Raw genomic sequence first — 49,220 nt, 5'->3', positions numbered from 1 at the left:
CATGGGTGGCGAGTTCGGCGGCTTGCCGGGAGTTGCTTTCGGTTTCCCGGGCGCTGGAGGAGATGTGGCTGATGCTGACGGTCATCTGTTCCACTGCAGCAGCCGTGGAGGCGGTGGCTTCGGAGGTCTGCTGGCTGCCGCGGCTGATCTGTTCGGTTTCTTCGGTCAGTTGCTGCGAGGCAGTGGCGAGCGTAGTGGAGGCCTGGTTGAAGCGGGCGACGATGTCGTGCAGCCCTTGCTGCATGACGCGCATGGAGCCCAGCAGGCTGTCGGCCTTGCCGTGGGCGTCAATGCTGCGCGAGAGGTCGCCGTTGGCAATGCCTTGGGCGATCTCGGCGGCGTATTGCGGTTCGCCCCCGAGCTGACCGAGGATGCTGCGCATGGTGCGGATGGCGAGTAGGCCAACCAGCCCGAGCAACAATCCACCTACGACCACCATTTTGAGTGCCTGATTCCAGAATAATCGATCAATGTCGTCCGTATAGAACCCAATACCGGGAATCCAGCCCCATGGTTCGAACTTGATGACGCCGTTCAATTTGGGGTACAAGGTTTTGTCCGCGCTGCCGGGGCGGGCGGTATACGACAGAACAAAAGCCTTGCCATCCTTGCTGCTTGCCAAACCTTCCCTGATGACTTGAACCGCCGTGCGTCCATCCGGCAACTTGGCCCCCGGATCTGGCTTGCCCACGCGCTTGGGGTCAGCATGGAGAACAAAGGAATCATCCGTCATGCTGCGAACGAAGTAATAGGAATCACCCACCCTCTGGGATGCCAATGTCTCTTTGGCTCGCGCCTGCGCCTCTTCCCGCGTCAATTTCCCGCTGGTCTCCTGGGCATGAAAATGCTTGAGCGAGGCATTGGCAAACTCCAGCAATTGACCGATCTGCGCCCGACGCTCTGCATGCATGCTTTCGCGCATTTGGTATAAACCGCCAACCGCCATCACCGCCATCCCCAGCAGCGCCGCGGCAACGATAATCAAAATACGGGTTCTCAATTTCATGGCGCCCACTCCTCAAAGCAATATAATTATTTGATTTTTATATAAAAATAGATTAAATCCGCTCTTTGCCATCGCGGGCACTTGCTATATAAGCAAATACTAATATATCAGTGCCGCGACGAAACGAAAAACGCTGGCTCATGCCTAATGCCGCTCACTTAAGGATTTTTACGCGCCTACGGGGTTCCCTGCGATGCTCGGCGCCTTCCAGGGCGGGGTGTGCTGCATGCCGCGCTGTTCAAGAAAAATGCCGCTCACTTGGCTTCAGTGAACGGCATTACTGGCTCATGCCAGCGTTTTTCGTTTCGTCAAATCCATCCCGTTAAAGCCTGAACCTCGCCGCCGCCTGATTAAGCTCGCGCGCCAGCTCATCCAGTTGCCGCACCTGATCGTGCGCAGCCTGCACGGCGGCGTCGGATTCTTCGACCATCTGGGCGATGCGTTCGACATTGCCGGCAATGCTGTTGCTGACCTGGCTTTGTTCCTGCGCAGCGTTAGTGACTTCGCGAGTCTTTTCCAGCGTGGCGCGGGCGCCGTCGTTGATGTCGCGCAGGGCCTGGGCGGCCTTTTCGGCGAGTTCGACACCGAGCGCCACCTGTTGACGTACAGCCTCCATCCGAGCCGCCGCGGTATCTGTGTCGCCCTGGACAGCGTGGATGGTACGGGTGATGTCCTGGGTTGCGCCACCGGTACGCTCGGCGAGTTTGCGCACTTCGTCGGCGACGACGGCGAAGCCTCTTCCCTGTTCGCCGGCGCGGGCAGCTTCGATGGCGGCGTTGAGTGCGAGCAGATTGGTTTGATCGGCGATTTCCTTGATGACGGCGCTCATGCTGTCAATTTCGCGTGAGCGTTCGACCAACCCCCGGATAAGATCGGCCGTCACCGTAATATCGCTGGCAGTTCGATTGATTTCAGTTGAAGCCTCCTTGGCCCGCTGTTCGCCTTGGGAAGCCAACTCGTTGGCTTGTCGGGAGTTGCTTTCGGTTTCGCGGGCACTGGAGGAAATATGACTGATGCTGACGGTCATTTCTTCAATGGCCGCCGCTGTGGATGCCGTGGATTCAGAAGTCATCCGGCTGCCCTGGCTGATCTGCTCCATCTGTTCGCTGAGTGCCCGGGAAGAACTCGCCAGCATCGCGGAAGCCCTGTTAAAGCGCTCGACCATATCGTGCAACCCTTGTTGCATGACGCGCATGGCACCCAGCAGGCTATCGCTGCGCCCTTGGGTATCGATACTGCGCGAGAGGTCGCCATTGGCAATAGACTGGGCGATTTCGGTGGCGTATTGCGGCTCGCCCCCGAGCTGGCCGAGGATGCTGCGCATGGTACGGATGGCGAGAACCGCCACGACCGCAATCAGGATGCCCCCGATAACCAGCATCTTGATAGCATCCGCCCAGAAAGCTTTTTCAATATCGTCGGTGAAAAAGCCTATCCCCGGCATCCACCCCCACGGCTCGAACTTGAGAACACCATTCAATTTCGGATACAAGGTCTTGTCGGCGCTGTTAGGCCTTGCGGTCTGGATAACGATAAATGCCTTGTTGTTCTTGCTCTTGGCCAGCGCGTCCCGATAGGCTTGGGCCGAGGTTCGCCCATCCGGCAACTTGGTGCCGGCATCGACCTTGCCCACCCGGCTGGCTACGGGATGGTGAATCAGAATGTCTTCGGTCATGCTGCGAATGAAGAAATAATCGTCACCTTTGCGCTGCGCGCCGATGGCCTCCCGGGCTCGGGCCTGCGCTTCCTGTCTTGTGAGCTTTCCGCTGGTTTCCAGGCCATGGAAATACTTGAGTTGCGCTTCGGCAAAATCCAGCAATTGGGCAATCTGTGTTTCGCGCTCTTCCAGCAGGCTCTGACGCAATTGAAGCAAGCCACTCGCCCCCATCACGATCATTCCAATCAGGGCTGCTCCCACGATAATCCAGATGCGTGTTTTGAATCGCATGGCCTTTCCCTCCGAGATTACCTGCCTGAATCAGGCATTTTTGTCGTGAATTACTCCAGCTTAGACCAGTAATCGGGCAAAATACGGGCTCTAATGAACCACCGTGGAAACAACATGACCGGTCTGACCTCCACCCAACTCAAAAGCCTGAAGAAACTCTATGCCGGCAAGGTGCGCGAACTGTACGAGATCGACGAACGGCGCATGCTGATGATCGCCACGGATCGGCTCTCCGCGTTCGACGTGATCCTGGCCGAGCCGATTCCGGAGAAAGGCAAGATCCTGACTGCGATTTCCAACTTCTGGTTCGACTTTTTCAAGAACATGATTCCCAGCCACTTCACCGGCGAAAAGCCTGAAGACGTGGTCAGCGCCGAAGACCTGCCGCAAGTGGAAGGCCGCGCCGTGGTCGCCAAGCGGCTGAAACCGGTTCTGGTGGAAGCCATCGTACGCGGTTACGTGGCAGGTTCCGGCTGGAAGGAATACCAGCAAACCGGGACGATTTGTGGCATTGCACTCCCGGCCGGCCTGCGGGAAGCCGACAAGCTGCCCGAGCCGATCTTCACCCCTTCGACCAAAGCCGCGATCGGCGACCACGACGAGAACATCTCCTTCGAGCAATGCGAACGCATCCTCGGCGCCGATCTCGCCGCGCGCGTTCGCGATGCCGCACTGATGCTGTACAAGGCCGCAGCGGAATACGCGGCCACGCGCGGCATCATCATCGCCGATACCAAGTTCGAATTCGGTCTGGATGCGGATGGCACGCTGTGCCTGATGGACGAAGCGCTCACCCCCGATTCCAGCCGTTTCTGGCCGGCGGACAGCTATGAAGCGGGCAGGAATCCGCCTTCCTTCGACAAGCAGTTCGTGCGCGACTGGCTGGAATCCACCGGCTGGAACAAGCAGCCGCCGGCTCCGGCACTGCCGCTGGAAGTCGCCGAAAAAACGGCAGCTAAGTACCGGGAAGCGCTGGAGCGGCTTACCCGTTAACATCAAGTGCAAAAATCGACAAAAGGCCGGAACATTCCGGCCTTTGTCTTTTTCTTGGGGCCGGTTCAACCAGGAAGCTGTTCTAATATTAGAGAGCAAGTTGCCCTCCCCCGGAGCTTTCCATGTTCAAGCGTTTGCGCGCGCTCATTTTCGGTTCAAAGGCACCGGAGCCGTCCACAGGAACGGCCACGGCCGCCCGTGCTGCGGACGAGCCTGCCAGCTTCACCCCCGAAGCGCTCTCGCATCTGCTTGCGGTAGAAACCGTCGTCGACCGGAATGGCCGTTCGGCCGGAAAATTCATCCGCTTGCGGCAACACGGCGCACATCCGCACGTTTCCGTACATTCGCTGCACGAAGACGCCATCCTGCTGGAATCCATCCATCGCTTGCTGGCCCCGTTTTGCACCTCCGATAACCGGATATTGCTGGTCGAGCTGGGTGCAGCCAGCCTGCCGCACCCGATCATGGACGAACTCGCCGCCTGCAAGGCCGTGCTGCTACTGGCGCCTGGCGGCCTCAAGCCCGATACGCTGCAGCGATTGCAACAACTGAAAACCGAAGGCTTGCGACTTGCGCTCTGTTTGCCTTGCAGCTGGCCGCAAGAACTACTGGCACTGGCCGACGGCTTCGCATTTTCTTTCGATGGCCATACCCCTGTCGAGGCCGCAGAGTTCGTTGAAACCTCCCGACGCATCTCTCCCAAAGCCTCGCAGATCGTCATCGACATCGGCTGGCGCGAAGAATATGCCTGGTGCCGCAGTATCGGCTGCCATTACGCAGCCGGCCGATTATTCCGCAACCCGGATTGGCCGGACGAACCGCTCGATCCCGGATTCGTCCATGTCCTCGACATTCTCAACAAGGTACGTCAGGAAGCGGAACCCGCTGAGATCGCACGGGCCATGAAATCCGACCCCCTGCTGAGTTTTCGTCTGCTGGCACAGGCCAACTCGGCATCCCAGGGATTGGCGCACAAAGTGGAAAGCATTGAACAAGCGGTCGTGGTGGTGGGACGCTGTCGGCTTTATCGCTGGCTGGTTCTGCTGCTCTATGCCAAGGGCAAGCACCCGGAAGAAGGGCTGATTCTGCAAGAAATGGCGCAAGTGCGCGCCGAACTGATGGTGAGGCTGGGGGCTCGTTATTTGCCGGGCGAAGACGAAGGGCTTTATCTCACCGGCCTGTTTTCAATGCTGGAACCGCTGATGCAACGGCCGCTGGCACGCATTCTCGCCGATGTCGACGTCCAGACTCAGGTACGCCAGGCATTGCTGGAGAATTCCGGTCCCTACGCACCTTTCCTGGCGCTGGCCGAAGCGGCGGAACAGGCCGAACCGCCCTCGCGCGATCTCCTGGCGGCTTGCGGCATCGCGCCCCACGATTTCAACCGTTGCCTGCTGGATACCCTGATCGACACCGAATCGGCCGAGCAGGAAACCATCGAGCGGGTTTCAACTTCCCCCCGGTGCGTCTGATCCGGGTTCAACAGACTTTCGCGGCACACGTCTTGAGGTTGCGAACAGCATCTGCCATCCCGCCACCATCCATGACCCGGCGGTAGCCCATTTTTTCCAGCGCCTCCCGCGCTATCGCCGAACGGCGCCCGCTACGGCAATACAGCAGGATCGGCCGATCCACGCTCGCCCCCGGCACGGCGCGGATTTTCCCGGCGATCTGTTCATATGGAATATTGATGGCTCCATCCACATGCCCGGCGGCAAATTCGGCAGGCGTTCGCACATCGATCACCAGCGAGGTTTTGACGCCGTTGAACATCCAGTCCCCCGCCTGTGCCGACAGGCAAAACAGGGACGCCAGTATCGTCAGGCATATGCGCTTTCTCATTTCATCCCCTCGAATCACCGGAACAAATCAAATAGCAACTTGGTCAGCAGCGTCAATGCCAACCCAAGAAACAGCCTTCTGACCCACAGGTTGCCGCCCTTGAGCGCCAGTCGCGTCCCGACCTGCGCTCCGGCGATATTGGCCAGCCCCATCGGGATAGCGATGCTGTAGAGCACCAGCCCCGCCGGAACGAAAAATGCCAGCGCAGCGAGGTTGGTCGCCAGATTGACGACCTTGGCACACGCCGAAGCGCGCAGGAAATCGAAATGAAAGAAGCGCACGAACAGGAAAATCAGGAAGCTGCCGGTACCCGGCCCGAAAAACCCGTCGTAGAAACCGATACCGGCGCCGATCAGCAGGCCGATACCCAAGTCGCGCCGGGTCAGGGGGCGGCCGGCATCTTCCTGGCCGAACTGCGGCTTGAACCAGGTATAGGCCAGCATCACGACCAGCAGCACGATGACCAGCGGGCGCACAGCCTGCGCAGACAGCAAATGCACCGCCCGCGCGCCAAGATAGGAACCGCAGAACGCTGCCGCAGCCGCAAACAGCACCATCTTCCAGGGCAACTCGATTCGGCGCGCATAGCGCCAGGTCGCCGATGCGGTGCCCATGATCGAGGCAAATTTGTTGGAACCCAACAAGACCGCAGGAATTTCACGCGGCAGGATCGCAAACAAGCCGGGCAACTGTATCAGACCGCCTCCGCCTACCGCCGCATCGATCAACCCCGCCATGAACGCAATGGGCAAGAGCAGCAACAATTCATGAGACATGCGAATCAACCAGCCAATCGGAAAAGCGGGGAGTCTACTCCGGGAAAAGCCAGTGGAAAACGAAAAAAAGCCCGGCCAAAGCCGGGCTCAGAGGCATGCACTTGCTGCTATTGCGACAAGTGCATGGGAGGAGCGAATTATTCGACGCGCTCGCCGTGCTGGGTAAGATCCAGCCCTTCGCGTTCTTCCTCTTCCGGAACACGCAGGCCAAAGACCACATCGACCGCCTTGAGGATGACGAAAGTCAGCACGCCGGAGTAAACCACGGTGAACAGCACGCCCTTGAGTTGCAGCAGCACGTTGCCGTCGACACCGCCGATATCCTTGACGGCGAAGAAGCCGGTCAGGATGGCGCCCAGGATACCGCCGATGCCGTGTACGCCGAAGGCGTCGAGGGAATCGTCATAACCCAGGATGTGCTTGAGGTGAACAGCGGTCCAGAAGCAAACCGCGCCGGAGAGCAGACCGATGATCAGAGCACCCTTCACACCGACGAAACCGGCAGCCGGAGTGATTGCCACGAGACCCGCCACGGCACCGGAGATGATGCCCAGAACGGACGGCTTGCCCTTGTTGATCCACTCGGCGAACATCCAGGACAGCGCTGCTGCTGCACAAGCCACATGGGTCACGAGCATGGCCATGCCGGCACGACCATCGGCCGCCACGGCGGAACCGGCGTTGAAGCCGAACCAGCCCACCCACAGCATCGCGGCACCAACCAGCGACAGCACCAGGTTGTGCGGCATCATGGATTCCTTGCCATAGCCCACGCGCTTGCCCATGACGAGTGCACAGACCAGACCCGCGACACCGGCATTGATGTGCACCACGGTACCACCGGCGAAATCGAGCACGCCCGCAGCCGCCATCCAGCCACCCGGTTCCCAGACCATGTGGGCCACCGGCACGTAAACAGCCAGGAACCAGACGGTCATGAAAGCCAGCATCGCGGAGAATTTCATGCGCTCGGCGAAGGCGCCGCAAATCAGCGCCGGGGTGATGATCGCGAAGGTCATCTGGAACATCACGAACACCGATTCCGGGATCGAAGTTGCAAGGTGGCTCACGGACAGCTTGCCGGCTTCCTTGAAGAAGGTCACGCCTTCAAGCATCACGCGCGAGAAGCCGCCCAGGAACGAGCCGCCCGGCGTAAACGCCAGCGAGTAGCCGATCACGACCCACAACACGGTCATCAGTGCGGTGATCGCGAAAGACTGCATCAGTGTGGCCAGCACGTTTTTCTTGCGGACCATGCCGCCATAGAACAGCGCCAGACCCGGAATGGTCATGAACAGCACCAGGGCCGTGGAAATCAGCATCCAGGCTGTATCGCCGGAGTTGATGTTCTTGGCTTCGGTTTCAAACGGTGCGGTCGGGGCCGGAGCAGCGGCAGGCGCGCTGGCTGCCGCGGTATCGGAAGCGGTCACGGCAGAAGCGGTTACAGCCGCGCTGGCAGGCGCGGATGCATCGGCAAAGCACGGCGCCGCCAGTGTCATCGCACCAAACAGGGCGATCAGGGCTAGCAATTTTTTCATCTTGAGGTTCTCCTTTGATTATCTTTTCGCTCAGATGGCCGCATCGCCGGTTTCGCCAGTGCGAATCCGGACAACGTGCTCCAGGCTGAAGACAAAGATCTTGCCGTCGCCGATCTTGCCGGTATTGGCAGCCTTCTCGATGGCTTCGATGGTGGCTTCGAGCTGGTCATCGGTGATGGCCACTTCGATTTTTACCTTCGGCAGGAAATCGACGACATACTCGGCGCCCCGGTACAGTTCGGTATGCCCTTTTTGACGACCGAAGCCTTTTACTTCGGTCACGGTCAGGCCGTGAACACCGACTGCAGACAGCGCTTCGCGGACTTCATCCAGCTTGAACGGCTTGATGATCGCGGTAACGAATTTCATGGAAAGACTCCTTCGCAAAGATGGATAACAAACGCGCACCGTTCATTGAGCATAAAGCATGCCAGACCTCAAAAAGGCTGTTTTCCAGCCATTCCGGCCCGACCGGGCGGGGGTTTGCACCATCCCTGCGCTCCGCAAACCTTACGCACCGACACGACGCACAACTATGGTGCTCTCCTATCAGGGAAATCCCGTAAATCGGTTGGTTGGGTAAACGCGCGTTTCTGATAAACTGAAAATAGAACCACCCAAGGAGTCTTGTCATGCTGAAAGAAAAGTTTTTCGATGAAATCGCCGGCAAGATTGCCGCAGCCATTGCCAACAGCCCGGCCAAGGACGTGGAAAAGAACGTCCGCGCCATGATGGCCAGCGCCTTCACCAAGCTGGATCTGGTCACCCGCGAAGAATTCGAGATCCAGCAAGCCTTGCTGGTCAAATCCCGGGAAAAACTCAGCGAGCTGGAAAGCCGCATCGCGGAACTGGAAAGGAAAGCGGGCGGAGACAACCCTCAGGATGCCCTGTAAAGAAAAAATTTGTGCCGGGGTGAACTTTCACAGTTTTCTCCGGTCATCAATCTTGTAATAATTGAATCACCCTCCGAAGGGGAGTAGCTCACCGGCGCAAGCCGGATTCATGGTCGTCACTTCGAGGCATCGCCTCCGGCCATGTAGACAATCCAGATTGTCGAGCAAGACCTTTGCCGCACCGGATATCCGGAAGCACCGGCACAGGTTGCCCCTCTTCCAATATCCGGTGTCTGAGGTTTTTTTACTCAAGCCAAGGAGCCGGACATGGAACTCGTTACATCCTTCTTCACCGCCGATTTTTTCTCGGCACTTCTCGCCATCATCGTCATCGACCTGGTTCTGGCAGGCGACAACGCCATCGTCATTGCCCTGGCGGCGCGCAATTTGCCGGCGCACCAGCAAAAGAAAGCCATTGTCTGGGGCACGATCGGGGCCATCGGCGTACGGGCGCTGATGACGCTGGCCGTAGTCTGGCTGTTGAAAATCCCGGGGCTGTTGCTGGCCGGCGGCGCGGCGCTGGTCTGGATTGCCTTCAACCTGCTGGCGGACGCCAAGGACGAACATCATGACGGTCAACAGCACGCCAGTCTCTGGAGCGCCATGAAAACCGTGATCATCGCCGATGCCGTAATGGGGCTGGACAACGTACTGGCCGTTGCAGGCGCTGCTCATGGCAGCTTCGCGCTGGTGGTCATGGGCTTGCTGATCAGCGTGCCGCTGGTGGTCTGGGGAAGCAGCATGGTCCTCAAACTGGTCGAACGCTTCCCGTTGATTACCTATCTGGGCGCGGGGATTCTGGCCTGGACCGCCGCCAACATGATCGTCAGCGAACCGCTGTCCAAAGCCTTCTTTGCCGAACATCCCTTCATCAGTATCGGCCTTTATGCCCTGATCCTGGTGGCCGTGCTGGGCGGTGGCCATCTGGCCAAGCTGCGTACCGCAGCAACTCGCTCCAGCAAGGCCGTCTCGGAAATCCGTCTGGTCAAATAAAGGATCGACCGCCGGTACACACAAAAAAATTGGCGCTGCTGTTCATCCGAACAACAGCGCCAAAGTTTATTTGAAATGCGAAGCCGGCCGGTAAGCCGGGTTCTGTGCGGCGGTTACCCGCCGTGACAGCCATTCCTCTAGGCCCAGTGTTGCCACTGGGCTCCAGCAACACACCCGCAAGCTCGGTGGGCCACGTCAACGCTTGCTGCTTGGTCTTGCTCCGAATGGGGTTTACCCTGCCGTCCGTGTTGCCACGTCCGCGGTGCGCTCTTACCGACAGGCTTGCGCCTGCTCCTCTTGCGAGGTACACCTTTTCACCCTTGCCTGATCCCACTACCGAAGTAATGAGCCATCGGCGGTTCAGCTCTCTGTTGCACTTTCCGTCGCCTCGCGGCGCCCGGCCGTTAGCCGGCATTCTGCCCGATGGAGCCCGGACTTTCCTCCCCCCGCCAGAGGCGGGCAGCGGCTGTCTGGCCTGCTTCGCGGAACGGATTATCCGCCCGATTCGCTCTCCAGGGCAAACGGCAATCCCGTGAGGCGTGCCAGCTCCTCCGCCTTGGCCTGCGCAGCGGCAATCTGCGCCACCGTCGCCCGGTAACGTGCGAATACCAGCGGCGGCACGCCATCCTTGCCCTTGAACAGCAGCCATACGCTGTCCCGGCCGAACAAGCCCGGTTCCTGGTCCAGCGCGATTCCGGAAAAATCGCCGACGACATGACACTGGCTCCAGATTGGGGCCACTCCAAACAGGCAATACCGGCGCTCGATATGGCTGGCGGTCACGCACTGTTCGGAGGGGAATGCCCAGAGAACAGCACCCAAGGCCAGCATGGAATACCAGAACAGGCCGAAAAAGTGGTTTTCCAGTTGCGGATTTTCCAGCAGCGGCAGGCCCCACCAGGCGGCAAATGCCAGCCCGGCCCCAAACAGCCACCAGGCCGGCTGGCCTGCGGTGCGATGAACGATGACGGTCATGTCAGACGCCATGCCATCGTTTCGCCCGCGCGCAGCGGAACCACGCTATGCGAGCCGAACGGGTATTCGGCCGGCACAGTCCAGCTTTCCTTCGCCAGAGTCACCGTGCCTTGGTTGACCGGCAAGCCGTAGAACGCCGGGCCGTTGCGGCTGGCGAAGGCTTCCAGCTTGTCGAGCGCGCCGGCAGCATCGAACACCTCGGCATACAGCGGCAGCGCGGCGTGCGCGGTGTACATGCCGGCGCAACCGCACGGCGCTTCCTTGGTGTGCTTGGCATGCGGCGCGCTGTCGGTGCCGAGAAAGAACTTGCTGCTGCCGCTCGTTACCACTTCTACCAGCTTGCTGCGGTGCGTTTCGCGCTTGAGCACCGGCAAGCAGTAATGGTGCGGGCGCACGCCGCCCTGGAACAGCGCGTTGCGGTTCATCAACAGGTGATGCGCCGTCACGGTCGCAGCGACATTGGCCGGCGCGTTCAGCACAAATTCGGCCGCTTGCGCGGTGGTGATGTGCTCCATGACGACCTTGAGCTGCGGCAGGCGCGCGATCAGCGGTTGCAGCACGGTTTCGATGAACACGGCTTCGCGGTCGAAGACGTCGACCGCCGGATCGGTGACTTCACCGTGCACCAGCATCGGCAAGCCCATTTCGGCCATCTTTTCCAGCGTCGGCATCACCTTGTCGAAGCTGGTCACACCGCTGTCCGAATTGGTGGTTGCCCCGGCCGGATACAGCTTGAGCGCATAGATGAAACCGCTGGCCTTGGCTTTTTCGATCTCGGCAGGCGGGGTGTTGTCGGTGAGGTAGAGCGTCATCAGCGGCTGGAAATCGCTGCCGGCAGGCAGGGCGGCGAGGATGCGCGCGCGGTAGGCTGCGGCATCGGCTACGGTCAGCACCGGCGGGCGCAAATTGGGCATGATGATGGCGCGGGCGAATTCGCGCGCCGAATGCGCTACCACGCTGGCCATCAGCTCGCCGTCGCGCAGGTGCAGGTGCCAGTCGTCGGGACGGGCAATCGTAAGGGTCTGGGTCATGGTCAGCGCTTCCTGATGAGAAAAATGAATCGGTCGGCTTCCTGCCACTGTTCGACCAGGTCGTTGCCGGTTTGCTTGCAGAAAGCCGCAAAATCGGTCGGCGTGGCGGGATCGGTGCAGGTTACCTGCAACAACTCGCCGCTTTGCATGGGCGCGAGCGCTTTCTTGGTGCGCAGGATGGGCAAGGGGCAATTCAGTCCGGAAAGATCGGTTGCCTGGTTTGGCTGCGGGCGGGCGGGCATGGGAAGCTCTCACAAACGGTCCGCAGCTATTTTACCCTGTTTGACGGGCTTGAATCACGGCGCGACAAGCCCTAAGCTCCGCACATTGTCCAGATGGAAATGAACCATGTTGCCTCGCCGTCTTGTCTGTCTGACCCTTTTTCTTGCAACAGGCTTGGCCTGTGCCGCCAACAAGGAAGAAAGCGATGTCTCTTCCTGGATCAAGCGCGACAAGGAAAACGCGCCGCCGCCCCCGGAACAGGAATTCACGCTGCCGGATCTTGCCAAACTCAAGGAATGGCGTGCCTACAAGATCGGCAAGAACATGGGGGAAAACCGCGTGGAAATCGCCGCCGACTCGGTCACCGTCGGCAAGGACGATATCCTGCGCTATGCCGTCGCCATCGTCACGAAAAGCGGCGTACGGAACGTATTCTTCGAAGGGCTGGATTGCTATTCCGGCCGCTACCGTAACTATGCGTGGGGAACAGCGGAGCAAACCTGGAAGAACACCGAAGGGGTCAGATGGAAAGTCGCCGATCTCGGCGTGCGCAATGCCTGGCAAGGCGAGCTGATCAAGGATTTCTGCAGCTTCAATGGCGGGTCTTATCCAGCCAAAACCATCGTCGACGTACTACGGGGCGGCGAGTTACCCCAGAAATTCAAGTAACCCATCTGTGAAAAACAAGACCCCTTGTCATCGCCGATGCAAGGGGTTTTTACTATCCGGAAGAGCCGGTCAGAGGATGATCAGATTGTCGCGATGGATCAATTCCGGCTCGTCAATATAGCCGAGAGCCGCCTCGATGCGGTCGGTTGGAAGCCGCAAGATGCGGCGGGTTTCATCGGCACCGTAGTTGATGAGGCCGCGCGCGATTTCCTGCCCGGATTCGTCGATGCAACTCACCACATCGCCGCGCAGGAACTCGCCATCGACCGCCGCCACACCGATCGGCAACAAACTGGAGCCCTGCTGCTGCAGTGCCCTGACCGCACCGGCATCCAGCGTCACGCGCCCCTTGAGCTGCAGATGGTCGGCGATCCATTGCTTTTTGGCTGCCAAAGGCGAAGTCTTGGCTACCAGTTGCGTGCCGATCGATTCACCGGCCGCCAGACGGCACAGCACGTCCGCCTCGCGTCCGCAGGCAATCACCGTCGCCGCACCGCTGCGTGCCGCGCGCTTGGCCGCCAGAACCTTGGTCAGCATGCCGCCTGTACCGACACTGGAGCCGGCGCCGCCGGCCATCTCTTCCAGCTCCGGCGCCCCGGCTTCGGCTTCGGACACCAGCTTCGCCGCCGGATCCTTGCGCGGGTCGGCGGTAAACAGACCTTTCTGGTCAGTGAGGATGATCAGCGCATCGCCTTCGATCAGGTTGGTCACCAGCGCGCCCAGCGTATCGTTGTCGCCAAACTTGATTTCGGCCGTGACCACCGTATCGTTTTCGTTGATGATCGGGACCACGCCCAGATTGAGCAGCGTCAGCAGCGTGGAGCGGGCGTTGAGATAGCGGGTGCGGTCGCTGAGGTCTTCATGGGTGAGCAGCACCTGCGCCGTGTTGAGGCCATGGGCACGGAAGGCGCTCTCGTAGGCTTGGCACAGGCCCATTTGCCCGACGGCAGCCGCAGCCTGTTTTTCGTGAACCGCCGAGGGCTTCTCCTTCCAGCCCAGCCGCGCCACGCCTTCGGCAATCGCGCCGGAAGACACCAGCACCACATCCTTGCCCTGCTGGCGCAGGCGCGCAATCTCGGCCGCCCAGCGCGACAGGGCATGCAGGTCCAGCCCCTTGCCGTCATTGGTCACCAGACTGGAACCCACCTTGATCACAATGCGGCGGGCGGATTGGATGATGCTTTGCGCCATGTTTTGTCCCCGAATAAGGCCCCCATTATAGCGGGAATAGGTCTACGGCAAGCTCGCGGGATTTTGTCGCAAAACCTACACTACACTGCTGGACGATTGGCCGAAATCCGCTCTAGCCATGCACCCGGACGCAGTGTAATCTTCGCCGGAATAACGAGTTACCGGATTTATTTCCATGACCGCAGCACAGCCCGGCTCGCCCTACACCTTGCAGCAGATCCTTGATCTGGCGCTGACCGCCGGAATCCTTTCCCACCAGTCCGGCGGCGATACCGCCCGCACCAGCGCGATCATTCGCCGGGTAGCCACCATATTGGGTGCGCAGAAAGCCGATACGGTGATTTCCTCGATCAACATCGGCGTGACCGTGGAAAAAGACAACCTGCGCGAAACGGCCTTTCGCAAGGCCCCGCACATGGGTGCCAATTTCAGCATGCTCACCGCGGTCGAACATGCGGTTTCCGACATGGAAGAAGGCCGCATCGATATTGCCAATGCCGAAGCCGTTTTTGCCGAGATCGCCAAAACGCCGCTGCTGTACCCGCGCTGGCTGGTTTCCGCACTGGTCGGGCTGGCTTGCGGCGGCTTTGCCGCGCTCTTCGGCGGCGACGTTGCGGCTATTCTCTGCACCACGATCGGCAGCGGGCTGGGCATGGCCCTGCGGCTTTTCCTGCACAAACGCCATTACGTGCCGTTCATGTTCGCCACCGCATCCAGTTTCGTCGCCATGCTGGTCACCGGACTGCTGGCGAAGCTCGTGCAGACTCCCGCGTCCGAAGCGGCGATGGCCGCCTCGGTTCTGTTCCTGATTCCGGGCGTACCGTTCATCAACGGCGCAGCGGATCTCTTCCACACCAATTACCTGAACGGCATGGTGCGAATCATGATGGGCGTGGTTTTTGTCATCGGCATCGGCGTCGGCGTCAGCCTGGCGCTGCGCCTTTTGTGAGGATCGCGCCATGAATGCCTGGTTGCTTGAACTCTGGGCCGCGCCGGCGGCATTGGGCTTTGCGCTGCTGTTCAACGTTCCCAAACGTTCGCTCGTGGCCTGCTGCACGCTCGCGGTGCTCGGCCATGCCGTGCGCAAGGGGGTCGTCGACTTCGGGGGCGACATCGTGCTGGGCAGCCTGTTCGGCGGCATGGTCATCGGCTTCGCCGCCCTGTGGTGGGCCTCACGCCACCGCATGATTCCCACCGTGTATTCGATTTGCGCCGCGATTCCGATGGTGCCCGGCACGCCGATGTACAAGGCTGTCCAGGCCCTGTTGAGCATTGCCAACCTCACCAGACTGCCAACCGACGCCGCCCACAGCGTGGCACAACAACTTCTCGTCGAGGCGGGTGTTAACGGCGTGAAGGCCTGCCTGATCCTCGTGGCACTGGTATTCGGGATTGCGTCGCCGATCCTGTTCATGCCGCATCGAAGAGATTAAGGTAGGCGAGCGAGCCAAAGCAGGAGCGGGAAGGCCGGCGAATGTACTGATGGGTGCATGAGGATTCCGAGCGCCGCCCGCCCCCCAGATGCAAAGGCGCAGCCGCCTACCTCATTTCAATTCAAAAACGACCGTCTCTTCCAACTCGGCCTCCGCCGGCTCGCCTTGGCGCAAGGCGGGCTGGCAACGCCAGCGGAGCAGGGTTTTGCGCGCGGCATCATCCAGGCGCCCATAGCCGCTCGATTGCATCACTTTCACCGAACGAACCACGCCATCCGTTCCGATCAGCAAACGCAGCCTGACTTGGCCTTCTTCGCCCAGCGAACGGGAAATTGCCGGCAATTCCGGCTTGGGGTCGCGCCGGCAAACCGGGGGGCGGGTCACGCCTGGAGCAATTTTCCCGTAGCTTGCAGCGCTGGTTGAAGACGGAGACGGTATCGTGGTGCCCGTGCCTTCAGTCACAAGCACTTGAGAAGACTCCGGCCCGCTCGGCAAAGGCAGTAATGGGGGAGAAGAGGGTATGGATTTGCTTGTTATCGGCTCGGGAGCCGCCTTGGCGCGCCCTCCAGCGGGGGCGGCGGGAACCGAAAGAGGCTGCATGGTAGATCGTTGCAGCCAGACTTCCGGCAGGGACGGAGATTTTTCCGGCTTGGACTGGAAAGGGAAGGGCAGCGACAGCAGCAGCAGATGCAGCAAAATTGCTGCAAGTGCGGCCAAAATCAGTCGCCCCGCTCCGCGCATCAGCGATAGTGCGTAGGATCCGGAACACCCGCGGCTTCAAAGCCGCTCTTGCGCAGTCGACAGGAATCGCAGACCCCGCAGGCCCGGCCCTGATCGTCGGCCTGGTAGCAACTGACGGTCATTCCGTAATCCACGCCAAGCGCCACTCCGCGCTCGATGATCTGTGCCTTGGTCAGGAAAATCAGCGGCGTATGGATGTGCATGGGCGCGCCTTCCACTCCGGCCCTGGTTGCCAGCCGCGCCATGACCTGGAAGGACGAAATGAACTCGGGCCGGCAATCCGGATAGCCGGAATAATCGACCGAATTCACGCCGATGAAGATATCCGACGCTCCCAGCACCTCAGCCCAGGCCAGCGCATAGGAAAGCAGGATGGTGTTGCGCGCCGGAACGTAGGTCACCGGGATCGCATCGTCCTTCACGCCTCCCGTCGGCACGGCGATGCGCTTGTCGGTCAGAGCCGATCCACCGAATGCCGCCAGGTCGATATTGACGATGCGGTGCTCCACGGCCCCCATCGACTTGGCCAAACGCGCCGCGGCTTCAAGTTCGGCGTTATGCCGCTGCCCGTAGTCGAAGGACATGCAATAGAGTTCGAACCCCTTGCTTTTTGCAATCGCCAGACAGGTTGCAGAATCCAGCCCGCCCGAAAGCAGGATCACGGCTTTTTTCATGAAAAAATCCTTTCGAACCAAATGGTTTGGTTTTCGGCAACACTATACCCCAGGCCGGTCGCCCCAGAGTACTTTATGCAACTGCACCTGCATGCGCACCGGCAGATGATCTTCCAGCACCCACTGCGCAAGATCAACCGGAGGGAGGGTTTCCCAGACGGGGGACAAGCTGACCGGCGCAAGCTTGAAAAGCTCGCGCTCAAGAATCAGGTCACGTGCCCATTCGTAATCACCGCGACCGCACAGGACCAGCTTGATTTCGTCATGCGGTGTCAACAAAGCCAGATTTTCCCAGTGCATCTTCGCGGCCTCGCCCGAGCCCGGCGTCTTGATGTCGACAATACGCGAGACCCGCGGATCAACCTTATCCACCGGCAAAGCGCCGCTGGTTTCCAGGCTGACGGAGTAGCCGGCATCGCACAGCGCCGTGAGAAATTCCGGCGTTGCGGCTTGCACGAGCGGCTCGCCCCCCGTCACGCAGACGTAGTGCGCGCGGTAACCGGCCACCGCAGCCAGTATTTCGGACAAGGACAGGGACGTCCCGCCGTTGTAGGCATGCTTGCTGTCGCAATAACCGCAACGCAGGGGGCATCCGGTCAGGCGCACGAAAACCGTGGGCAGGCCGATGCGGCTGGTTTCGCCCTGCAACGAATAAAAGATTTCGCTGACGCGAAGGGAAGGGGGCTTTTTCACGGGATTCTCCCTACCGGAATACAGTCCAGCGGAAACAAAGCGGCGCCGGAATTTCCCGACGCCGCGGACAGGCACATGAACGTCAACAGAGCCTAGTTGGCCATCAAGGCTTTTTTCGCGGTAACCGCGGCTTCCGATTGCGGATATTTTTCAACGATCAGCAACAGGTACTTGCGGGCACCCTTCTTGTCCTTCTGCGCCATGGCAACCGAAGCCAGGCCCAGCAGCGCATCCGGCGCACGCGGATCGTCCGCAGCCTTGTTGGCGACCTGGCCAAATGCCTGGTTGGCTGCCTTGTAGTTCTTCATCGCTGCATGGCCGGCACCCATCCAGTACAACGCTTCGGCATGCTTGGGGCTATCCGGATTGTCCTTGGCAAATTTGGCCAGGATGGCGATGCCTTCCTTGTTCTTGCCGCTTTTCACGAGCTTGACGCCGGCATCGAGCTGCTTCAGTTCGTCGGCCTGGCGCTCGGTCTTCGCTTTTTCCTCTGCCTGCACGGCCTGCTGCTTGGCCAGTTCGATATTGCGCACGCGTGTATCCAGATCGACATACAGATCCTTCTGGCGCTTGACGGCCTCATCCTGGTTGAACTGCAGCACCTCGATCTTGCCTTGCAATCCGGCAAGATCTTCGCGCAGTTTTTCCAGCTGGTTCAATAGTTCGATGCTCTGCTTGCTGACGGCTTCAAGCTGCGTGAGGCGCTCTTCAGTCTTCTGCGCCTGGACGCGCAGTTCGTTGATCTGCTGGCGCGCTTCGTCATCCGAGAAGAAAGCAGCATGGGCAGAAAATGCCATGCCGGCCAAAACAATCGCTGCGATTCGTTTCATATACTAGTTCTTCCAGAAGAACGGGCTCCGCGCGTTTGCTGCAGGAAGCGGATCCTGCAGCCACGCGGTGGAGCCCGTCAGTCACCCCCGCCACTCAGGACGGGGACGTTTCCCGCTCGGCAGAATTACTGCTTCGGGAACTTGGCTTCGCCGGAGTAAACGATTTCGGTACGGCGGTTCTGAGCCCAGGCAGCTTCGTCATGGCCTTGGGCGACCGGGCGCTCCTTGCCATAGCTGATGGTTTCAACCTTCTTGGCATCCACGCCATAGGCGGTCTGCATGGCCTTCTTCACCGCATCGGCACGGCGCTGACCCAGCGCCAGGTTGTATTCGGCAGTGCCGCGCTCGTCACAATTGCCTTGCAGGGAAACGCGGGCAGCCGGAGTGGCGTTGAGGTAACCGGCATGAGCCTTGATCAGGGCAGTGAATTCTTCCTTGACGTTGTACTTGTCAAAGTCGAAGAACACGTTGCGCTGCGACAGGATGTTCTTCGGATCAGTCAGCGGATTGTACTTGCCGGCAGTATCGGCACCGGACTTGTCTACGACAGCTTGGGTCTGCGTCGTCGGTTGTTGCTGGGTGGCTTGTTCTGTCGTCTGCTGGCTGGCGCAGGCGGCAAGCAGGCTGGCAACCAGAAGGCTGAGGCCAATCTTTTTCATCATTCACTCCTTGCTAATTTGAGTTATAAAAGTTCGATCAACACAACCGGGCCACATTCGCAGCCCTTTTTCCAAAGGCCGCGCTTACTTCAGCAGCGGCCCCCACGCCGGCTGTCGAACCTCGCCGGCCAACGCCCGCAGGCGCTGTTTCACACGACCATCGCTCGATACTACCGCGAGAGAGCGCTTACGGTCTACCACAGCTTCGTACAGGATCATGCGCCCGTTCGGGGAAAATGACGGCGAATCGTCATCCGGCGTATCCGTCAGTACCATAACCTGTTTTGTAGCTACATCCATGACCGCCACGCGGTAAGCCCCGTTGTCGCGGGCCACGAAGGTCATCAGTTTTCCGTCCGGCGACATCTTGGCGGAGGCATTGTAACCACCGGTAAAAGTCATGCGTTCCGCACCGTTGCCGAGAATCGACTGGCGGTAGATTTGCGGGCTGCCGCCGCGATCCGAAGTGAACAGGATTGCCTTGCCATCCGGCGTCCAGGAAGGCTCGGTGTTGATTTCGCCGCCAAAGGTCAGGCGCCGCGCCGCGCCACCGTGGGCATTGATGAGATACACATTGGTTCCGCCGTCCTTGGTCAATGCCACGGCAAGCTGGCTACCGTCCGGAGACCAGGCCGGGGCGGAATTGTTGCCCCTGAACGCCGCCACGGCCACGCGCCGGCCGCTTTGCAGGTGATGGGTAAACACCACCGGTTTTTGCTTCTCGAACGAAACATAAGCCAGCGTCGAACCGTCCGGAGACCACTTCGGTGTCAGGATCGGCTCCTTGGAAGTCAGGATCGTCTGGGCGCCGTAACCGTCGGAATCGGCCACCTGCAATTCGTTGCGACCGCCATGCTTGATCACGTAGGCAATGCGTGAATTGAACGCACCCGGCTCACCGGTGATTTTTTCGTAAATCATGTCCGCGATCTGGTGTGCCGTGCGCCGCAATTGCTTGGCTTGCGCCGTAACTTCCATGGCGATCAACTCGCGGCGGGTCGCTGCTTCAAGCAACCAGAAACGGATCTTGTACCCGTCTGCGGCCTGGCCGACTTGGCCCACCAGCACCGTTTGCGCGCCGCGCGCCGCCAGGGCTTGCGAATTGACCTCGGAGGGCTGATAGGGAACGGGCGCCATGTCGCCAGCGTTGATGACGCGGAACAAACCCGACAGGTTCAGGTCATTGCCGATCACCGAAGTCAGCGACTGGGGCAAGCTGACTTCGCCCCGGAAGGGGGCGATGGCAATCGGGTATTGCTGGCTGCCCACGCCCACGATCTCGATCGCGATGTCGGCACGGGCAGCGCCCGTCAGCAACGCCATCGAAACCAGCAAAAAACGGAACCATTTCATGATTTGCCCTACCCTCATTCTCATTTTGATTACAACTTGCATTCCCGGATGTCTTCGCGCGCACAGAAGGTCAGTGTCCATTCGCGCATGCTGCTGAAGGATTTCCCTCCCGGCAGGGGCGGGAATTTCTGCGTCGTGATCACCGCCCGCCGCGCCGCTTCCGCATAGGCCGGATCGCCGCTCTTCTTGACGACCTGTGCTTCCCGCACCGTGCCGTCCGGCAACAGGAACACCTTGACCTGGGCTCTGGAGTCCGTCTGCTTGTTGCCTGCATAAACCGTGTTCGATTTGATCAGCCGCACGACCTGACCCAGATAATTGTCGCCCGGTCGGCCACCACCGCCAGCCCCGGCTCCCGCATTGTTGGTCACTGCCTTCGGATTGGTTCCGGTGCCGCCCGGCCGGCCGTTGGGGCGCGCGTCCCTGGCCTTGCTGAGATTGGCCAGATCCAGCAGCCCTTCCATTCCCTGTTCGGCCGGCTTTTTCTTTTCCGGCTTCTTCTCGGCCTTGACCGGCGAAGCAGGTTGGGGCTGCGGCTTTTCCTTCGGCTTGGGTTTGGCCTTTTCCTGGACGATATCCGGCTTCCTGACCGGCTCCGGTTCGGGTTCCGGCTCCTTCACCTTGGGCTGCGGCTTGGTTTGCTGAACCACCACACGCTCCTGCGCGGGCGGCGGGCCGCCCCAGAGTTCGACATCGACGGATTCGACACGCTGGGTGCGCCATTGCACCGAAACGAACAGGAACACGACCAGCAACAAATGCACCGCAAGCGCGAGCACGAAGGAGACCCCCCTTCGTTCGTCGCGCTCAAAAAAACGGTGTTCGTCGATTGCCTGCATGGTTATTTCGGCTGTACCAGCAGCCCCACCCGTGCAACGTTGGCTTTTTTCAGCGCATCCATCGCATTGATGACCAGTTCATAGCGTACCGACTTGTCGGCTGCAATCACTACCGGACGCTCCGGCTGCGCCGTAAGTTTTTCCTGCACGGCAGCAACCAGCGCCTTGGCATCGGCCAGCGGGCGGGTATCGCTTTTGTCGACCAGCTTGAACAGACCGTCCGCACCGATTTCCACGCGCAGCGGCGTAACATTGGCTTCGCGATCGGCCTTGCCCACGGTGGGCAGGTTGACCACGCCCTGCTGCATCATCGGCGCAGCCACCATGAAGATCACCAGCAGCACCAGCATCACGTCGATATAGGGAACGACGTTCATCTGGCTCATCGAACGGCGGGGACGACGGGACATGACCTGTCCTTAACGCGCCGCCTGGCGCTGCAGGATGTTGGAAAATTCTTCCATGAAGGTATCGAAGCGATTGGCCAGCTTGTCGACATCGTGGGAGAAATGGTTGTAGGCCACCACCGCCGGAATCGCGGCAAACAGGCCGATCGCGGTCGCAACCAGCGCCTCGGCAATGCCGGGAGCGACATTGGCAAGCGTGGCCTGGCCGACGTTCGCCAATCCGCGGAAAGCGTGCATGATGCCCCAGACCGTGCCGAACAGACCGACATACGGCGAAACCGAACCCACGGTCGCAAGGAAGGAAGTGTGGGCATCAAGATGATCGAGCTCGCGCTGACAGGCGGCGCGCATCGCGCGGCGCGTACCTTCCATCACGTTGGACAGCTCCATGCTGCCGCGCTGGCGCAGCTTGAGAAATTCGGAAAAACCGGCGTGGAAGATTTTTTCCATGCCCTGTCCGCCGTTCTTGTGCCGGACACCTTCGTACAGGCCATTCAGATCCGCGCCGCTCCAGAAGCGGTCCTCGAAATCGTCGGTATCCCGAAGTGCGTGGCGGATGGTGAAGAACTTGCTGAAAATGTGCCACCAGGAAAGGAAAGAAAGCAGCAGCAACAGCGCCATGATGAGCTGCACGACGAGACTCGCGTGCAGCACCAGATTCAGAATGGAAAGATCCTGCGATCCTGCGGAAACATCCACGGTATTTTTCTCCCTCTTGGCCAGAGCAAGGCCGATATTGTAGTCCTGTCAGCGACTACACTTCTGTAACCGCCTGAAACAAGCTCAGTTTTCGAACAATCCACCCGCGCCGCGTGGTTCCAGCCCGAAATGCCGGTACGCCGCCAGCGTCGCCACCCGACCGCGCGGGGTACGCTGCAGCAAGCCTTGCTGGATCAGGTACGGCTCAAGCACATCCTCGATCGTATCGGCCGCTTCGCCGATCGCTGCCGCGACGTTGTCGAGCCCAACCGGGCCGCCATCAAACTTGTCGATCACCGCTCCCAAGAGCTTGCGATCCATCACGTCGAGCCCCGCGTGGTCGACATCGAGCATCGACAGTGCCGCATCGGCAGTTTCACGCGTCACCACACCATCGGCGCGCACTTCGGCATAGTCACGTACACGGCGCAGCAAACGGTTGGCGATGCGCGGCGTGCCGCGCGAGCGGCGCGCGATCTCGAAAGCCCCTTCGGGAACGATCTTCACTTCCAGCAACGCGGCCGAACGCTCGACGATGCGGGTCAGCTCCTGCGGCGTGTAGAACTCCAGCCGTGCCACGATGCCGAAACGGTCGCGCAACGGATTGGTCAGCATGCCTGCGCGCGTGGTGGCGCCGACCAGCGTGAACGGCGGCAGGTCGAGTTTGACCGAGCGCGCGGCCGGCCCCTCGCCGATCATGATGTCGAGCTGGAAATCTTCGAGCGCCGGGTAGAGGATTTCCTCGACCACGGGCGAGAGGCGGTGGATTTCGTCGATGAACAGCACGTCGTGCGGTTCGAGGTTGGTCAGGAGCGCAGCCAGATCGCCGGCGCGCTCCAGCACCGGTCCGGAAGTCTGGCGCAGGTTCACGCCCAGTTCGCGCGCGACGATGTGCGCGAGCGTGGTCTTGCCCAAGCCCGGCGGGCCGAACAACAGCACGTGGTCGAGCGCTTCGCCGCGCTTTTTCGCCGCTTCGATGAAAATCTGCAATTGCCCGCGCGCCTTTTCCTGGCCGACATATTCGTCGAGCACCTTGGGGCGCAAGGCGCGCTCCTGCGCTTCTTCGTGCGACGAGAGTTTCTGCGCCGTAATCAGGCGCTCGGGCGGGGAGGAGGAGAGGGAATCGGTTTCGATCATCGCTTGTTATACCTTGGCCAGCGCCTTGAGCGCCAGCCTGATGCCATCGTTCACGCCCGCATCTTCCGGAACCAGCTTCAAGGCCGCAGCGGCTTCGCGCTCGTTGTAACCGAGCGCCAGCAGGGCGTGCAGGATATCCTGGCGCGGGGAGGGCGCAGCCACAGGCAAGGCTTTGCCGACGGCAGGAACACTGGCCGACAGGCTGCCCAGTTTGCCGCGCAGTTCCAGCACCAGCCGTTCGGCGGTCTTCTTGCCGATTCCCGGTACCTTCGCCAGTCGCGCCGTATCTTCGCCGGCAATCGCCAGCGCCAATTCGTCCGCATTCATGCCGGAGAGGATCGCCAGCGCAATCTTGGGGCCGATACCGGAAATCTTGATGAGTTCGCGGAAGGTATCGCGCTCGCTACGCGTGGCAAATCCGAACAGCAGGTGGGCATCCTCGCGGATGGCCTGGTGGATATACAGCGTCGCCTGCGCACCCAGCGCCGGCAGTTCGTAGAACGTACCCATCGGCACATCGACTTCATAACCGACGCCCTGTACATCGAGCACGATCTGTGGGGGCTGCTTTTCGATCAGGGTGCCGCTCAGACGACCAATCATGTTTAGAACCTTGGGAGTGGGAATAGGGAGTGGGGAGTGGTGTGGTTTTTTCCACTCCCAACTCTCCACCCCCTGCTCCCGGATTTAATCAGGCCAAGCGGCCGCGCTTGATGCTCAAGCCATGCAACGCCAATTGCTTCATCGCACCGCTGCCATGCTGGGCATGCGTCAGCGCCACGGCAAGCGCATCGGCCGCATCAGCCTGCGGCGCGCCGTTCAGGCGCAACAGGCGCTGCACCATGTGGCCAACCTGCTCCTTGTCGGCATGGCCGTTGCCCACCACCGCCTGCTTGACCTGCAGCGCGGTGTATTCCGCCACCGGCAAACCCGCCAGTACCAGCGCCGAAATCGCCGCGCCGCGCGCCTGACCCAGCAACAGCGTCGATGCCGGGTTAACGTTGACGAAAACCTGCTCGACTGCGGTCTGGTCTGGCCGGTAGGTTGCCACGACCTCGGCAATACCTTCCAGAATGACCTTGATCCGGCCGGGAAGATCGCCGCCCGCAGTTTTGATGCAGCCCGACGCAACATACGAGCGGTTCTGCCCGGTTACGTCGATCACACCAAAACCCGTGACGCGCGAGCCGGGGTCGATGCCGAGGATGCGCATCAATTCTTCAAACCCAGCGTATCGCTGCGGCCAAAAATCCAGGTGCGGGTAATAACCAGAACCGTGGCCGGCTTGCCCGATGCGTCCACCATGTCCTTGGGCAGATCAGGGAATTTTCCTGCCATGCGCAGGATGCGCAGTGCTGACTGATCCAGCTCACTGTTGCCCGAGGAACTGTCGATAAAGGCATTGATGAGATTGCCTTGGGCGTCGATTTCCGCCGTGACCCGCATCTGGCCACGCAACTTGTTGCCGCGGCCATCGACCGGATAAGCGTAGGTGCCGATTTTTTCGATTTTCTGCAGCCAGGAATCCAGCCACATGGCAACGCTGGTCTGCCGCGCCCGTGCACCGACAAAAGCCTTGCGGGGCCTTTCCTGGTAGGCGTTGTAATCTTTGCTGATCTGACCTGCCACTCCGGTCAACTCGCGCACTTGCTGCCGAAGTTGCTCCGGATCAAGGGCCTTGCCGTCGTTCGCCTTCGGGTTTGGTTTTTCCTGGCTGCGCAGTTTTCTGTCGGCACGCAGCTGGGTCATCAATTGTTCCTGGCGGTTTTCCAGCGCTTTTTGCTGCTCTACTTTTTGCTGGAGAACAGGATCCTGATTGTCTGCCGGTAATGGCGACTTGGCACGGGCCTGTGCATCGGTATTGCCGCCCGCATCCAGATTAGCCTGCGCCAGCACATCCGCCTTGGCGGGTGCGGACAGGGTTTTCAGGTTCACCAGAGCGACTTCCAGCGGCTCGGCGGCAGGATTGCGTTTCGGCACAGGGGCCATGAAACGGAGGCCAAAAATGGGAATGGCATGGGCGAGCGCGGATAAAAGCGCGGCGGTCACCATGAAACGTTGTGCCCGGTCCATCGTCAACGAAAAACTCTTTTTACAATCAGGCGAGTGTAGCACAGCCGTCGCAGTATGGTCGGCAGATGCGCTCGGCGGGCATTGCATTAGCGGTTCGACAAGCCTACTGTTCATATACAGGGGGTCTTGCTGTGTTGCATTACGGCAGCAAGTTAGATTAAGCTGCCTCCCGCATTGGGCAAGCTGTTTTTTTTACGGAAATCGGCATTGACCGATTCGATGGAGCGAGACAAATCATGGCCAAACTCTCGGAACAAGACATCCTGAACTGGAAAGGTCCGGAAGACGATTACATGAATCCGGATCACCTGGCATTTTTCCGGGATAAACTTCTTCAGATGAAGGAAGAATTGCTGGCAAACGCCGACCTGACCAGCCAGCACCTGCAGGAGCAGGAAGCCACACCCGATCCTGCGGACCGCGCCACCCTGGAAGAAGAATACGCTCTGGAACTGCGCACCCGTGATCGCGAACGCAAGCTGCTGCTCAAGATCGACGCAACCATCCGCCAGATCGACGACGGCAACTACGGATATTGCGCCGATACCGGCGAACCTATCGGCTTGGCCCGCTTGGTGGCCCGCCCGACAGCTTCGCTGTCACTGGAAGCTCAGGAACGCCGCGAACGTTTGAAGAAGCAGTTCGCAGACTGATTGTGGTATCCGGCTGGTTGCGCTGACAGGCGCATGCAAAACGGCGGGCTTTGGCTCGCCGTTTTTGTTTTTGCATTGCACTATTCACTATTTCTCCGCGTTTGCGCCATCTGTCAATAGCGGATAACCTATATGACTTTCATTTCCCAGCTGGCCGGAATCAGCGCCAGCGCAAATCCAGTAGAGATCCGCCATGCACTATCAGACTGACGACCTTCGTATCCAGGAAATCAAGGAACTGCTTCCGCCCATCGCGCTGCTGGAAAAATTTCCCATCACCGATGCGGCTTCGACGACCGTTTACGAGGCACGCCAGGCCACTCACGCCATGCTTTCCGGGCAAGACGACCGGGTGCTGGTCGTCATCGGCCCGTGCTCGATCCACGACACCGCCGCAGCACTCGAATACGGCCGCAAGCTGAAACCGCTGCGCGACGAGCTGAAAGGCTCGCTCGAAATCGTGATGCGCGTCTACTTTGAAAAGCCGCGCACGACCGTCGGCTGGAAAGGCTTGATCAATGATCCGTTCCTCGACGGCAGCTTCAACATCAACGAGGGCTTGCGCATGGCGCGCAAGCTTCTGCTCGACCTCAACGATTCCGGCATGCCGGCCGCCGGCGAGTTTCTCGACATGATCACACCGCAATACATCGCCGACCTGATCAGCTGGGGCGCCATCGGCGCGCGCACCACGGAATCTCAGGTTCATCGCGAGCTGGCTTCCGGCCTCTCGTGCCCGGTCGGGTTCAAGAACGGCACCGACGGCAATCTCAGGATCGCGATCGACGCGATCCGCGCTGCCGCAGCGCCGCATCACTTCCTTTCGGTCAACAAGTTCGGTCACTCCGCCATCGTTGCCACCGGCGGCAATCCCGATTGCCACATCATCCTGCGCGGCGGCAAGGAACCGAATTACGACGCCAGCCATGTACGCACCGCCGCCGCCGATCTTGCTGCGGCCGGTTTGCCGGAAAAGGTGATGATCGACTATTCGCATGCCAACAGCCGCAAGGATTACAGGCGGCAGATGGGAGTCAACCAGGATGTTTGCACCCAGATCGCGGAGGGCAGCACCCATATTTTCGGCGTCATGGTGGAAAGCCACCTGCACGAAGGTCGCCAGGATGCCAAGCCGGACCAGTCCCTCAACTACGGTCAATCCATCACCGACGCCTGCATCGGCTGGGATGACACGGAAAAGCTGCTGCGCGACCTGGCGCAAGCCGTTGAAAAACGGCGCGCAGCTTGCAAGAAATAATTCCGCTACCGTAGTTTGAATTGACGCCTCGCAAAATTGCGAGGCGTTTTTTCTTTCCGGGTTGTTCCGCAGGGTTAATGCGCGGAAAATCTTTCATACAATCAAGACACGGATTGCCCATGTTAGCCAACCGAGTTTCCGCTCCCCGCATCGCCAGCTACCTGCTGGCCATCCTGGCATTGTTCCTGGTCCTGCATTTCCACCTGATCGCGCCACTGCTCGGTGGATTGCTGGTATTTGAACTGGTGCAACTCGTTTCTTCACGCACCCACCTCAATCGTCTGCCGGACAAACGGGCGCGGCTTATTGCGCTGGTTTTCATTGCCGGGATGATCGGTTTGCTCTTGTGCATGATCGGCGCCGGGATTTTCTGGATCTTTCGTGGCGAAGCGAGCGCCGTGTCTGACCTCATCAGGCGCGCGGAAACCATTCACGAAACACTGTGCCAGGATCTGCCGAAATGGATTGCCGTTTACCTGCCGCAGGATCTATCCGGCTGGAAAACACTCCTCAACAACTGGACGGCCAAGCATGCAGCCAACCTGCAATCCTTCGGCAAACATACAGGCCATGTCCTGGCCCAGCTTTTGATCGCCATGGTCATCGGCGCGCTGATCTCGCTGCATCCGCGCATCGAATCACGCGGCTCGCTGGCCTTGGCCCTGCAGGATCGCTGCCGGCATCTGTCTGCAGCATTCCGCAACATCGTTTTCGCCCAAGTCCGCATCTCGGCCCTGAACACGTTTTTTACCTGGTGCTACCTGGGGATATTGCTGCCGATGTGGGATGTCCATCTGCCACTGACCAAAACGCTGATCGCCGTGACCTTCCTGGCCGGCCTGCTGCCCGTGATCGGCAACCTGATTTCCAACACGGCCATTTTCATGACCAGCCTGAGCATTTCGCCGGCCGTAGCCGTCGCTTCGCTGACTTATCTGGTGGTGATCCACAAGCTGGAATACTTCCTGAACGCACGCATCGTCGGCAGCCGCATCTCAGCCAAGGCATGGGAACTGCTGCTCGCCATGCTGACACTGGAAGCTCTATTCGGTCTGCAAGGGCTGGTTGCCGCTCCGGTGTTCTATGCCTACGTAAAGGATGAGCTGAAGGCTGCCGGTCTGGTCTAAACCCAAGAACCTGTTCATCCTTCTACTGGTTCTGAGGTTTCCTAACCGCTCAGCACCGCGTCCAGCTTCAGATCCCAGTGATCGACGGGAAGATGGCTGGCCTTCTGGCATTCGAATCCCAGACCGATCAATCTTGGCTTCAGCCAGTATTTGCGCAAGCGGCGAAAGGCAAACGTTGCATCGTAATAGCCGCCTCCCTGCCCCAATCTGAATCCTTGGTCGTCATAGCCCACCAAGGGCAGAAACACGGTGTCGAGCCGATGCGGCAGGCACGTTTTCTCATGGGATGGCTCGGGAATGCCGTACGCCCCGGCGCTCCAGGAAGTATGCTGGTCCAGGCGCACGAATTCGAGTTGTTTGCCGTTCTTGGGCACCCTGGGAACGTAGACTTCTGCGCCCAGTTTCAAGGCAAGCAACATCAACGGCCAGGAAGAAAACTCGCTGCCGACCGGGATATACGCCGCAATGCGTTTACCCGGCTTCAGCCACCCGTTGCGCCGCGCCTGGAGTGCAGCACCCAATTCGGCCTTCCTGCGCTCTGCCGCAGTCATGGATCCGCGTTTGCCGCGCAGCTCGTGCCGCAATGCAATCTTGTCGTGGAGTTGTTGAACCGAGTGGAGGGAAACTTCGCGCACTGGCCGGATTTCCGGAGAGGGAAATGAGGGAAGGTTTCCCGCAAGCGCCGTCCGGCTCGCATCTTGAACCCTGAGGTTCAAGGGGTCGCCGGCCTTGGCCATCAGGTTCGTTCGACGGGGAACGTACACAACAGGCCTTGTATGGCTGGCAACCGGGGTCTGCTTATCGGTTCAAAGAATATGAGCCGTAACGGACGCCGCAGGAAAACTTGAAACTTTGTCGATCAATGCGTCGCTCAGAACAACGCACGCTGTTCCTGCAAAGCGGCATCAATCGTTTCATTCATACTATGAATTTTACGCTGTATTGTACCGATGTCAAAATCGCCGCTGCCAACGCGCACATGCAGCAGTTCGTGCGCGATGTTGAGCGCAGCCATGATGGCGATTTTTTCCAGACCCACGACCTTGCCGCCGGCACGAATCTCATGCATTTTTTCGTCGAGCATCTGTACAGCCTGCAACAGGGCGGGCTCTTCCTCTGCGGGGCAAGCCAGACGGAACTCGCGCCCCATGATGCTCACGTCGAGCTGCTTGATCTCGCTCATCAGGCATCCTCCGGCAATCTGGCAAGTATCGCTGCCACGCGCTCGGTCGCGCCCTCAACCTTCTGCTTCAATTTCAGGGCCTCCTGCTTCTCTTCCAGCAATTGCTGGCGCAAGACCTGATTTTCCGTGCGCAGATCAGTGCACACACGGGCCAGCAGGTTCACCTTTTCTTCAAGACGCGCAAGTTCGGCTTCCATAGTGCCATCCAAGAATGCGGTTGCGGCCAATTCTAAGGCATTTTTGCGCTGCGCGCCCGATCGATCAAGCGGCAAAGCATTTCCATCCCTTCCGGAAGGCGCGGACCGGGACGCATGAGCTCGTCGTTACCCAAGAGATGCAACTGCCCGTTCTGCACGGCGGGAAGCTGCCTGTAGCGTTGCCATTGCGCCAGTGATGCCTGGCCCGACGTCGTGACGATGATTTCCGGGCGGTGGACCAGTACCGCTTCCAGGCTCACCAGCGGCGCGGCGGCCGGTTGGGAAGCAAAGATGTTTTCGCCACCACAATCTTCGACCATTTTCCCCAGGAAGCTGCGTCCGGACACTGTCATCAGCGGCTTTTCGCTGACCTCGACAAAAACCCTGATGCGCTCTGCAAATTGATAGCGCTGTTTCAAGCCGGCAAGACGTTGTTCGTAACCGCTGGCCAACGCTTGAGCGCCCTCATCCACCCCGAGCAATTTACCCAGCTTGCGGATTTCATCCGCCACACCGGCAGGTGTCTGCGGTTCGATGGCAAGCACTTTGATTCCGTACCGATTCAGACGTGCGGCAAGCCTTGCCTGCTGCCGGGAAGTCCAAGTAATGACCAGATCGGGGCGCAAGGCCAACAATGCTTCCGTGGAGGGCTCGGGATAGGCGCTGACACGCGGCAAATGCCGTACTTGCGGCGGAAAGTTGCTCGCGCCATCGACCGCCACCAGGCGGCTGGCATCAAGTACCGCAACCAACTCCGTGGCATGGGGGTACAGGGAAACAATGCGCCTTGGATAGTCCGCGCAAGCCAGTGCAGGCACCAGCAACAACAGACATCCCAACCAACCCGGTTTCATTCCGCTGCCATTTCCTCGTCGCCTTCCATCTCGATTTCCTCGGGAAGCGGCTCGCGGATATCGTCCGGTGTTTCCAGCGTAATGCGCCCCAGCGTGCCAGAGCGGAAGTCAGTCAGAATCAGCTCGGCCGTCTTCTGCTCATCCACCCGGCCACCAGACAACATCGCGCCCCGGCGGCGGGCTATGGCGGCAAACAGTTCTTCCACCGGTTTGTCGAGGTCCAGCGCACCGTAACGATCCAGCAACGCCTGCGGATAGCGCTCGCACAAGGTTTCAATGGCAAACCAGGCTACGTCCACCTGATCGTAGGCATTGGTCCCGATCGACCCCGCCAGCGCCAGGCGATAACCGCACTCCTCGATTTCGACCTTGGGCCACATCAGGCCCGGCGTATCGTAGAGAATCGTCCCACCCGGCAACTCGATACGCTGCTGCGATTTGGTCACCCCCGGCGTATCAGCCACGTTGGCAATCCGGCGCTTGGCAAGATGATTCATCAAAGTCGACTTGCCCACGTTGGGGATGCCCAGAATCATCGCCCGCAACGGTTTCTCGACACCCGTGCGGTGCGGTGCCAGTTGGCTGCACAACTGGGAAATGCGCGTAGCGGCTGCCTTCTTGTTGTCCTCGCCCAGCAACAGCGCCTCCACGCCCGATTGCGACTTGAACCAGTCATACCAGACCCGGCTGAGCTTGGGATCGGCCAGATCCTGCTTGTTCAGAATCTTTAATGCCGGGCGCTGCCGATGTTTGCGCAGGTTTTCGATCATCGGATTGGTGCTGGACCACGGCAGGCGGGCATCAACGATCTCGATCACCACATCCACCTTGGCCATCGTCTCCGCCACCTGCTTGCGCGCCGCATGCATGTGCCCGGGAAACCACTGGATTGCCATCTTCATACTCCTTGTGAGGAGCGGATTATAGCGTTAATCCACAAAGGCATTGGTAAATCAATGGGTTGGGTTGTGGAAAACTGCCTGCAGAAGCTGGGACAACAACGTCATCGTGAACGAACCGGAAAAAACAACCAAACTGTCCACAGGCACAACATGAATTAAACACAACAGCAAACTGTATATAACATATTGTTTTATAAGAAAAAACACAGTTATCAACATAAAACGTGCATGCTTATTATCTGTTCTTAACCTTTCTTCTTTAATACAGTTGAAAACTGAGTAACTTCTGCAAGAAAAACTGTGCTTGTTGAAGTCACTGACATAAAAAATTACCAAAAATATTGTGTTATATTTTTATTTAATATACTCAGTTTTAATTTCTATTCTCTTTATATAATTTACAAAATCTCCATTCTTAAACCCAGGAGTAAATTTTACTTTATAAAATGAATTTAGAATTTTTTGAATATTTATTTCCGATATATTTGATTTTATTATTTCAATTTTTTCTATTCTACCCTGCTTATTTATATATATGTCAAATATTAGAATTTCATCTCTTGTGAACAAATTGCCATCAATCAAATCAATATCTGGATTTCCAATAATTTGTGGTATTTCATCAACTTCATTAGACCTGTAATAATTATTATCCTCATTATTTCTTGAACTGACCACTTCTGTTGGGCCCTCTTCAGAGGATTTGGTTACTGATTTTCCATTGTGTTTATTATTTTTTATTATTATATTTTTATTTAAATTATCTACTTCAGATATATTATTATTTTCATTGACATAAATATTTACTTCGTCATTTGTTGCTCTTTTTACTAAGTAAACTTCAATGTTTTTATCTTGTTTTATTTCATTGTTCAATTCTTTTCTTTCCAAATAAAAAAAACATAGGTGTATAAATAATGATAATACTATTGATATTTTTAAATATTTGCTGTGCATATCTGGTGCCATTTTACTTATGATGTGTCGTGCCAAAACTAATGGCCCTGTTTGAGCATTTTTCAGCATGATTTGGTAATGCGATTTTTCGCCACGTTACCAGAATCTCTCAATGCCGTTAATATAGTTGTAGCCTCTGGTAAATTCATTGTTCAAGTTGTCAATGCAAAATTGCTTGTCGTACCAATATCGACCAAGCCCTCAACGAAAAAACGCCTATATAGATCACGCTATCGAGGGTGAAGTGGTCTCGCATTATGGCTTGCAGCCTGGTTTTTCCACAGATCTGGCACGATCCGGATATATACTTGACCTTGTTGTTTTACCAAGCCAAAACGATCAATTTTCCGTATGTGCCGCGTTCAGAAGAAGGATTTGTACTCTTCGATTTCGCCCAGCAGAGGTGACTGCAGTTCGCAAAAATCGGCAATGCCTTCGCACACCACCTTCAGGTAGCGCTTGGCTGTGTTGCGGCTCAGGATGATCTGAGAGGCATCCTGATCGACAGCAAAACGGCTGGGTAGCCCGCAAATTTAGCCTCTGAAATTTTTGAACAGTAGACACTTTTTTTGCTGGCATAGCAGCAGCTTAGACCATTATCCAACCACATATTCTAGTCACGACCCTTATCTAAACCTCAATTCTAATCATGAAAAAAAACCCATCAGGAGATGGGTTTTTTATTTTTTACTGAATCAGTTCACGCCATATAATCTTTTTCTTCATGAACTGTAAAGATTGTTGCCCAAATGGTATGCCAGGCATAACTGTTGGCGTAGGATTAGTTGAAGTAATTATGGAAACAACAGGCTTTTTGTTAACATAGATAATATTAACCCCTACTATTGGAGATGATACCTTTGTACCTGACAAGGTTGTACCTGTCACATAACCACCTGTTTTATAGTTCAAATAATTTAACCAGCTGTATCCACCTGGAGAGCAAGCTGTACTTGTAGGTACAATTGTTGGGATCAATATTGTTCCTGATTCAAGAATCGGGTCTACATTGGCTCTTTCTCCCGAATCAGGAAAATCTGCAAACCATCCCCGTTTGCTGGTCAGGTCAACAGGATTACTGGTGACTGTTCGCGAAGTTCCTGAATTTGTCATGGTTTGCTGAACCATGAATGAACGCGGATTAGTCAGTGCGGTAGATTCACCATTATCCGTTATTGCATAGATACTTTGAGTATCAGTGTTTGAAAGATCACTTTGCTCAAGATATTTTCCGGTCGCAACATAAATGACATGCTTTCCTGAAACCAAACCAAGCTCTGGCCGGGTAGTAACGGGCTGCGTTGTTCCAGAAATATTCAGATTTGCCAAGAGTGTTGCAGTGTTGGCATTGATATCAAAACGCCATACATTCCCCTGCAAATCTCCACCATACACATCCGTAGCGACGTTATTTTTGCTTGCCTGGTCAGCCCAAGCGGCAATTCTTCCCAAACCGCTGGGTGTTGTGGCTGACCCTGTGTTAGTGGATATTGCTGAAATTTTAGCACCGGTAATGGCATTCAGAACAAAGAGATAGCCTTTTCCATCACCTGCCGGCGAATTGGCAATCTCTGTAATCGGGCTGGTTGTATATGCGCCGCTGCCCGTACCGTTGTTATAACCGGAACTTACCAATACAACCCAAGTTCCATCTGCTTTCTTGGTTATGACAGGGTAACCGAACGTGAATCCCAAGTTTGAATCGTTCGCAGACGTGAATTCCCATAATAGAATGGGAGAAGACGGGGTTGTAACATCCAGCGCGTAGTAGCCGCGCCCACCGCCATTAAGCCCGCCAACCAATATGGTTCTCCAGTTTGTACCGTCAAAAACATCTGATATGACAGGTGAGCCATTCACATAGTTTCTGTGATTGGTGGAATACATATCGTCGGCCAGCCGCCAGAGATTAGGAATCACTGGTGTGGGTATGAATGTCCATAACTCATTGCCTGTAGCAGCATCAAAAGCATGCAACATGCCATCGTTTGCACCGACGAAAATGGTTCCCGATCTTGATGCATGAGTTGCTTTGAATTCTGTATAGCCAGCATCAATGTAGGAATAATTCGGTTTTCCCAAATAAACAGGCTGAGACTCCACGATATCGCCAAGTGTTCCTGCCCTCATTCTGAATAGTTGATTGTTGATTTCATTACTTGGGCGCATATCGTAGCCATACTGCCCACGCAAATAAGCAACCAGTTTTTCCCCTGAGAGTGCATTGAGCTGGTCACTCGAAAGTGTTGAACGCTGGCTCAGATTGTTTCTCAGGAAAGTATTGCTGTAATTTCCCGACAGGCCTCTTGATGTAATATTTGAATAAGTGAATGACTGCAGGCTGCTGCCCGAGCTCATGTAGATGGTTCTTGTGTCATTAAAGTCAGCAACTTTTGATTGCAGCGTTCCAGTACACGACGTTGCCATTTCTACATCCGGACCGGTGGGTGGACGGCAAACATAAGTAGAACTTCCGCCGCTGGTAACAGCAACAACCGTTGAGGGGGAAGAACACGTATCGCCGGTGATGTTTTCCACACACCATTGCGCATCCAGAGCCGTTACGCCCGTATCGGTATTGATGGTGCGGCGCTCAAGGTTGCCTGTCCATTGCACAGTGGTATAACTTGCGACATAGCTATAGTTGTCGCCCGTTGTCGGGTTTAATGTACTGGTTGCAGCAGCAGCTCCGGCACCAACCTTTTTATCGATCTGACCCAATGCATCCTGCAGACTCTTGATCACTTCAGTTGGCGATTTGGCACTAAAATAAATGCCATCCGAATTGACTGCGGCATGCCACAAGTCATCGATACGTGCAGGAACCTGACTGGAACTACTGGTTACTTGTGGGTTAGGCCAGTTGACGCCCCCGGTACCATTTTTCAGATTGTAATAATCTCCGGATGTAGCCGTTCTGTAATCAGAGGTGTAATCCAGAACACCCGGAACACCCAATGCAAGACCAAAGGTGGTCATGCGTTGATTACCCCAGTCATTGCTGCATACATCACCTGTAGAACCGTCTGAGCGTGTTCCGCCTGTGCAGTTATTTAATGCATCAGTACGCAAATCGGTAGTGTAGTAATAACGAGCAATATCCGCCAAGGAATTGGATGAAGCGGTTGTTCCTTCATAGTAGGGACGCTGTGTACCACTTCCATCCATATTTCCAATGTCGCTGCTTCCTCCCAAATCTTTTCCTGTTCCGCCATTCCAGTATCCATCCGTGGCAACAAAGGCATAGTTTTTTTGACAGGAATATTGCATGGGATCTACAGCCGAAGAGCTATATTTGTGGGCATACAACCTTCCAACCTTGGATAACGCAACGCGTGTTGGTGTTCCTCCAGAAGCTGGCATGGCAAACAGTGAATCCAATATGTTTTTCTTGTGTGAAAATTCATATTTGTCAATATTACGGAATTGATTGGTGCCGCTGGTATATCCAGTGTCGCTTTGACGCGTGATCCCGACACGATAGCGCGCATCAACATCCTTGAATGCCAAACTGACCGCTGTCTTGATCATTTGAGTACGCGAACGATAATAAGCGAACCAATTGGCGAAATTGGTCATTTCTTCGTTACCGGTACAGTAGGTACCGGCGCAATCTGTACGCGTAGGGGCTTTGGCTATGGAGCTGGCACCAGGATAAGTCCCTGGATAAGGGTAAACTGCACTTGTTCCTGGAATGATGACTCTGAGCAGCTTGTAACCTGGATATGAATTGCTGCTGAAATTGCTAAGAGCGGCTGAAGTTGTAAATGTTCCACTCTTGGTGATGACAGGCGTGGCCAATGTGCCTTTGCCGCCCGTGATGGTGACGGTACTGCCCGAGAGGGTGGCGCCAAAACCTTCAACTGTACAGTTTCCGGTAGTTATGCCGTTGCAGCCATTGATTCCATCCACAATTAGCTGGGCAAAAGCTGAAGTTGATGTGGAACCGGCAGTGATCGTAGCCGGTAAAATTTCCAGTCCATTGACCGTGATACTGCTGATGGTTGCACCTGATCCGACACTGTTTACAGTGAAAGATGTTGTTCTTGCAGAAGGCGTGCGAAGATAAGAGAAAGTGGAGGTTTGTACAGCCTGGCAGGTACCGGCTGCTGGTGTGGCAGCTGACGCATTGGCTGATGAATTACACCAGCGTAACGGAGCTGGGTATTTATAGGTTGAAGTCGGTGCGCTCAGCGTCTGGCATGTTTTCAGAGCATGGTCAGAGCAATATTCACCCGGCTCAACTACATAAACAACTCTGTTAAGCAAGTTGGTAATCAAGTTGCTAGTGCTGCTTCCTGTATATGGATCAGATTTAACGGCTGTCCAGTTTGAGGTATTGTCTGCGGTTTGTGATGGATACTTGGTTGTATTTGATGATCCGTCTGCATTGAAATAGGCCGGTGGTAAATAAGTAATGGCAGGATCGTAATAAATACTGTTGTAGGAATTTGCACGATGCTTTTTTGGATCGCAGGACGAAGTATTGTTGTTTGCATCCGATACATTTGTATTATTGAATCCACAGCCAACCGTACCAGCCCAATCCGGTAAAAATTCCCAATCCATACTGCCGGAATCGTCGATGATCAGCATCAGATTCGGTAGTACCTCTGCCGCTACAGCGGTATTGGCCATTGGTGAATTGGCAAGCGCTACAGATCCTGCATGAACTTGAGTAAACATCAGGGACAGGCAGGAAGCTGCAAAGATACCTTGCACGAAGCGTTGAATATCAGACGTGCTCTTCATGGCGCATCTCCTAATAAACGAATGTTTGAATATAGCTGACCGTATTTCGCGGGCCGACAATCCTTGCGGTGATGCGATAAACCGGTGAGCCTGCAGTTGGCGGTGGACCTTCACCGCCAGCGCCACCAGCACCGATTCCACTTACCTTGCGCGAACCTGTACCTGCAGGCGCGGCACCTAGCAAGCAGTGGCTTTCATCTGCTGCACCAGGATTTTTGCACATGCGCTCGATAATGTAGCGAATTTGATTTCCACTGCAATCGATGTTCGTCGTCATATTGCCATAGCAGTCAGCTACTAGTGCCCCTGCACTTTTTCCTGCCGCCCATGTTGCATCATTGCTCATCATGGAATAATGACTCATTGATGCCGAGTAGCCATTTGTTGTGGCCATGCTACTGGTTGTTGCATAGAAACCGTTTCCAGGCATGTCTGCAGTTGGTAAATTATCTGTGATCCATTTGTTTGCCTGGATAACTGCATTCTCACCGGAGGTTGTTGCTGATTGCTTGAATGCCAGATTTCCGGAAATTATGGTTGCCGTATCGACGGTTCGTATCAATGCGGCAGCTGCAAGAGAGATAACGACCAGAGCAATCATTGCAATGAGAAGCGATATCCCTTGCTCCTTTGGATGAATGCGATGCAGAGGTTTCATTGAATAGCCTCCCTTGACCACACAACATTTCTCAAAGGGACAATGGTTTCAAAAACACGATATCTGTAATGTCCCCAATCTCCAGAAAGGTTGAATTGCGATCCACCAAAATAGGTGGGTTTATCATTGGTAACAATATCTTTTTCATAAAGATTGTTTCTTGCCAGTAAAGCTACACGGATTGATTTAATTCTATTTTTGTCCGTAAACGTACCATCAACCCAATCAACAATTTTATTATCTGTAGCTGAACCTGAAATTCCGTATTGTGCTTTTATCGCAATAATATCGTTTCCTACAGGCTCACCATTTCTTAAGAGTTTGTTTGAACTGATGCTGAAAACGGATTCATTCCACGCGCCAAGGCAGAATAATTTTGCCGGTATGGTTACTGTTGGAGGGGCAGAATTAATTGTTAGTGCAATTGTATTTGTTGCAATAGGTTCGTTATTACCATTTTCAGCAAAAGTAGGTATTTTTGTCATTAAACAATCTAACGAAGATGAGGGTATGATTAATACAGAATCACCGGGTTTGCAGCCAAGTGTGTTGTCTACGTTGGCGATGTTTCCTGCAAAATTGGCGAGTAAGGAAGTTGGAATTCCGCCAAAAGGCGAATTTCCATACCGGATGGTAATGACATCGCTATCTACACCTGAAACAATTGTTACCGGAAATGTGTTGACAGCAATAGGGGTGTTTTCTGTGTAATTTGTTGTGGTATTGCATTTTAAAGCGGAATAATTTGGATTACTTAGAGCATTGGTATCATTAAAAGCAATATTAGGCATTGCAAAACCAGCCATTTCTGCATCTCGCTGCAAGGCATAGAGTGCCAGACTACCGCTGGTTTGTGCATCTGCTGTACCTGAAGTGGTACGCTTGCGGCCTTCATACACTGAAAGGGTCTGGCTAATTACCAGCGTGACCAGCATGCCAATTACCAGCGCAACCATGAGTTCGATCAGGCTAAAGCCATATCCATATTTTCTGGATGATATATTTCGCAAACGATTATTCATGGTTTAACCCCCGGTAATGCTTGCGCTATTTACAACGCGGTGTGTTTCTGTTTCACCTGGGACCTGCCAGGTAATCGTTACAATGGTTTGATCAATGTTTTGCGTGTTATTGCATCCAGCAGGGGTGTTGCCTGAAATCCAGTGTGTTATTGATAATTTTCCATTTGGTAAATTGTACGGTGCCCCGGATATATCCTGGTCCGTTACGGAATATGCAGCCAGATTGCATGGGTCTGCCCATAATTTACCCAATTCCTGTTGGGCAATGTAGTTTGCCTGGGAGCGGAAACCTGCATCAGTGGTACTTCTTATCACGCTGGCCTGAAGCCCTACCAATGCCAAAATGCCAATCGAGAATATCAATATCGCAATCAGTGCCTCAAGAAGTGCGACACCATTTTGTGATGAATGATTAATAAATTTATTATGGCGTTTCATTTCAGCCCCTTTATTAAGGACAAGCGCCGAGAGCCGGTGCTGACAATTTTGTATCGCACAAACTCGCACTTCCGCCATTGTCCAGAATAATACGCAATGGGCGGCTGTCGCTAGCTGATAAAGCCGTATTGTCTACGGTTATTTGCCCTGAATTAGCTGGTCGGCCAAATTGATCAAATATGATTTTGCTGGTGCCGATCGTTGAATTGAAACTGAAAGTTGCGCCTGCGGCAGATTCAGCAGCAGAACGCTTCTGTATTTTTTCAGGGCATGCGGCTGTAACGGTATTGCAGCCTACAATCCATAGAGAGCCGGTATCACTTGCCGGTTGCAACTCGAAAAATACATTGGTATTTCTCTTTACAGCTTCTGATCGGGCATATTGCATGCCTGCCAGTACCGATTCTGCAGTCGCCCGGGTTTTATTATTTTGAACCCAGGCTATGAAGCTTGGGATTCCAATCGAAGCAAGAATACCAATGATGGCAACAGCCACGACCAACTCGATCAGGGTTAATCCTTTTTGTTGGCGGGCAAGACGGCTTTCCCTAAAGAAAGATTTTTCCGTCAAAAACGCTGTACTTTGCATTAGCAACCTCCACCTTTGGTCTTGACCCAACATGTATTATTAGTTGACCAACCAGAGCCTGCAGAGGGTGTAGCCATGTTGCCGGCTTCATCAACCGTATACTGAAACCCTGCCATGGGACCTGTCCCATCAGCCGTGAGTGTGTATCCAGTTGCTGTCAAGGCACAAGCGATTGAAAAGCTTGATGTAGTTACCGTGGCTGGGCAGGCGAAGGCGCGGTTATCCTGGAAAGTTTGTTCCATGCGTACACGCATTGTGGCAAGCCCGGATGTAGCTTCAGATACTCTGGCACTGATGACGTAATCCCGGTATGCCGGCAAGGCAATTGACGTCAGGATGCCAAGAATAGCGACGACGATCATTAGTTCGACCAAAGTAAAGCCGGTTTGGGTCTTTTTCAACATGGCGTTCTCCTTCGCATGATATGAGTTAAGTACTTTCCGCTTGCTATGGCGAGTCTGGTAGATGGACGTACTGTTTAAGCCAATAAATGGCTATGTTGATTTCAGTCATCCATGCTGCATGACTCATCGCTTGGCATGTTCCAAGGCCAAGCGGGCTGTTGAAATCGTGGCCATGATGGTAGCCCCGCTATGGGCTGCAGACACAAACCCCGCCTCAAAAGCAGAAGGCGCCAGATACACGCCTTGTTCCAGCATATCGTGGAAGAAAGCGTTGAAACGCGCCCTGTCACTGTTCATCACATCGTTGTAGTTGTCGGGAACCTGTTCTGCAAAGTAGATACCGAACATGCCTCCGACACTTTGCGCGCAGAAGGGGATGTTCAGTTCCCGACCAACGGCATTGAAGCCCTCGGTGAGCATGCAGGTTTTGGCTGTGAGTTCTTCAAAAAAACCGGGTTTGCGGATCTCGTTAAGCGTGGCGAGTCCTGCCGCGACGGAGAGCGGGTTGCCGGAGAGCGTACCAGCCTGGTAGACCGGGCCCAGCGGGGTGAGCTTGCTCATGACATCGGCACGGCCGCCGAATGCGGCGAGTGGCATGCCGCCACCGATGACTTTGCCGAGTGTGGTCAAGTCGGGGGTGATGCCGTGCAGTCCTTGTGCGCATTGCAGGCCGACGCGAAAGCCCGTCATGACTTCGTCGTAGATCAGGAGCGCGCCGTGTTGTTCGGTCAGGCGGCGCATGGCCTGGACGAATTGCGGGTTGGCCCGGACCAGGTTCATGTTGCCGGCGATGGGTTCGACTATGATGGCCGCGATTTCGCTACCTTTGGCGGAAAACAATTCTTCCAGCGCTGCGACATCGTTGTAGGGCAGCACGAGGGTGTCGTTCGCGACGCCCGCCGGGACGCCGGCCGAGGAGGGGTTGCCGAAGGTGAGCAGGCCGGAGCCCGCCTTGACCAGCAGACTGTCGGCATGGCCGTGGTAGCAGCCTTCGAATTTCACCAGTTTGTCGCGCCCGGTGAAGCCGCGCGCCAAGCGGATGGCGCTCATGGTGGCTTCGGTGCCGCTGGAAACCAGGCGCACCTGTTCCAGGCTGGGCAGGAGTTCGCAGAGCAGGTCGGCGAGGTCGATTTCGGCTTCGGTCGGTGCGCCAAAACTCAGGCCGTTGCGTGCGGCGCGCTCCACGGCCTCGACGACGGCGGGGTGGGCATGGCCGAGGATCAACGGTCCCCACGAACCCACATAATCAATGTAGCGTTTGCCGTCGGCATCCCAGACATAGGGGCCTTCGCCGCGGACGAAGAAGCGCGGCGTGCCGCCGACCGAGCCGAAGGCGCGCACCGGGGAATTCACGCCGCCGGGGATGTGGCGCTGGGCGCGGGCGAAAAGGTGTTCGTTGTTGGACATGATTTTCCTTTACCAGCGGCAGTAGGGGGTTTGCGACAGCATGCTGTTGTAATAGCGCACGTCACCGGTGACTTCCTGTCCCAGCCAGTCCGGTTTTTCAAAGGGTGTATCGATGGCGGGGAGTTCTAGTTCGGCCACGATCAGGCCGGCATTATCGCCGTGAAATTCGTCGATCTCCCAAGTAAGATTGCCCTGGCTGATCAGGTGGCGAGTCTTGTCGAGAACGTTCGGGCACAGGTTCAGCAGTTCCAGCGCGTCTTCCACCGGGATCGGGTATTCGAATTCGGCGCGGCTGATACCGTCCGCGCTCTTGCCCTTGATGGTAAGAAAACCCGTTGTGCCCTTGACCCGTACCCGCACGGTGGGATCGGTGGCCAGATAGCCTTGGGCGATGCGGGTGGAGTGCTGTATCTGGCTGCGCCAGGCGTCGTTTGCCAGCAGGAATTTGCGTTCGATTTCGATGGCCATTTGAATTCCGGAATGCGGGTTCTTGAAAGAGGTAGAATCCCATTTTAACCAACTAGCAGACTTTATGAGCATGAGTACCAAACCGCCCGTGGTTCTTGTTTTTGCCGGTAACGATCCTTCCGGGGGCGCGGGGCTGGCGGCCGACATCCTGACGCTGGCTTCGCTGGGTTGCCATGCGCTGCCGGTGGTCACGGCCATCACGGTGCAGGATACGGCCGGAGTACAGGAATTCATGGCGGTGGAGCCGGATTGGCTGGAAGACCAGGCACGGCAGGTGCTCGAAGACATGCGTGTCGATGCGATCAAGGTGGGCATGATCGGCAGTGTGGAGAACCTGACCGTGATTGCCGAGATCGCCTCGGATTACCCGGATATCCCGCTGATTCTTGATCCGGTGCTGGCCAGCGGGCGCGGCGATGCGCTGGCCGAAGAAGCGCTGATCCAGGCCATGCGCGAACTGCTGTTGCCGCATACATTCCTGGTCACGCCCAACAGCGTCGAGGCACGGCATCTGGCTTCCGACGACCCGGACGAGCAGGAAGACCTGCCGCTGGACGTGGCTGCCGCACGTCTGATCGAATGCGGCTGCGAATATGCGCTGATTACGGGTACGCACGAAAACACGCCCCAGGTGGTGAATACGCTTTATACCCAGATGGGCAGGGGTGCTTCGGCAGCCTGGACGCGCTTGCCTGGCAGTTACCATGGTTCCGGATGCACGCTGGCATCCGCAGTGGCCGGGTTGATTGCCAGCGGTGCGGATGTGGCTACAGCCGTGAAGGAAGCGCAGGAATACACCTGGCAAGCGCTGTCCAAAGGGTTTCGGCCGGGAATGGGGCAATTCATTCCGGACCGCATGTTCTGGGCGCGCCCTGCCGAGAATGAAGACGAGGACAAACCGGAATGATGCGCGGACTGTATGCCATCACGCCCAACCTGAAAGATACGGCCGAATTTCTGGGCAAGGTCGAGCAAGCTTTGCAGGGCGGGGCGGCGATTTTGCAATACCGCAACAAGCAGGCCGATGCGGCCTTGCGCCTGGAGCAGGCTCGGGCCTTGCGCGCACTGACGAAGCAATATGGCGCCTGCCTGATCATCAACGACGATGTGCAGTTGGCCGTGCAGGTCGGAGCCGATGGCGTGCATCTGGGGGGCGAGGACGGCGATCTCATAGAAGCGCGCGCCAGGCTGTCTCAAGGGATGCTGCTCGGTGCTTCCTGCTACAACGATCTGGCGCTGGCGCATGCGGCGGTAGCGGCTGGCGTGGATTACGTGGCGTTCGGCGCGGTGTTTGCATCCGGCACCAAGCCCGAAGCGCGGCGAGCGAGTCTGGAGCTGATCAAGCAGGCGCGCGCGGAAATTACCCTGCCGATCGTCGCCATTGGCGGAATCACGCCGCACAATGCCGCGCAGGTGGTTGCGGCTGGGGCGGATTGCGTGGCGGTGATCGGAGCATTGTTCGAGTCGGGCAATATCAGGCAAACGGCGGAGCGATTTGCTGAATTATTCTGATTGACCCGATCCATAAAACAAGGCCGCCCGGAGAGGCGGCCTTGTTTTATGGGGATGGGAAGTTTCAAAAACCGGGGAACTTCAAGCCGGCATTGATCGGTTTCCCTTTCCGGGCGCGCTTGCCTATATAGGGCGCCATGTCGTTGGCGTCCAGCGTCAATTCCACCGCCTTGCCGCCGCGCCCCGTTCCGGAAAGCTTCAATACCTCGCCATCGCTGATTGTGATCGCCGAGAGCGCATCCTTGTCGTCCAGTGCCATGGTGATGACACCCTTGCCGCCGCCAGTGAGCTGCTTGAATTCGGCGAGCGGGAACAGGTGCAGTTTGCCCGATTTGGCCAGGCAGGCCACCAGCGATGTTTCACGTGGAACATAGCTCGTGACCTTGAGCAGCGTTTCACCCGTTTCCAGTGTGATGAAGCTCTTGCCGGCCTTCTGCCGCGAGAGCAGGTTTTCAAACTGGCAGGTGAAACCGTATCCGGCGCTGTTGGCAATGACCAGCCAATCCTGCGGTTTGGCGGTGAACATCTGCGTGATGCGGCTCTTGGCGACGAGATCGACCAGCGTGGTAACGGGTACACCATCGCCGCGCCCGCCCGGTACGCTGGAAGCGGCAATCGTGTAAACGCGCCCGTCGCTGCCGAACAAGGCAATCTGGTCGACGGTCCGGCATTCGATCGCAGCGAGCAGCTTGTCGCCATCCTTGAAGGCGAGCGATTGCAGGTCGATGCCATGCCCTTGCCGGCTGCGCAGCCAGCCCTTGTCGGAGAGGATGATCGTGGTGGGTTCGTCCACGACGGCGACTTCGACCACGGCGCGCTCCGCTTCCTCGATCAGGGTGCGGCGCGGGTCGGCGTACTTCTTGCGGTCGGCCTCGATCTCCTTGACGACCAGCTTCTGCATCGCGGACGGGTTCGCCAGCAAGTGCTCCAGGTCGTCTTTTTCCTTGCGCAAATCAGAGAGCTCCTGCTCCAGCTTGATGCCTTCGAGGCGTGCCAGTTGCCGCAGCCGGATCTCCAGGATGTCTTCGGCTTGCCGGTCGCTGAGGTTGAAGCGGGCGATCAGGGCAGCCTTGGGCTCGTCCGACTCGCGGATGATGCGGATGACCTCGTCGATATTGAGGAAGACAATCAGGCGACCTTCCAGGATATGGATGCGGTCGTTGACCTGCCCCAGACGGTGTCGGGTGCGGCGCGTGACCGTGACGAAGCGGAAATCGATCCATTCGCTGAGCAGCGTCTTCAGCGATTTCTGCGCCGGACGCCCGTCACGGCCGATCATCACCATGTTGATCGGCAGGTTGGTTTCGAGCGAAGTATTCGCCAGCAGCAGTGTCATCAACTCGTCCGGATTCTGGCGCGAGGATTTGGGTTCGAAGACCAACCGTACCGGACAATCCTTGCCGGATTCGTCGCGCACGCGGTCGAGCACCGAGAGGATCAACTGCTTGGTTTGCAGTTGATCCTGGCTCAGGGCTTTCTTGCCCTTCTTCACCTTCGGATTGGTGAGTTCCTCGATTTCTTCGAGCACCTTCTGTGCCGAAGCGCCTTGCGGCAGTTGGGTGACGACGATTTGCCACTGGCCGCGTGCGAGGTCTTCCTTTTCCCAGCGGGCGCGCAACTTCAGCGATCCGCGTCCGGTTTCGTAGGCGTTCTGGATGTCGCGGGCAGCCGAGATGATCTGCCCGCCGCCCGGCAGATCGGGGCCGGGAATATAGGACATCAGGTCGGCCGTGGAAAGCTCCGGGTTGCGGATCAGGGCGACGGCCGCATCGGCGACTTCGCCGAGATTGTGCGAAGGAACTTCCGTGGCCATGCCCACTGCGATGCCGGTTGCGCCGTTGAGCAGCAGCACCGGCAGGCGCGCCGGCAGCAGCACCGGTTCCTCAAAAGCGCCGTCGTAGTTGGGGATGAAATCCGTGGTGCCCTTGTCGATTTCCGAGAGCAGCAGTTCCGCAATCGGCGTCAAACGCGCCTCGGTATAGCGGTATGCCGCTGCGCCATCGCCATCGCGCGAGCCAAAATTGCCGTGGCCGTCGATCAGCGGGTAGCGCAGCGAGAAATCCTGCGCGATGCGCACCAAGGCATCGTAGGCCGACTGGTCGCCGTGCGGGTGATACTTGCCCAGCACGTCGCCGACAATCCGCGCGGACTTCATCGGTTTGGCGCCCGCCGTCAGCCCCAGGCCGTGCATGGCGAAGAGAATGCGGCGCTGTACCGGTTTCTGGCCGTCCTCGACCTGCGGCAGGGCGCGGCTCTTGACCACGCTCATTGCGTATTCGAGATAGCTCTTTTCCGCATAAAGGCCGAGCTGGACCGATTCGCCATCGCCGGGCTCAGAGGAAATCTGGGCCTGGATGTAGCGAAGATTCCCTCCGTCGTCGGCAACAGGCGGGTCGGCTTCCGTAACTTCTTCAGCGAGATTGAGTTCTTGGGGTTCGAATTCTTGGGTCATGTTTCACGTGAAACCAAAGTTGGATCAGGGCGGTTTGTGAGATCGGCAAGCAGTTGTTGCGCCATTTCGTGCAGGGCCGCTTCGGGTTCGTTCTGGTAGCTGACACCGGCTGCGGCTTCCCAGAGCATCAGGTTGAGCGGGGCGGCAAAGTCTTCGACGTTCATTCCATCGGCGTCAATCCAGCCCGCAGGAGTCTGCCGGCAGGGTACGCGCTGGCGCAACTCAATCCCCGCTTCGCAATCGGGTAGCCAGAGCCAGACCGGTTTGCTCAGTGCGTGGGCAAAACCGACTTCAAAGGCGGTGCCGGAATCCGGCTCGCTGGTGGAACGGAAGGCACGCAGGTCGGCAAAAACGGCGTCGGCCTGGCGGATCAGCGCGCAATTGTTGGCAAAGATCCAGAAGCGCTTCTCGGCGACTTCCGTGAGCCCTGCGGGAATCTCGCCATCGAGTGGGTAAAGCCCTTCCAGGCCGTTGGCGGAGCAAGCGGCTTTGAGGCGTTCACCCCAAGCGGCACAGTCTGCGCGGAAGACGCCAGGGCCGGCGAGGTAGATCTTTTTCATTTAGATGTCGGCCTCGACCTCGTTGCCGCGCGCTTCCAGCCAGGCCCGGCGGCTGCTGGCCTCGGATTTGCCCATCAGCATGTGCATCACGTCGCGCGTGTTGGCCGAAACGTCCTGCGGGATTGAGACGCGCAGCATGCGGCGGGTCTCCGGGTTCATGGTGGTTTCGAACAATTGCTCGGCGTTCATTTCACCCAGGCCCTTGAAGCGGCTGATGCCCCAGGCACCCTCGCGGATTTTCTCGGCGCGCAGCTTGTCGAGGATCGCGGTGAGCTCGCCTTCATCCAGCGCGTAGAATTTGCGTGGTGGCTTGTTCTTGCCGCTGCCCGCTACGTCGACGCGATACAACGGCGGCTGCGCTACGTGCACATGGCCGTGGGCGATGAGTTGCGGGAAATGGCGGTAGAACAGCGTCAGCAACAGCACCTGGATATGCGAGCCGTCGACGTCGGCATCGGACATGATGATGATCTTACCGTAGCGCAGACCGGAAAGATCGGCGGCGTCGTCGGGCTTGTGCGGGTCGACGCCGATGGCCACGGCGATGTCGTGGACTTCGTTGTTGGCGAAAATCTGGTCGCGATCGACTTCCCAGGTGTTGAGCACCTTGCCGCGCAAGGGCAGGATGGCCTGGTAGTCCTTGTCCCGCCCCAGCTTGGCCGAACCGCCAGCTGAATCCCCTTCGACGAGGAACAACTCGCAGCGTTGGGATTCGTCGCTGGCGCAATCGGTGAGCTTGCCGGGCAGCACTGCCACGCCGGAGGATTTCTTCTTTTCGACCTTCTGCGCATTCTTCTGCCGGGCCTGGGCTGCGCGAATCGCGAGCTCGGCGAGCTTCTTGCCGAGGTCGACGTGTTCGTTGAGCCACAGCTCGAACGGCGATTTGACCATGGCCGAGACCAGCTTCAGTCCGTCGCGGCTGGTGAGTTTGTCCTTGGTCTGGCCCTGGAATTGCGGGTCGAGCACCTTGGCGGAGAGCACGAAGGTACAGCGGCTGAACAGGTCTTCCGGCAGCAGCTTCACGCCCTTGGGCAGCAGGCTGTGGAAATCGATGAAGGTTTTCACGGCCTGGAACACGCCGTCGCGCAGACCGGATTCGTGTGTGCCGCCCGCGAGCGTCGGAATCAGGTTCACGTACGATTCGCGGCTGACCGGGCCGTCCTCGGTCCAGGTCAGTGCCCAGGCGCAGCCTTCGCCAGGCGCGAAGGTTTCGTCTTCGTCGCCGACATATTTCTCGCCCTTGAAGATCGGAATCAGTTGCGTGAACCCCGCGACGAGTTCGCCCACGTAGCCGGTCAGCCCGTCCGGGTAGCACCACTCGCGCGCAATGAATTCGCCGCTGGCCTGTTCGATCTGCAGCGTGACGACCAGCCCCGGCAACAGCACGGCCTTGGATTTGAGCAGGTGTTCGAGCTCGCCGACCGGGATCGTGGCGCTGTCGAAATACTTGGGATCGGGCGCGACAAACACGGCGGTGCCGGTGTCTTTCTTGGCGCACGAGCCGGAGACCGCGAGCGGGCTGACGACTTCGCCGCCGCCGAACTCGATACGGTGCTGTTGCCCATCGCGCTTGACCTCGACGATCAGTTGCGTGGACAGCGCATTGGTGACCGATACGCCCACCCCATGCAGGCCTCCGGAGAACGCATACGCCCCGCCGGATTTTTTGTCGAACTTGCCGCCGGCGTGCAGTTGCGTGAAGACAACCTGCACGGTCGGTACGCCTTCTTCGGGGTGGATACCGACCGGGATGCCGCGACCGTTGTCGGCCACATGCATGGTCTGGTTGCGGTAGAGCGTAACTTCGATCTTGCTGGCGAAGCCGGCAAGGGCTTCGTCGGCCGCATTGTCGATCACTTCCTGGCAGATATGCAGTGGATTGTCGGTGCGGGTGTACATGCCCGGACGGTGCCGGACCGGATCAAGGCCTTTGAGAACCTTGACCGAGGATTCGTCATACTTGGGTGCAGCAGCCATGTTTCACGTGGAACAGTGTGGTTCGAGTTGCAGGGGAGTCTACAAGATTCGGGCAGAGGCTGAAACAAGGCTTTACGAACCGGACAATGTTCGCCGGTACTGGATGGCCTCGGCAATGTGTCTTGACTGTATGGCAGAGGCATTGTCCAGATCGGCAATCGTGCGTGCCATGCGCAGGATGCGGTGGCTGGCGCGCGCCGACAGCCCCAGTTTGTTGATGGCGGCGCTCAACAGG

General features: G+C 57.3%; 53 protein-coding genes and 2 other RNA genes (1 of these 55 running past the window's edge). 12 read left to right on the top strand and 43 right to left on the bottom strand.

What is annotated here, in order from left to right; all coding sequences use genetic code 11:
* The coding region (locus tag BMZ36_RS08245) for a cache domain-containing protein (RefSeq protein WP_143086008.1) at nt 1-1,006 on the bottom strand (1,006 nt) is incomplete at its 3' end.
* A gap of 322 nt (nt 1,007-1,328) precedes the next feature.
* Complete coding sequence (locus BMZ36_RS08240; protein WP_091194349.1) at nt 1,329-2,954, bottom strand: methyl-accepting chemotaxis protein; 1,626 nt, start codon at nt 2,952-2,954, stop codon at nt 1,329-1,331.
* Nucleotides 2,955-3,068: 114 nt separating this feature from the next.
* Here BMZ36_RS08240 and BMZ36_RS08235 point away from each other — a divergent pair, with 114 nt between their 5' ends.
* Both BMZ36_RS08235 and BMZ36_RS08230 read left to right on the top strand, forming a co-directional pair.
* Nucleotides 3,069-3,947 (top strand): phosphoribosylaminoimidazolesuccinocarboxamide synthase, encoded by an 879-nt coding sequence (locus tag BMZ36_RS08235; protein WP_091194346.1) that lies wholly within the window; start codon nt 3,069-3,071, stop codon nt 3,945-3,947.
* 122 nt (nt 3,948-4,069) lie between these two features.
* The gene (locus tag BMZ36_RS08230) at nt 4,070-5,419 is read left to right on the top strand and encodes an EAL and HDOD domain-containing protein (protein WP_091194344.1); all 1,350 of its coding nucleotides are present in this window, start codon (nt 4,070-4,072) and stop codon (nt 5,417-5,419) included.
* A 7-nt stretch (nt 5,420-5,426) separates the two neighbouring features.
* Here the strand turns inward: BMZ36_RS08230 and BMZ36_RS08225 are convergent, their stop codons facing one another.
* The 4 genes from BMZ36_RS08225 to glnK all read right to left on the bottom strand — a co-directional run bounded on the left by BMZ36_RS08225 (nt 5,427) and on the right by glnK (nt 8,472).
* Nucleotides 5,427-5,789, bottom strand: a complete 363-nt coding sequence (locus BMZ36_RS08225; protein ID WP_091194342.1) for a rhodanese-like domain-containing protein — start codon at nt 5,787-5,789, stop codon at nt 5,427-5,429.
* A 14-nt stretch (nt 5,790-5,803) separates the two neighbouring features.
* Nucleotides 5,804-6,565 (bottom strand): sulfite exporter TauE/SafE family protein, encoded by a 762-nt coding sequence (locus BMZ36_RS08220; RefSeq protein ID WP_091194338.1) that lies wholly within the window; start codon nt 6,563-6,565, stop codon nt 5,804-5,806.
* A 137-nt stretch (nt 6,566-6,702) separates the two neighbouring features.
* Nucleotides 6,703-8,103, bottom strand: a complete 1,401-nt coding sequence (locus BMZ36_RS08215; protein ID WP_091194335.1) for an ammonium transporter — start codon at nt 8,101-8,103, stop codon at nt 6,703-6,705.
* A gap of 30 nt (nt 8,104-8,133) precedes the next feature.
* Nucleotides 8,134-8,472 carry a P-II family nitrogen regulator gene (glnK, locus tag BMZ36_RS08210; RefSeq protein WP_091194331.1) on the bottom strand — a complete coding sequence of 113 codons (339 nt, stop codon included), beginning with the start codon at nt 8,470-8,472 and terminating at the stop codon, nt 8,134-8,136.
* Between the two features lie 263 nt (nt 8,473-8,735).
* On the opposite strand from glnK, the gene BMZ36_RS08205 reads away from it, so the two are divergent.
* Both BMZ36_RS08205 and BMZ36_RS08200 read left to right on the top strand, forming a co-directional pair.
* Entirely contained in the window at nt 8,736-8,996 is a 261-nt protein-coding gene (locus BMZ36_RS08205) for an accessory factor UbiK family protein (protein ID WP_091194326.1), read from the top strand.
* Between the two features lie 267 nt (nt 8,997-9,263).
* Nucleotides 9,264-9,989: a TerC family protein gene (locus tag BMZ36_RS08200; RefSeq protein WP_091194322.1), complete on the top strand. Its 726-nt coding sequence runs from the start codon at nt 9,264-9,266 to the stop codon at nt 9,987-9,989.
* A 75-nt stretch (nt 9,990-10,064) separates the two neighbouring features.
* Here the strand turns inward: BMZ36_RS08200 and rnpB are convergent.
* The 4 genes from rnpB to BMZ36_RS08180 form a co-directional block, all read right to left on the bottom strand.
* Nucleotides 10,065-10,471, bottom strand: an RNA gene (rnpB, locus tag BMZ36_RS08195) — RNase P RNA component class A.
* A gap of 10 nt (nt 10,472-10,481) precedes the next feature.
* On the bottom strand, nt 10,482-10,964 hold the full coding sequence (locus tag BMZ36_RS08190; RefSeq protein WP_091194318.1) for a hypothetical protein: 483 nt from the start codon (nt 10,962-10,964) through the stop codon (nt 10,482-10,484).
* Complete coding sequence (gene pyrC / locus BMZ36_RS08185) at nt 10,961-11,995, bottom strand: dihydroorotase (RefSeq protein ID WP_091194315.1); 1,035 nt, start codon at nt 11,993-11,995, stop codon at nt 10,961-10,963. Before pyrC ends, BMZ36_RS08190 begins: the two co-directional genes overlap by 4 nt.
* 2 nt (nt 11,996-11,997) lie before the next feature.
* A complete protein-coding gene (locus BMZ36_RS08180) occupies nt 11,998-12,237 on the bottom strand; it encodes a sulfurtransferase TusA family protein (protein WP_091194309.1) in 240 nt (79 codons plus the stop codon).
* A gap of 106 nt (nt 12,238-12,343) precedes the next feature.
* Between BMZ36_RS08180 and BMZ36_RS08175 the strand changes: the two genes are divergently transcribed.
* On the top strand, nt 12,344-12,886 hold the full coding sequence (locus BMZ36_RS08175; protein ID WP_091194307.1) for a CNP1-like family protein: 543 nt from the start codon (nt 12,344-12,346) through the stop codon (nt 12,884-12,886).
* Nucleotides 12,887-12,955: 69 nt separating this feature from the next.
* Here BMZ36_RS08175 and proB read toward each other — a convergent pair whose 3' ends face one another.
* The gene (proB, locus tag BMZ36_RS08170; RefSeq protein WP_091194301.1) at nt 12,956-14,077 is read right to left on the bottom strand and encodes a glutamate 5-kinase; all 1,122 of its coding nucleotides are present in this window, start codon (nt 14,075-14,077) and stop codon (nt 12,956-12,958) included.
* A gap of 175 nt (nt 14,078-14,252) precedes the next feature.
* Here proB and BMZ36_RS08165 point away from each other — a divergent pair, with 175 nt between their 5' ends.
* Complete coding sequence (locus BMZ36_RS08165) at nt 14,253-15,026, top strand: threonine/serine exporter family protein (protein WP_091194298.1); 774 nt, start codon at nt 14,253-14,255, stop codon at nt 15,024-15,026.
* Nucleotides 15,027-15,036: 10 nt separating this feature from the next.
* Nucleotides 15,037-15,510: a threonine/serine exporter family protein gene (locus tag BMZ36_RS08160; RefSeq protein ID WP_091194295.1), complete on the top strand. Its 474-nt coding sequence runs from the start codon at nt 15,037-15,039 to the stop codon at nt 15,508-15,510.
* Between the two features lie 111 nt (nt 15,511-15,621).
* Here BMZ36_RS08160 and BMZ36_RS14535 read toward each other — a convergent pair whose 3' ends face one another.
* The 13 genes from BMZ36_RS14535 to BMZ36_RS08095 all read right to left on the bottom strand — a co-directional run bounded on the left by BMZ36_RS14535 (nt 15,622) and on the right by BMZ36_RS08095 (nt 25,615).
* A complete protein-coding gene (locus BMZ36_RS14535) occupies nt 15,622-15,978 on the bottom strand; it encodes an energy transducer TonB (RefSeq protein ID WP_177187827.1) in 357 nt (118 codons plus the stop codon).
* Between the two features lie 272 nt (nt 15,979-16,250).
* A complete protein-coding gene (queC, locus tag BMZ36_RS08150; RefSeq protein WP_091194288.1) occupies nt 16,251-16,925 on the bottom strand; it encodes a 7-cyano-7-deazaguanine synthase QueC in 675 nt (224 codons plus the stop codon).
* Nucleotides 16,926-16,967: 42 nt separating this feature from the next.
* Nucleotides 16,968-17,618 (bottom strand): 7-carboxy-7-deazaguanine synthase QueE, encoded by a 651-nt coding sequence (queE, locus tag BMZ36_RS08145; protein ID WP_091194285.1) that lies wholly within the window; start codon nt 17,616-17,618, stop codon nt 16,968-16,970.
* A 92-nt stretch (nt 17,619-17,710) separates the two neighbouring features.
* Nucleotides 17,711-18,448, bottom strand: a complete 738-nt coding sequence (locus BMZ36_RS08140; RefSeq protein WP_091194282.1) for a YbgF trimerization domain-containing protein — start codon at nt 18,446-18,448, stop codon at nt 17,711-17,713.
* Between the two features lie 125 nt (nt 18,449-18,573).
* On the bottom strand, nt 18,574-19,110 hold the full coding sequence (gene pal / locus BMZ36_RS08135) for a peptidoglycan-associated lipoprotein Pal (RefSeq protein ID WP_091194279.1): 537 nt from the start codon (nt 19,108-19,110) through the stop codon (nt 18,574-18,576).
* Nucleotides 19,111-19,191: 81 nt separating this feature from the next.
* Complete coding sequence (tolB, locus tag BMZ36_RS08130) at nt 19,192-20,460, bottom strand: Tol-Pal system beta propeller repeat protein TolB (protein WP_091194276.1); 1,269 nt, start codon at nt 20,458-20,460, stop codon at nt 19,192-19,194.
* Nucleotides 20,461-20,489: 29 nt separating this feature from the next.
* The gene (locus tag BMZ36_RS08125) at nt 20,490-21,299 is read right to left on the bottom strand and encodes an energy transducer TonB (RefSeq protein WP_091194271.1); all 810 of its coding nucleotides are present in this window, start codon (nt 21,297-21,299) and stop codon (nt 20,490-20,492) included.
* 2 nt (nt 21,300-21,301) lie between these two features.
* Nucleotides 21,302-21,709 carry a protein TolR gene (tolR, locus tag BMZ36_RS08120; RefSeq protein ID WP_091194267.1) on the bottom strand — a complete coding sequence of 136 codons (408 nt, stop codon included), beginning with the start codon at nt 21,707-21,709 and terminating at the stop codon, nt 21,302-21,304.
* A gap of 9 nt (nt 21,710-21,718) precedes the next feature.
* Nucleotides 21,719-22,405, bottom strand: a complete 687-nt coding sequence (gene tolQ, locus BMZ36_RS08115; RefSeq protein WP_091194264.1) for a protein TolQ — start codon at nt 22,403-22,405, stop codon at nt 21,719-21,721.
* Between the two features lie 84 nt (nt 22,406-22,489).
* The gene (gene ruvB, locus BMZ36_RS08110) at nt 22,490-23,542 is read right to left on the bottom strand and encodes a Holliday junction branch migration DNA helicase RuvB (protein WP_091194259.1); all 1,053 of its coding nucleotides are present in this window, start codon (nt 23,540-23,542) and stop codon (nt 22,490-22,492) included.
* Nucleotides 23,543-23,548: 6 nt separating this feature from the next.
* On the bottom strand, nt 23,549-24,145 hold the full coding sequence (gene ruvA / locus BMZ36_RS08105) for a Holliday junction branch migration protein RuvA (RefSeq protein WP_091194255.1): 597 nt from the start codon (nt 24,143-24,145) through the stop codon (nt 23,549-23,551).
* Between the two features lie 88 nt (nt 24,146-24,233).
* Nucleotides 24,234-24,755, bottom strand: coding sequence for a crossover junction endodeoxyribonuclease RuvC (gene ruvC, locus BMZ36_RS08100; protein WP_091194252.1), 522 nt, complete (start codon nt 24,753-24,755; stop codon nt 24,234-24,236).
* Nucleotides 24,755-25,615 (bottom strand): energy transducer TonB family protein, encoded by an 861-nt coding sequence (locus BMZ36_RS08095; protein ID WP_177187826.1) that lies wholly within the window; start codon nt 25,613-25,615, stop codon nt 24,755-24,757. Before BMZ36_RS08095 ends, ruvC begins: the two co-directional genes overlap by 1 nt.
* Nucleotides 25,616-25,851: 236 nt before the next feature.
* Between BMZ36_RS08095 and dksA the strand changes: the two genes are divergently transcribed.
* The 3 genes from dksA to BMZ36_RS08080 all read left to right on the top strand — a co-directional run bounded on the left by dksA (nt 25,852) and on the right by BMZ36_RS08080 (nt 28,653).
* Nucleotides 25,852-26,268 carry an RNA polymerase-binding protein DksA gene (dksA, locus tag BMZ36_RS08090; protein ID WP_091194244.1) on the top strand — a complete coding sequence of 139 codons (417 nt, stop codon included), beginning with the start codon at nt 25,852-25,854 and terminating at the stop codon, nt 26,266-26,268.
* Between the two features lie 193 nt (nt 26,269-26,461).
* On the top strand, nt 26,462-27,526 hold the full coding sequence (gene aroG / locus BMZ36_RS08085) for a 3-deoxy-7-phosphoheptulonate synthase AroG (RefSeq protein ID WP_091194242.1): 1,065 nt from the start codon (nt 26,462-26,464) through the stop codon (nt 27,524-27,526).
* A 119-nt stretch (nt 27,527-27,645) separates the two neighbouring features.
* Nucleotides 27,646-28,653 (top strand): AI-2E family transporter, encoded by a 1,008-nt coding sequence (locus BMZ36_RS08080; protein ID WP_091194237.1) that lies wholly within the window; start codon nt 27,646-27,648, stop codon nt 28,651-28,653.
* A 41-nt stretch (nt 28,654-28,694) separates the two neighbouring features.
* Here the strand turns inward: BMZ36_RS08080 and BMZ36_RS08075 are convergent, their stop codons facing one another.
* The 15 genes from BMZ36_RS08075 to BMZ36_RS08015 form a co-directional block, all read right to left on the bottom strand.
* The gene (locus tag BMZ36_RS08075) at nt 28,695-29,288 is read right to left on the bottom strand and encodes a 5-formyltetrahydrofolate cyclo-ligase (RefSeq protein WP_091194234.1); all 594 of its coding nucleotides are present in this window, start codon (nt 29,286-29,288) and stop codon (nt 28,695-28,697) included.
* Nucleotides 29,289-29,319: 31 nt separating this feature from the next.
* A non-coding RNA gene (ssrS, locus tag BMZ36_RS08070) (6S RNA) lies at nt 29,320-29,497 on the bottom strand.
* Nucleotides 29,498-29,524: 27 nt separating this feature from the next.
* Nucleotides 29,525-29,836 carry a cell division protein ZapA gene (locus tag BMZ36_RS08065; protein WP_091194231.1) on the bottom strand — a complete coding sequence of 104 codons (312 nt, stop codon included), beginning with the start codon at nt 29,834-29,836 and terminating at the stop codon, nt 29,525-29,527.
* Nucleotides 29,836-30,033, bottom strand: coding sequence for a hypothetical protein (locus BMZ36_RS08060; protein WP_091194228.1), 198 nt, complete (start codon nt 30,031-30,033; stop codon nt 29,836-29,838). Before BMZ36_RS08060 ends, BMZ36_RS08065 begins: the two co-directional genes overlap by 1 nt.
* Nucleotides 30,034-30,065: 32 nt before the next feature.
* A complete protein-coding gene (locus tag BMZ36_RS08055) occupies nt 30,066-30,887 on the bottom strand; it encodes an ABC transporter substrate-binding protein (RefSeq protein WP_091194224.1) in 822 nt (273 codons plus the stop codon).
* On the bottom strand, nt 30,884-31,783 hold the full coding sequence (ylqF, locus tag BMZ36_RS08050; protein ID WP_091194375.1) for a ribosome biogenesis GTPase YlqF: 900 nt from the start codon (nt 31,781-31,783) through the stop codon (nt 30,884-30,886). Before ylqF ends, BMZ36_RS08055 begins: the two co-directional genes overlap by 4 nt.
* Before the next feature lie 360 nt (nt 31,784-32,143).
* Nucleotides 32,144-32,815: an energy transducer TonB gene (locus BMZ36_RS14330; RefSeq protein ID WP_143086007.1), complete on the bottom strand. Its 672-nt coding sequence runs from the start codon at nt 32,813-32,815 to the stop codon at nt 32,144-32,146.
* Nucleotides 32,816-33,433: 618 nt separating this feature from the next.
* A complete protein-coding gene (locus tag BMZ36_RS08045; protein ID WP_091194221.1) occupies nt 33,434-37,498 on the bottom strand; it encodes a pilus assembly protein in 4,065 nt (1,354 codons plus the stop codon).
* A 10-nt stretch (nt 37,499-37,508) separates the two neighbouring features.
* Nucleotides 37,509-38,156, bottom strand: coding sequence for a pilus assembly PilX family protein (locus BMZ36_RS14325; protein ID WP_143086006.1), 648 nt, complete (start codon nt 38,154-38,156; stop codon nt 37,509-37,511).
* Nucleotides 38,153-39,178 (bottom strand): PilW family protein, encoded by a 1,026-nt coding sequence (locus BMZ36_RS08040; protein ID WP_091194372.1) that lies wholly within the window; start codon nt 39,176-39,178, stop codon nt 38,153-38,155. The genes BMZ36_RS14325 and BMZ36_RS08040 overlap by 4 nt, the downstream gene beginning before the upstream one ends.
* Before the next feature lie 3 nt (nt 39,179-39,181).
* The gene (locus BMZ36_RS08035) at nt 39,182-39,616 is read right to left on the bottom strand and encodes a type IV pilus modification PilV family protein (protein WP_091194217.1); all 435 of its coding nucleotides are present in this window, start codon (nt 39,614-39,616) and stop codon (nt 39,182-39,184) included.
* 13 nt (nt 39,617-39,629) lie between these two features.
* The gene (locus BMZ36_RS08030) at nt 39,630-40,205 is read right to left on the bottom strand and encodes a GspH/FimT family pseudopilin (RefSeq protein ID WP_177187825.1); all 576 of its coding nucleotides are present in this window, start codon (nt 40,203-40,205) and stop codon (nt 39,630-39,632) included.
* Entirely contained in the window at nt 40,205-40,609 is a 405-nt protein-coding gene (locus BMZ36_RS08025; protein WP_091194210.1) for a type IV pilin protein, read from the bottom strand. The genes BMZ36_RS08030 and BMZ36_RS08025 overlap by 1 nt, the downstream gene beginning before the upstream one ends.
* 123 nt (nt 40,610-40,732) lie before the next feature.
* Nucleotides 40,733-42,016, bottom strand: a complete 1,284-nt coding sequence (hemL, locus tag BMZ36_RS08020) for a glutamate-1-semialdehyde 2,1-aminomutase (protein WP_091194206.1) — start codon at nt 42,014-42,016, stop codon at nt 40,733-40,735.
* Nucleotides 42,017-42,025: 9 nt separating this feature from the next.
* On the bottom strand, nt 42,026-42,484 hold the full coding sequence (locus tag BMZ36_RS08015; protein WP_091194202.1) for a CYTH domain-containing protein: 459 nt from the start codon (nt 42,482-42,484) through the stop codon (nt 42,026-42,028).
* A gap of 70 nt (nt 42,485-42,554) precedes the next feature.
* On the opposite strand from BMZ36_RS08015, the gene thiD reads away from it, so the two are divergent.
* Nucleotides 42,555-43,391: a bifunctional hydroxymethylpyrimidine kinase/phosphomethylpyrimidine kinase gene (gene thiD / locus BMZ36_RS08010; protein WP_091194370.1), complete on the top strand. Its 837-nt coding sequence runs from the start codon at nt 42,555-42,557 to the stop codon at nt 43,389-43,391.
* On the top strand, nt 43,388-43,996 hold the full coding sequence (gene thiE, locus BMZ36_RS08005) for a thiamine phosphate synthase (RefSeq protein ID WP_091194198.1): 609 nt from the start codon (nt 43,388-43,390) through the stop codon (nt 43,994-43,996). Before thiD ends, thiE begins: the two co-directional genes overlap by 4 nt.
* Nucleotides 43,997-44,060: 64 nt before the next feature.
* On the opposite strand, the gene parC is transcribed toward thiE, so the two are convergent.
* From parC to BMZ36_RS07985, 4 genes are all read right to left on the bottom strand, one after another.
* Nucleotides 44,061-46,448, bottom strand: coding sequence for a DNA topoisomerase IV subunit A (gene parC / locus BMZ36_RS08000; RefSeq protein WP_091194194.1), 2,388 nt, complete (start codon nt 46,446-46,448; stop codon nt 44,061-44,063).
* Entirely contained in the window at nt 46,445-47,008 is a 564-nt protein-coding gene (locus tag BMZ36_RS07995; RefSeq protein ID WP_091194190.1) for a nucleoside 2-deoxyribosyltransferase, read from the bottom strand. Before BMZ36_RS07995 ends, parC begins: the two co-directional genes overlap by 4 nt.
* Nucleotides 47,009-48,985, bottom strand: coding sequence for a DNA topoisomerase IV subunit B (gene parE / locus BMZ36_RS07990; protein ID WP_091194187.1), 1,977 nt, complete (start codon nt 48,983-48,985; stop codon nt 47,009-47,011).
* A gap of 72 nt (nt 48,986-49,057) precedes the next feature.
* A protein-coding gene (locus BMZ36_RS07985; protein ID WP_308417366.1) for an ATP-binding protein crosses the window boundary here: on the bottom strand, nt 49,058-49,220 show its final stretch. It continues 569 nt past the right edge of the window; 163 of the gene's 732 nt are visible here — the last part of the coding sequence; its start codon lies beyond the right edge, outside the window — the gene reads right to left on this strand; it ends in the stop codon at nt 49,058-49,060.

Source organism: Formivibrio citricus, assembly GCF_900115065.1.
Taxonomy (GTDB): Bacteria; Pseudomonadota; Gammaproteobacteria; order Burkholderiales; family Chitinibacteraceae; genus Formivibrio; species Formivibrio citricus.
This window is presented reverse-complemented; position numbering and strand designations above follow the sequence as displayed.

Bases quoted from the DNA above. Each gene is read 5' to 3' on its own strand.
- BMZ36_RS08025 (WP_091194210.1), bottom strand. From the start codon at position 40,609: ATGTTGAAAAAGACCCAAACCGGCTTTACTTTGGTCGAACTAATGATC.
- BMZ36_RS08180 (WP_091194309.1), bottom strand. From the start codon at position 12,237: ATGCCCGCCCGCCCGCAGCCAAACCAGGCAACCGATCTTTCCGGACTG.
- BMZ36_RS14330 (WP_143086007.1), bottom strand. From the start codon at position 32,815: ATGCTGAAAAATGCTCAAACAGGGCCATTAGTTTTGGCACGACACATC.
- BMZ36_RS08125 (WP_091194271.1), bottom strand. From the start codon at position 21,299: ATGCAGGCAATCGACGAACACCGTTTTTTTGAGCGCGACGAACGAAGG.
- BMZ36_RS08035 (WP_091194217.1), bottom strand. From the start codon at position 39,616: ATGAAACGCCATAATAAATTTATTAATCATTCATCACAAAATGGTGTC.
- ylqF (WP_091194375.1), bottom strand. From the start codon at position 31,783: ATGGCAATCCAGTGGTTTCCCGGGCACATGCATGCGGCGCGCAAGCAG.
- BMZ36_RS08215 (WP_091194335.1), bottom strand. From the start codon at position 8,103: ATGAAAAAATTGCTAGCCCTGATCGCCCTGTTTGGTGCGATGACACTG.
- ruvA (WP_091194255.1), bottom strand. From the start codon at position 24,145: ATGATTGGTCGTCTGAGCGGCACCCTGATCGAAAAGCAGCCCCCACAG.
- pal (WP_091194279.1), bottom strand. From the start codon at position 19,110: ATGATGAAAAAGATTGGCCTCAGCCTTCTGGTTGCCAGCCTGCTTGCC.
- BMZ36_RS08235 (WP_091194346.1), top strand. From the start codon at position 3,069: ATGACCGGTCTGACCTCCACCCAACTCAAAAGCCTGAAGAAACTCTAT.
- dksA (WP_091194244.1), top strand. From the start codon at position 25,852: ATGGCCAAACTCTCGGAACAAGACATCCTGAACTGGAAAGGTCCGGAA.
- BMZ36_RS08230 (WP_091194344.1), top strand. From the start codon at position 4,070: ATGTTCAAGCGTTTGCGCGCGCTCATTTTCGGTTCAAAGGCACCGGAG.
- thiE (WP_091194198.1), top strand. From the start codon at position 43,388: ATGATGCGCGGACTGTATGCCATCACGCCCAACCTGAAAGATACGGCC.
- pyrC (WP_091194315.1), bottom strand. From the start codon at position 11,995: ATGACCCAGACCCTTACGATTGCCCGTCCCGACGACTGGCACCTGCAC.
- BMZ36_RS08205 (WP_091194326.1), top strand. From the start codon at position 8,736: ATGCTGAAAGAAAAGTTTTTCGATGAAATCGCCGGCAAGATTGCCGCA.
- BMZ36_RS08140 (WP_091194282.1), bottom strand. From the start codon at position 18,448: ATGAAACGAATCGCAGCGATTGTTTTGGCCGGCATGGCATTTTCTGCC.
- BMZ36_RS08040 (WP_091194372.1), bottom strand. From the start codon at position 39,178: ATGAATAATCGTTTGCGAAATATATCATCCAGAAAATATGGATATGGC.
- proB (WP_091194301.1), bottom strand. From the start codon at position 14,077: ATGGCGCAAAGCATCATCCAATCCGCCCGCCGCATTGTGATCAAGGTG.
- BMZ36_RS08055 (WP_091194224.1), bottom strand. From the start codon at position 30,887: ATGAAACCGGGTTGGTTGGGATGTCTGTTGTTGCTGGTGCCTGCACTG.
- BMZ36_RS08165 (WP_091194298.1), top strand. From the start codon at position 14,253: ATGACCGCAGCACAGCCCGGCTCGCCCTACACCTTGCAGCAGATCCTT.
- BMZ36_RS08060 (WP_091194228.1), bottom strand. From the start codon at position 30,033: ATGGAAGCCGAACTTGCGCGTCTTGAAGAAAAGGTGAACCTGCTGGCC.
- BMZ36_RS08065 (WP_091194231.1), bottom strand. From the start codon at position 29,836: ATGAGCGAGATCAAGCAGCTCGACGTGAGCATCATGGGGCGCGAGTTC.
- thiD (WP_091194370.1), top strand. From the start codon at position 42,555: ATGAGTACCAAACCGCCCGTGGTTCTTGTTTTTGCCGGTAACGATCCT.
- BMZ36_RS08015 (WP_091194202.1), bottom strand. From the start codon at position 42,484: ATGGCCATCGAAATCGAACGCAAATTCCTGCTGGCAAACGACGCCTGG.
- BMZ36_RS08080 (WP_091194237.1), top strand. From the start codon at position 27,646: ATGTTAGCCAACCGAGTTTCCGCTCCCCGCATCGCCAGCTACCTGCTG.
- BMZ36_RS08225 (WP_091194342.1), bottom strand. From the start codon at position 5,789: ATGAGAAAGCGCATATGCCTGACGATACTGGCGTCCCTGTTTTGCCTG.
- BMZ36_RS08200 (WP_091194322.1), top strand. From the start codon at position 9,264: ATGGAACTCGTTACATCCTTCTTCACCGCCGATTTTTTCTCGGCACTT.
- BMZ36_RS07995 (WP_091194190.1), bottom strand. From the start codon at position 47,008: ATGAAAAAGATCTACCTCGCCGGCCCTGGCGTCTTCCGCGCAGACTGT.
- BMZ36_RS08190 (WP_091194318.1), bottom strand. From the start codon at position 10,964: ATGACCGTCATCGTTCATCGCACCGCAGGCCAGCCGGCCTGGTGGCTG.
- BMZ36_RS08175 (WP_091194307.1), top strand. From the start codon at position 12,344: ATGTTGCCTCGCCGTCTTGTCTGTCTGACCCTTTTTCTTGCAACAGGC.
- BMZ36_RS08045 (WP_091194221.1), bottom strand. From the start codon at position 37,498: ATGAAGAGCACGTCTGATATTCAACGCTTCGTGCAAGGTATCTTTGCA.
- ruvB (WP_091194259.1), bottom strand. From the start codon at position 23,542: ATGATCGAAACCGATTCCCTCTCCTCCTCCCCGCCCGAGCGCCTGATT.
- tolB (WP_091194276.1), bottom strand. From the start codon at position 20,460: ATGAAATGGTTCCGTTTTTTGCTGGTTTCGATGGCGTTGCTGACGGGC.
- BMZ36_RS08030 (WP_177187825.1), bottom strand. From the start codon at position 40,205: ATGCAAAGTACAGCGTTTTTGACGGAAAAATCTTTCTTTAGGGAAAGC.
- hemL (WP_091194206.1), bottom strand. From the start codon at position 42,016: ATGTCCAACAACGAACACCTTTTCGCCCGCGCCCAGCGCCACATCCCC.
- tolR (WP_091194267.1), bottom strand. From the start codon at position 21,709: ATGTCCCGTCGTCCCCGCCGTTCGATGAGCCAGATGAACGTCGTTCCC.
- aroG (WP_091194242.1), top strand. From the start codon at position 26,462: ATGCACTATCAGACTGACGACCTTCGTATCCAGGAAATCAAGGAACTG.
- ruvC (WP_091194252.1), bottom strand. From the start codon at position 24,755: ATGCGCATCCTCGGCATCGACCCCGGCTCGCGCGTCACGGGTTTTGGT.
- BMZ36_RS08240 (WP_091194349.1), bottom strand. From the start codon at position 2,954: ATGCGATTCAAAACACGCATCTGGATTATCGTGGGAGCAGCCCTGATT.
- parE (WP_091194187.1), bottom strand. From the start codon at position 48,985: ATGGCTGCTGCACCCAAGTATGACGAATCCTCGGTCAAGGTTCTCAAA.
- parC (WP_091194194.1), bottom strand. From the start codon at position 46,448: ATGACCCAAGAATTCGAACCCCAAGAACTCAATCTCGCTGAAGAAGTT.
- queC (WP_091194288.1), bottom strand. From the start codon at position 16,925: ATGAAAAAAGCCGTGATCCTGCTTTCGGGCGGGCTGGATTCTGCAACC.
- glnK (WP_091194331.1), bottom strand. From the start codon at position 8,472: ATGAAATTCGTTACCGCGATCATCAAGCCGTTCAAGCTGGATGAAGTC.
- BMZ36_RS08220 (WP_091194338.1), bottom strand. From the start codon at position 6,565: ATGTCTCATGAATTGTTGCTGCTCTTGCCCATTGCGTTCATGGCGGGG.
- BMZ36_RS14325 (WP_143086006.1), bottom strand. From the start codon at position 38,156: ATGAAACCTCTGCATCGCATTCATCCAAAGGAGCAAGGGATATCGCTT.
- BMZ36_RS08095 (WP_177187826.1), bottom strand. From the start codon at position 25,615: ATGGACCGGGCACAACGTTTCATGGTGACCGCCGCGCTTTTATCCGCG.
- BMZ36_RS08160 (WP_091194295.1), top strand. From the start codon at position 15,037: ATGAATGCCTGGTTGCTTGAACTCTGGGCCGCGCCGGCGGCATTGGGC.